At 62.6% G+C, this 56197-nt stretch carries 55 protein-coding genes, 3 tRNA genes and 1 pseudogene (1 of these 59 cut by a window edge); 28 read left to right on the top strand and 31 right to left on the bottom strand.

Translation table 11 applies throughout. The features are described 5' to 3' along the window. From BM116_RS05115 to BM116_RS05105, 3 genes are all read left to right on the top strand, one after another. On the top strand, positions 1-220 hold the 3' portion of the coding sequence (locus BM116_RS05115; protein WP_090475034.1) for a TatD family hydrolase. Its footprint begins 563 nt before the window's first position; the window shows 220 of its 783 coding nt (coding positions 564-783); the start codon falls outside the window, past its left edge; the stop codon is at positions 218-220. Between the two features lie 108 nt (positions 221-328). Then, positions 329-796, top strand: coding sequence for a hypothetical protein (locus BM116_RS05110; protein WP_083727901.1), 468 nt, complete (start codon positions 329-331; stop codon positions 794-796). A gap of 13 nt (positions 797-809) precedes the next feature. Then, positions 810-1628, top strand: a complete 819-nt coding sequence (locus tag BM116_RS05105; protein WP_083727902.1) for an SDR family oxidoreductase — start codon at positions 810-812, stop codon at positions 1626-1628. 70 nt (positions 1629-1698) lie between these two features. On the opposite strand, the gene BM116_RS05100 is transcribed toward BM116_RS05105, so the two are convergent. Next, a complete protein-coding gene (locus BM116_RS05100; protein ID WP_083727903.1) occupies positions 1699-2718 on the bottom strand; it encodes a Leu/Phe/Val dehydrogenase in 1020 nt (339 codons plus the stop codon). 165 nt (positions 2719-2883) lie between these two features. Between BM116_RS05100 and BM116_RS05095 the strand changes: the two genes are divergently transcribed. Then, positions 2884-3726: a Tim44 domain-containing protein gene (locus tag BM116_RS05095; protein WP_083727904.1), complete on the top strand. Its 843-nt coding sequence runs from the start codon at positions 2884-2886 to the stop codon at positions 3724-3726. 171 nt (positions 3727-3897) lie between these two features. On the opposite strand, the gene BM116_RS05090 is transcribed toward BM116_RS05095, so the two are convergent. Both BM116_RS05090 and BM116_RS05085 read right to left on the bottom strand, forming a co-directional pair. Then, positions 3898-4452: a response regulator transcription factor gene (locus BM116_RS05090; RefSeq protein WP_083727905.1), complete on the bottom strand. Its 555-nt coding sequence runs from the start codon at positions 4450-4452 to the stop codon at positions 3898-3900. After that, positions 4452-5720, bottom strand: a complete 1269-nt coding sequence (locus tag BM116_RS05085) for an ATP-binding protein (RefSeq protein WP_083727952.1) — start codon at positions 5718-5720, stop codon at positions 4452-4454. The genes BM116_RS05090 and BM116_RS05085 overlap by 1 nt, the downstream gene beginning before the upstream one ends. A gap of 175 nt (positions 5721-5895) precedes the next feature. On the opposite strand from BM116_RS05085, the gene BM116_RS05080 reads away from it, so the two are divergent. Beyond that, positions 5896-6597 (top strand): SIMPL domain-containing protein, encoded by a 702-nt coding sequence (locus tag BM116_RS05080; protein WP_083727906.1) that lies wholly within the window; start codon positions 5896-5898, stop codon positions 6595-6597. A gap of 24 nt (positions 6598-6621) precedes the next feature. On the opposite strand, the gene BM116_RS05075 is transcribed toward BM116_RS05080, so the two are convergent. Both BM116_RS05075 and BM116_RS05070 read right to left on the bottom strand, forming a co-directional pair. Next, positions 6622-6837: a hypothetical protein gene (locus BM116_RS05075; protein WP_083727907.1), complete on the bottom strand. Its 216-nt coding sequence runs from the start codon at positions 6835-6837 to the stop codon at positions 6622-6624. 62 nt (positions 6838-6899) lie between these two features. Beyond that, positions 6900-7583, bottom strand: a complete 684-nt coding sequence (locus BM116_RS05070; protein ID WP_083727908.1) for an energy-coupling factor ABC transporter permease — start codon at positions 7581-7583, stop codon at positions 6900-6902. Positions 7584-7728: 145 nt separating this feature from the next. On the opposite strand from BM116_RS05070, the gene BM116_RS05065 reads away from it, so the two are divergent. Further along, positions 7729-7905: a DUF3094 family protein gene (locus BM116_RS05065; RefSeq protein WP_083727909.1), complete on the top strand. Its 177-nt coding sequence runs from the start codon at positions 7729-7731 to the stop codon at positions 7903-7905. 90 nt (positions 7906-7995) lie between these two features. Further along, positions 7996-9318, top strand: coding sequence for an NAD(P)/FAD-dependent oxidoreductase (locus BM116_RS05060; RefSeq protein ID WP_083727910.1), 1323 nt, complete (start codon positions 7996-7998; stop codon positions 9316-9318). A gap of 505 nt (positions 9319-9823) precedes the next feature. On the opposite strand, the gene BM116_RS05055 is transcribed toward BM116_RS05060, so the two are convergent. The 6 genes from BM116_RS05055 to BM116_RS05030 form a co-directional block, all read right to left on the bottom strand. Further along, positions 9824-9899: transfer RNA gene (locus BM116_RS05055), tRNA-Lys, on the bottom strand. A gap of 14 nt (positions 9900-9913) precedes the next feature. Next, positions 9914-9990: transfer RNA gene (locus tag BM116_RS05050), tRNA-Pro, on the bottom strand. A gap of 13 nt (positions 9991-10003) precedes the next feature. Continuing rightward, a tRNA-Asn gene (locus BM116_RS05045) sits at positions 10004-10079 on the bottom strand. 188 nt (positions 10080-10267) lie between these two features. After that, on the bottom strand, positions 10268-11815 hold the full coding sequence (locus BM116_RS05040; protein WP_083727911.1) for a phosphoenolpyruvate carboxykinase: 1548 nt from the start codon (positions 11813-11815) through the stop codon (positions 10268-10270). A 159-nt stretch (positions 11816-11974) separates the two neighbouring features. Further along, positions 11975-12856 (bottom strand): Hsp33 family molecular chaperone HslO, encoded by an 882-nt coding sequence (gene hslO, locus BM116_RS05035; protein ID WP_083727912.1) that lies wholly within the window; start codon positions 12854-12856, stop codon positions 11975-11977. Between the two features lie 33 nt (positions 12857-12889). Next, complete coding sequence (locus BM116_RS05030) at positions 12890-13297, bottom strand: RNA-binding S4 domain-containing protein (protein WP_083727913.1); 408 nt, start codon at positions 13295-13297, stop codon at positions 12890-12892. Between the two features lie 102 nt (positions 13298-13399). Here BM116_RS05030 and rimB point away from each other — a divergent pair, with 102 nt between their 5' ends. Both rimB and rimK read left to right on the top strand, forming a co-directional pair. Continuing rightward, positions 13400-13861 carry a retropepsin-like aspartic endopeptidase RimB gene (rimB, locus tag BM116_RS05025; protein ID WP_083727914.1) on the top strand — a complete coding sequence of 154 codons (462 nt, stop codon included), beginning with the start codon at positions 13400-13402 and terminating at the stop codon, positions 13859-13861. Positions 13862-13906: 45 nt separating this feature from the next. Next, positions 13907-14812, top strand: a complete 906-nt coding sequence (rimK, locus tag BM116_RS05020; protein WP_083727915.1) for a 30S ribosomal protein S6--L-glutamate ligase — start codon at positions 13907-13909, stop codon at positions 14810-14812. 117 nt (positions 14813-14929) lie between these two features. Here the strand turns inward: rimK and yrfG are convergent, their stop codons facing one another. Next, complete coding sequence (gene yrfG, locus BM116_RS05015) at positions 14930-15604, bottom strand: GMP/IMP nucleotidase (protein ID WP_083727916.1); 675 nt, start codon at positions 15602-15604, stop codon at positions 14930-14932. A gap of 82 nt (positions 15605-15686) precedes the next feature. Between yrfG and nudE the strand changes: the two genes are divergently transcribed. Both nudE and msrA read left to right on the top strand, forming a co-directional pair. Then, positions 15687-16253 carry an ADP compounds hydrolase NudE gene (gene nudE / locus BM116_RS05010; RefSeq protein WP_083727917.1) on the top strand — a complete coding sequence of 189 codons (567 nt, stop codon included), beginning with the start codon at positions 15687-15689 and terminating at the stop codon, positions 16251-16253. Between the two features lie 13 nt (positions 16254-16266). Beyond that, positions 16267-16917, top strand: a complete 651-nt coding sequence (gene msrA / locus BM116_RS05005; protein WP_211276286.1) for a peptide-methionine (S)-S-oxide reductase MsrA — start codon at positions 16267-16269, stop codon at positions 16915-16917. Positions 16918-16954: 37 nt separating this feature from the next. On the opposite strand, the gene BM116_RS05000 is transcribed toward msrA, so the two are convergent. Beyond that, the gene (locus tag BM116_RS05000; protein ID WP_083727919.1) at positions 16955-18451 is read right to left on the bottom strand and encodes an HDOD domain-containing protein; all 1497 of its coding nucleotides are present in this window, start codon (positions 18449-18451) and stop codon (positions 16955-16957) included. Between the two features lie 96 nt (positions 18452-18547). On the opposite strand from BM116_RS05000, the gene BM116_RS04995 reads away from it, so the two are divergent. Then, the gene (locus tag BM116_RS04995) at positions 18548-19291 is read left to right on the top strand and encodes an AraC family transcriptional regulator (protein WP_083727920.1); all 744 of its coding nucleotides are present in this window, start codon (positions 18548-18550) and stop codon (positions 19289-19291) included. A gap of 91 nt (positions 19292-19382) precedes the next feature. Then, positions 19383-20240, top strand: coding sequence for a DMT family transporter (locus tag BM116_RS04990; RefSeq protein ID WP_083727953.1), 858 nt, complete (start codon positions 19383-19385; stop codon positions 20238-20240). Positions 20241-20271: 31 nt separating this feature from the next. On the opposite strand, the gene BM116_RS04985 is transcribed toward BM116_RS04990, so the two are convergent. The 4 genes from BM116_RS04985 to BM116_RS04970 are packed head-to-tail and all read right to left on the bottom strand — an operon-like array spanning position 20272 to position 22490. Continuing rightward, positions 20272-21447 (bottom strand): AI-2E family transporter, encoded by a 1176-nt coding sequence (locus tag BM116_RS04985; protein WP_211276285.1) that lies wholly within the window; start codon positions 21445-21447, stop codon positions 20272-20274. Beyond that, positions 21444-21716, bottom strand: a complete 273-nt coding sequence (locus BM116_RS04980; RefSeq protein ID WP_083727922.1) for a hypothetical protein — start codon at positions 21714-21716, stop codon at positions 21444-21446. Before BM116_RS04980 ends, BM116_RS04985 begins: the two co-directional genes overlap by 4 nt. Next, positions 21685-22191, bottom strand: a complete 507-nt coding sequence (locus BM116_RS04975; protein ID WP_083727923.1) for a hypothetical protein — start codon at positions 22189-22191, stop codon at positions 21685-21687. Before BM116_RS04975 ends, BM116_RS04980 begins: the two co-directional genes overlap by 32 nt. Continuing rightward, positions 22188-22490 carry a hypothetical protein gene (locus BM116_RS04970; RefSeq protein ID WP_083727924.1) on the bottom strand — a complete coding sequence of 101 codons (303 nt, stop codon included), beginning with the start codon at positions 22488-22490 and terminating at the stop codon, positions 22188-22190. Before BM116_RS04970 ends, BM116_RS04975 begins: the two co-directional genes overlap by 4 nt. Before the next feature lie 245 nt (positions 22491-22735). On the opposite strand from BM116_RS04970, the gene BM116_RS04965 reads away from it, so the two are divergent. Further along, positions 22736-23914: a saccharopine dehydrogenase family protein gene (locus BM116_RS04965; RefSeq protein ID WP_083727925.1), complete on the top strand. Its 1179-nt coding sequence runs from the start codon at positions 22736-22738 to the stop codon at positions 23912-23914. Between the two features lie 69 nt (positions 23915-23983). Here BM116_RS04965 and BM116_RS04960 read toward each other — a convergent pair whose 3' ends face one another. The 5 genes from BM116_RS04960 to BM116_RS04940 form a co-directional block, all read right to left on the bottom strand. Next, complete coding sequence (locus tag BM116_RS04960) at positions 23984-24826, bottom strand: 23S rRNA (adenine(2030)-N(6))-methyltransferase RlmJ (RefSeq protein WP_083727926.1); 843 nt, start codon at positions 24824-24826, stop codon at positions 23984-23986. 61 nt (positions 24827-24887) lie between these two features. Next, positions 24888-25568 (bottom strand): Fe2+-dependent dioxygenase, encoded by a 681-nt coding sequence (locus BM116_RS04955; protein ID WP_083727927.1) that lies wholly within the window; start codon positions 25566-25568, stop codon positions 24888-24890. A 171-nt stretch (positions 25569-25739) separates the two neighbouring features. Further along, a complete protein-coding gene (locus BM116_RS04950) occupies positions 25740-28034 on the bottom strand; it encodes a catecholate siderophore receptor Fiu (RefSeq protein WP_083727928.1) in 2295 nt (764 codons plus the stop codon). A gap of 290 nt (positions 28035-28324) precedes the next feature. Further along, entirely contained in the window at positions 28325-30124 is a 1800-nt protein-coding gene (locus BM116_RS04945) for a type IV pilus assembly ATPase TfpB (protein WP_090475032.1), read from the bottom strand. A 37-nt stretch (positions 30125-30161) separates the two neighbouring features. Beyond that, positions 30162-31565, bottom strand: a complete 1404-nt coding sequence (locus BM116_RS04940; RefSeq protein ID WP_083727929.1) for a CYTH domain-containing protein — start codon at positions 31563-31565, stop codon at positions 30162-30164. Positions 31566-31692: 127 nt separating this feature from the next. Here BM116_RS04940 and BM116_RS04935 point away from each other — a divergent pair, with 127 nt between their 5' ends. The 7 genes and pseudogenes from BM116_RS04935 to BM116_RS04900 all read left to right on the top strand — a co-directional run bounded on the left by BM116_RS04935 (position 31693) and on the right by BM116_RS04900 (position 40983). After that, entirely contained in the window at positions 31693-32370 is a 678-nt protein-coding gene (locus BM116_RS04935) for a TIGR00153 family protein (protein ID WP_083727930.1), read from the top strand. Positions 32371-32457: 87 nt separating this feature from the next. Beyond that, complete coding sequence (locus BM116_RS04930) at positions 32458-33717, top strand: inorganic phosphate transporter (protein WP_083727931.1); 1260 nt, start codon at positions 32458-32460, stop codon at positions 33715-33717. Between the two features lie 84 nt (positions 33718-33801). After that, positions 33802-34950: an acetylornithine deacetylase gene (gene argE, locus BM116_RS04925; RefSeq protein ID WP_083727932.1), complete on the top strand. Its 1149-nt coding sequence runs from the start codon at positions 33802-33804 to the stop codon at positions 34948-34950. Between the two features lie 60 nt (positions 34951-35010). Further along, a complete protein-coding gene (gene argA / locus BM116_RS04920; RefSeq protein ID WP_083727933.1) occupies positions 35011-36294 on the top strand; it encodes an amino-acid N-acetyltransferase in 1284 nt (427 codons plus the stop codon). A 24-nt stretch (positions 36295-36318) separates the two neighbouring features. Continuing rightward, positions 36319-37101, top strand: a pseudogene (locus BM116_RS19105) (OprD family outer membrane porin); the annotation flags it as partial. Positions 37102-37251: 150 nt separating this feature from the next. Beyond that, positions 37252-39090: a dihydroxy-acid dehydratase gene (ilvD, locus tag BM116_RS04905; protein WP_083727936.1), complete on the top strand. Its 1839-nt coding sequence runs from the start codon at positions 37252-37254 to the stop codon at positions 39088-39090. A gap of 231 nt (positions 39091-39321) precedes the next feature. Beyond that, positions 39322-40983 carry a GGDEF/EAL domain-containing response regulator gene (locus tag BM116_RS04900; RefSeq protein WP_083727937.1) on the top strand — a complete coding sequence of 554 codons (1662 nt, stop codon included), beginning with the start codon at positions 39322-39324 and terminating at the stop codon, positions 40981-40983. A gap of 20 nt (positions 40984-41003) precedes the next feature. On the opposite strand, the gene BM116_RS04895 is transcribed toward BM116_RS04900, so the two are convergent. From BM116_RS04895 to BM116_RS04880, 4 genes are read right to left on the bottom strand one after another with little or no spacing between them, the layout of a single operon-like run. Continuing rightward, complete coding sequence (locus BM116_RS04895) at positions 41004-41513, bottom strand: dihydrofolate reductase (protein WP_083727938.1); 510 nt, start codon at positions 41511-41513, stop codon at positions 41004-41006. Next, a complete protein-coding gene (locus BM116_RS04890; RefSeq protein WP_083727939.1) occupies positions 41510-42304 on the bottom strand; it encodes a thymidylate synthase in 795 nt (264 codons plus the stop codon). Before BM116_RS04890 ends, BM116_RS04895 begins: the two co-directional genes overlap by 4 nt. Beyond that, positions 42301-43095: a prolipoprotein diacylglyceryl transferase gene (gene lgt, locus BM116_RS04885; RefSeq protein ID WP_083727940.1), complete on the bottom strand. Its 795-nt coding sequence runs from the start codon at positions 43093-43095 to the stop codon at positions 42301-42303. The genes BM116_RS04890 and lgt overlap by 4 nt, the downstream gene beginning before the upstream one ends. A 9-nt stretch (positions 43096-43104) precedes the next feature. Next, on the bottom strand, positions 43105-43887 hold the full coding sequence (locus BM116_RS04880; protein WP_083727941.1) for a sulfite exporter TauE/SafE family protein: 783 nt from the start codon (positions 43885-43887) through the stop codon (positions 43105-43107). Positions 43888-44028: 141 nt separating this feature from the next. On the opposite strand from BM116_RS04880, the gene BM116_RS04875 reads away from it, so the two are divergent. Then, positions 44029-44784 (top strand): NRDE family protein, encoded by a 756-nt coding sequence (locus BM116_RS04875; protein ID WP_083727942.1) that lies wholly within the window; start codon positions 44029-44031, stop codon positions 44782-44784. A 6-nt stretch (positions 44785-44790) separates the two neighbouring features. On the opposite strand, the gene ptsP is transcribed toward BM116_RS04875, so the two are convergent. Next, a complete protein-coding gene (ptsP, locus tag BM116_RS04870) occupies positions 44791-47058 on the bottom strand; it encodes a phosphoenolpyruvate--protein phosphotransferase (RefSeq protein WP_083727943.1) in 2268 nt (755 codons plus the stop codon). A 2-nt stretch (positions 47059-47060) separates the two neighbouring features. Then, positions 47061-47549: an RNA pyrophosphohydrolase gene (gene rppH / locus BM116_RS04865; protein WP_083727944.1), complete on the bottom strand. Its 489-nt coding sequence runs from the start codon at positions 47547-47549 to the stop codon at positions 47061-47063. Positions 47550-47693: 144 nt separating this feature from the next. Between rppH and BM116_RS04860 the strand changes: the two genes are divergently transcribed. After that, the gene (locus BM116_RS04860; RefSeq protein ID WP_083727945.1) at positions 47694-48347 is read left to right on the top strand and encodes a histidinol-phosphatase; all 654 of its coding nucleotides are present in this window, start codon (positions 47694-47696) and stop codon (positions 48345-48347) included. Positions 48348-48605: 258 nt separating this feature from the next. Here the strand turns inward: BM116_RS04860 and BM116_RS04855 are convergent, their stop codons facing one another. Beyond that, a complete protein-coding gene (locus BM116_RS04855) occupies positions 48606-49799 on the bottom strand; it encodes a class I SAM-dependent rRNA methyltransferase (RefSeq protein ID WP_083727946.1) in 1194 nt (397 codons plus the stop codon). A 173-nt stretch (positions 49800-49972) separates the two neighbouring features. Here BM116_RS04855 and BM116_RS04850 point away from each other — a divergent pair, with 173 nt between their 5' ends. Together BM116_RS04850 and BM116_RS04845 are read left to right on the top strand one after the other, a co-directional pair. Further along, on the top strand, positions 49973-50851 hold the full coding sequence (locus BM116_RS04850; RefSeq protein WP_083727947.1) for an HDOD domain-containing protein: 879 nt from the start codon (positions 49973-49975) through the stop codon (positions 50849-50851). A gap of 33 nt (positions 50852-50884) precedes the next feature. Then, positions 50885-51400 carry a glycine cleavage system transcriptional repressor gene (locus tag BM116_RS04845; protein WP_083727948.1) on the top strand — a complete coding sequence of 172 codons (516 nt, stop codon included), beginning with the start codon at positions 50885-50887 and terminating at the stop codon, positions 51398-51400. Positions 51401-51471: 71 nt separating this feature from the next. Here BM116_RS04845 and trkA read toward each other — a convergent pair whose 3' ends face one another. Both trkA and BM116_RS04835 read right to left on the bottom strand, forming a co-directional pair. Continuing rightward, positions 51472-52851: a Trk system potassium transporter TrkA gene (trkA, locus tag BM116_RS04840; protein ID WP_083727949.1), complete on the bottom strand. Its 1380-nt coding sequence runs from the start codon at positions 52849-52851 to the stop codon at positions 51472-51474. Between the two features lie 27 nt (positions 52852-52878). Continuing rightward, positions 52879-54327 carry a TrkH family potassium uptake protein gene (locus BM116_RS04835; protein WP_083727950.1) on the bottom strand — a complete coding sequence of 483 codons (1449 nt, stop codon included), beginning with the start codon at positions 54325-54327 and terminating at the stop codon, positions 52879-52881. Positions 54328-54466: 139 nt separating this feature from the next. On the opposite strand from BM116_RS04835, the gene BM116_RS04830 reads away from it, so the two are divergent. The 3 genes from BM116_RS04830 to BM116_RS04820 form a co-directional block, all read left to right on the top strand. Next, a complete protein-coding gene (locus tag BM116_RS04830; protein ID WP_083727951.1) occupies positions 54467-55384 on the top strand; it encodes a LysR substrate-binding domain-containing protein in 918 nt (305 codons plus the stop codon). Between the two features lie 76 nt (positions 55385-55460). After that, on the top strand, positions 55461-55805 hold the full coding sequence (locus tag BM116_RS04825) for a DUF7352 domain-containing protein (protein WP_090475029.1): 345 nt from the start codon (positions 55461-55463) through the stop codon (positions 55803-55805). Positions 55806-55922: 117 nt separating this feature from the next. Continuing rightward, positions 55923-56197: transposase (locus BM116_RS04820; RefSeq protein WP_139222353.1), on the top strand; the 275-nt coding region annotated here is incomplete at its 3' end.

Here is a 56197-nt window from a genome sequence, read left to right as displayed (position 1 = left end):
CCGACTGCGCCAGACCATTGCACAGCTGCCCGGTGAGCAACTGGTGCTGGAGACAGACAGCCCGGATATGGCCCCCGCCTTCCACGCCCACCAGCGCAACAGCCCCGCCCTGCTGCCGCAGATCGCGGCGCAGCTGGCAGCATTGCGGGGCGAGTCAGTGGCGCAGTTCAGCGCGCGCTGCTGGCAGAACAGTTGCGAGCTGTTTCAATGGTCCGCCTGACCCGACGAGGTTTGATAGGCTGATCACTAAGCGGTATACAGGTGCCCTCACAGTCCCGACACGTCGTACACTGCTACTGCGTCCCGACGCTGCAACAAGGAGCTATTCATGCCCTACGGCATTGCGCTGTTTCTGATCTGGCTGGTATTGCTGCTGCGCTTTCCCCGCGTCATGCTGCCGGTCAGCGGTATTGTCGCCGCCCTCGGTCTGCTGCTTGCGGCGGTGATGGGCGTGCTGCAATGGCAACAGGGCCAGCGTATCGAGAAGCTGGCATTTGAGCTGCAGTACCAGCCCGAGAGCTGCCCGTTCGGTCAGCCGCTGTTTGTCAGCATCCGCAATCACGGCGAGCGCACCGCACGCAATATCAGCTGGCAGCTGTGGGCCAGCCAGAGCGGATACAATTCGAACCTGGTCGATGTGGCCAGTAACGACCAACGTTTCAACCTGGGTATTGAGCTGCAACCCGGTGCCGACACCCAGGCGTGCTACAGCCTGCCGCGGCTGCGGCGCGGCTATCGCGAGAGCGAACTGGAATACCGGGCCGACGCGGTACGCGCGGACTTCATCAAAGAATAACAAGGAGCAAAGCATGACCAAGCCCGTAGCACTGATCACCGGCTGTTCATCCGGCATCGGCCAGGCGCTGGCCCTGGCCTGCCTAGAAGCCGACTATCAGGTATTTGCTGCGGCGCGCCGCATCGAAACCCTGGACCCACTGACCGCCAAGGGCGCGATCGCCATCGCCCTGGACGTCAACGACCCGCAACAACGCCAGCAGTGCGTCGAGCAGATTCGCAGCCAGGCAGGTCGGCTGGATCTGCTGGTCAATAACGCCGGCTACGGCGCCATGGGCCCCCTCCTGGACGCCGACCGCGACACCCTGCTGAAACAGTTCGACACCAACGTCTTTGCGCCGCTGCAACTGGTGCGCGACAGCGCGGATCTGCTGCGCACTGCCAAGGGACTGATCGTCAACATCGGCAGTGTCTCGGGCGTCACTACCACGCCCTTCTCCGGCGTCTACTGCGCGTCCAAGGCAGCGCTGCACGCCATCTCCGACGCTCTGCGCCTGGAGCTGCACCCCTTCGGCATTCAGGTGCTGAACGTCATGCCCGGTGCCATCGCCTCGGATTTTGGCAACAACGCTACCGCAGCCATCACCATGGCAGAGACATCCTGGTTCAAACCCTGGGAAAAGGCGGTGCAGGCACGCGCCAAAGCGTCGCAAAATGCACGTTCAACCAGCGCAACCGACTTTGCCACCGAGCTACTCGGCTACATCCGCAACCCGGTGCGCCCGGAAAATGCGCTGATCGGCTCGGGCGCGCGCAGCATGGTGCGCCTGAAGCGCTGGCTGCCCACCTCGATTCTGGACAAGCGCCTGCGCAAGCGTTTCAAGCTCGAATAGCAGACGGCGCCCCGCTCAACGCACCAAAAGCGCTGGAACAGGTGCTGTTCCAGCGCTTTTGTATGCGTGGCTAGGCGTAGAGGATCTCTTCTGCCTGCCGGTCAGCGACCTCGGCCGGCGACCGGCCCTCGGCGCGGCTCTGTGCAAAGATGCTATCGAGCCGCTCACCGATGCCCTTTACCCGCCCGGCAATCTCCCCGGCATCGACACCACGGTGGGTCAGCGCCACGTGCAGCAAGCCGCCGGCATTGATCACATAGTCAGGGGTGTACAGGATGCCGCGGGCCGCCAGTTGCTCGGCCAGCTCCGGCTCCACCAACTGGTTATTGGCGGCACCAGCAATCACGGCGCAGCGCAGCAAGGCCGCACTGCGCTGACTGATCGCGCCACCCAGGCCACAGGGCGCAAACAGATCGCACGGCGTTTCATACACCGCCTCCGGCGCCAAGGGTTGCGCGCCCAACTCCTCTGCCGCCAGCCGCACCTTGCCCTGATCCAGGTCGGCCACCAGCAACTCGGCGCCTTCGGCCTGCAATAGCTCGGCCAGCGCATAGCCGACATTACCCAGACCCTGCAGCACAACCCTGACCCCGGCCAGCGACGACTGTCCCAGGCGCGCGTTGACGGCTGAGCGCATGCCGGCCAAGACGCCGAGGGCGGTGTGGGGGGACGGATCGCCGGCGTGGGTGGTACTGGTGACGTGTGCGGTGTGCTGGGCAATGCAGTCCATGTCGGCGCTGCTGGTGCCACTGTCGACCGCGGTGATATAGCCGCCGCGCAGTGACTCGATGCAGCGGCCAAAGGCCTCGAACAGAGCGGCCCGGTCAGCCACGTGAGGCTGCCGCAGAATAACCGCCTTGCCACCACCCTGCTCCAGCCCGGCCAGCGCCGCCTTGTAGCTCATGCCCCTGGCCAGACGCATGGCATCGGCAAGGGCGTCGTCCAGCGAGTTATAGGCCAGGTAGCGACAGCCGCCCAACGCCGGGCCGAGCTTTGTGTTGTGAATGGCGACCACCGCTTCCAGCCCGGTTGCCGGGTCGCTGTACAGGTGCAGCGCTTCCATTCGCTCTGACCGCATGGCTGCAAACATGTATGCTCTCCCACCTTTCAGAGTGTCTGAACAGGCAATTGCGAAGCGACCTGCGTGCCAGCGCCAGGGTTTTCAATCGCCTGTGAAATAACCATACACACTATTCCCCGCCATTGCCCGTGACGCTTTGGCAAACTTGCGGTCCTGCCTAATGGAGAGTTGAACATGCGTTGGTTACTGCCTTTTTTCACCGTGCTGCTGATGGTTGCAGTCAGCACTCCTGATGCCGAAGCGCGCCGCATGGGTGGCGGCAAGAGCTTTGGCAGCTCACCGACGCACCAAAGCCAGCCGGCCCAGCGCCAGCAAGCCCCGCGTGATCAGCAAGCAGCACCGCGCCAACAGCAACCGGGCGCTGCGGCCAACTCCGGCGCAAGCCGCTGGCTGGGCCCGCTGGCCGGTATCGCCGCTGGCGGTCTGTTGGCTGCCATGCTGTTTGGTGACGGCTTTGAGGGGATCCAGCTGTTCGACATCCTGCTGCTGGGTGGGATTGCCTTTGTCCTGTTCAAGCTGTTCGCCCGTCGCCCGCAGCCACAGCTGCAATCAGCCGGCGGCCCGGCCGGCATGCAGCGCGAAGCCTCCGGGATGTTCACGCCCGCCTCCGCCGCCCCGCGCGCGCAACCGGCAGCGCAATACGAAGCACCAGCCTGGTTTGACGCAGAGGTATTTTTGCGCGGCGCGCAGGAGCACTTCTACACCCTGCAGCGCCATTGGCGCGACAACGACATTGCCGGCATGAGCGAGTACATGACGCCCGAACTGGTGCGCCAACTGCAGCAGGAACGCGCCCACCAGCCGCCGACCGCCAATGGCTTTGTTGATCACCTGGAAGCACGCCTGGACGGCATCACCCAGCGCGACGGCCATACCCTGGTCACCGTCAGCTTCAGCGGCCTGGACCGCGACAGCGCCGAAGACGCCGGTCACTGGTTTGACGAAAGCTGGGCCCTGGAACGCGCCGACGGCGACAACCAGCCTTGGGTTATTGTGGGAATACGGCAGAACGCTTAAGCGCGCCGCTGGCGCGCTTAAGCTGCAAGCTGGAAGCTGGAAGCTGGCAGCCAATCAGTGTGAATTAGCGGCAGTCCCGTTCAAGCCAAGGCCGAACTAGAAGCAAAAGATCCGAGGCAACTCGGACTGCTTCCAGCTTCATGCCTCCAGCTTCCAGCCCAGTGCGCCGCCTCAGCGGCGCACTGGCCGCTTCTGCAACTTCCGCTGCAATGTCCGCCGGTGCATGCCCAGGGCGCGGGCGGTGGCGGAGATGTTGCCTTCGTGCTCGGCGAGCACCCGTTGAATGTGCTCCCACTGCAGGCGATCAACCGACATCGGGTGCTCGGGCACCAGCGTTTCCGGGTCGGCTTGCTCGGACAGCAGGGCAGTCAATACATCGTCGGCATCAGCCGGTTTGCACAGGTAGTTGCAGGCGCCACGCTTGATGGCTTCTACCGCCGTGGCAATACTGGAGTAGCCGGTCAGAATCACGATGCGCAGGTCCGGGTAGAGCTCCAGCAGGCGTGGCATCAATACCAGGCCCGAATCCCCTTCCATCTTCAGATCGAGCACGGCGTAGTCAGGACGCTGGGCGCGGGCAACCTCCATCGCCTCCTCTGCTCCACCGGCTGTATCCACCTGCAGGCCGCGCCGGCTAAGGGCGCGCGCCATCACGCGGGTAAAGGTAGGGTCATCGTCCACCAGCAGCACACGGGGCTGCTCTTCCTGATTCAACTCGTCGGTCATCAACGTTCTCCTGCCGCCACCGGCAACTGTACTTCGGTCAGGGTACCACCGCCGTCCTGATTGAACAGCCGTACACTGCCCCCCAATCGCTCTACCGCAGCCTGGCTGAGGAACAGCCCCAGGCCAAAGCCCTTCTTGCCCTTGGTTGTGACAAAGGCCGTCCCCAGCTGCTCAGCGATATGCAGCGGCACGCCCGGCCCATGATCACGAATGCGCAGCGTCAGCAGCTGGGCATCCCATTGCAGGCTGATCTGAATATTGTCCGGACAGGCATCGGCGGCATTGTTCAGCAGGTTCAACACCGCCTGGCCCAGCTCGGGCGTGGCGCGCATCACCGGCGGCGTGCCCTCCTGCAACGGCAGCAATTGCCAGGCAGCCTCGGGCCGCATCAGCTGCCAGCGCTCCAGCATGGCGCGCAGCCAGACATCGGCGGACTCGCTCTTTTCCGGCTGCAGGCGACTGCTTTCGGCGCTGCGCACCATATGCTGGAGACTGTCCTTGCACAGCCTGACCTGCTCCTGCAGCACGGCCATGTCTTCCTGCAGCTGCGGGTCGGAATAATCCTTACTGATTTCCTTGAGCAGTACGCTCATGGTCGATAGTGGCGTAGACAGCTCGTGCGCCGCGCCAGCCGCAACACTGGCAATGCCCAGCAGCTGAGCGTCGCGCGCGCTCTGCTCCCGGCGCTGGGCAAGGCGCTCGGCGTGCTGACGCAGGGCATCGGCCATGCGTACCACAAACAGGCTGATCAGCCCGGCGCTCATGGCAAAGTTAAGCCACATGCCGATCACATGCAGGTTGATCAGCCCGCCGCCCAGCGGAATTTCGAACGCGGTCAATGGCTGATACCACACCAGCAGCGCGCTATAGGAGGTAACCGCTACTACGGCCAACACCGCAGTGAAGAACCACGGCAAGGTTGCCGCGGCGATGGTCAGCGGCACCAGGTAATAGGATACGAAGGGGTTGGTCGGGCCACCCGAGTAGTAGAGCAACACGCTGTGCACGACCATGTCGAACAGCAGCTGCAGCGCGTACTCCAGACTGGTCACTGGCCAACTGAAGCGCAAGCGCAGCAAGGTCAGGATACTGACCAGCGCCGAGACGCTCAGCGCCGCCAGCAAAGGCGTCCAGGGCAGCGGAAACCAGCCGCTGAGATACGCAGCCAGCACCGACACGCTCTGCGCCAGCAACACCAGCAGGCGAATCAGCACCAGGCGCCAGAGGTTCTGCCGGGACGGGGACAAGGCCAGCGTGTTGGGACTCATGAGGGTACGATGGGGCACGCCGAAAAACTCCAGTATAGGGCGCCCGCCGCAGGGGCCGATGTGACACAGGGTCGCATAAACTGCCCGGGCGCTGCTGAAAAACTGCCGCAAGCACAGGTGCCGGGAACCCGCCGCCACCGCACCTGTCTGACTCAACACTGCAAAGGAGAACACCATGCGTACACTGTTTCTGCCCCTGACCGGCCTGCTGCTCAGTGGCAGCCTGCTGGCCAGCGCCGCCCAGGCCGACGAGCCCCGTTACAACCAGATTTCCCTGCAAACCCAGGTCGAGCAGGCGGTCAATCATGACACCATGCAAGTGACCTTCTACGCCGAGGACCAGGACCGCGACCCGGCCAAACTGGCCGCAGCCATTACCCAGCGCCTCAATGCCGGTCTGGAAACCGCACGCCAGAGCCAGAATATTCGCGTCAGCAGCGGCAGCCGCAGCAGCCACCCGGTGTATGACGAGAAGGGTGAAAACATCATTGCCTGGCGCGAGCGCGGCGAACTGAATATCGAGGGCAGCGACTTTGCCGCCATATCTGCGCTGACCGGCGAGCTGCTTGGCGACCTGAGCCTTGGCAGCATGCAGTTCAGCCTGTCCGCTGACAGCCGCCGCGAGACCGAAGACCAGTTGATCGCCAAAGCCATCGAGGCGTTCAAGGCACGCGCCGATATCGCCACACGCAGCCTGGGCGGCAGCGACTACAAGATCGTCAACCTGAACCTCAATACCCAGTACATGCAACCGGTCCGCTACCGCGCCGAGAAGCTGATGATGGCCTCCGACGCCGCTGGCGGCGCGCCGCAGGTCGAAGGCGGTCAGTCAGACGTCAGCGTCAGTGCCAATGGCGTGATCGAAGTACGCGACTAACTAGCCGTCAGGCAATGCGCCCCCTCAGGGGCGCATGAAGGCGTAGTCCTGATCGTCATCCAGGTTATTCGCCAGAAAATCCAGCTCGCTGGCGATATCCGCCTGCGAGCGCCCCTTCTTGTAGACCGCAATCACTTCACTCATCAACGCGCGCGCCAGCGCCTGTTCATCGTGTCCCGCGGCAGCAGCCTTCTCGATCGCCTCGACCATTACCTGTTGAGCAATTTTGTATGCAGACATCGCTTCTCTCCTGTTCGATGATGCATTTGAGCATAAGCGCCAGCACCGGACATTGACCTGCCTCAGGGCTTGTCATCATCCAGCGGCGCCTGCAGATACCTGTCGGTATTGAACGTCTCAACCCAGTCCGGATGGAAGACAATAAGCGCCGCGATTGCCGTGCCATTGACGAAGCCTTCGGGAAACATCACCAGCAGCAGATAACCTAGCAGCTCGACCAGACTGCCCGGCGGCACCAGTTGCCCCGACCAGTGCAGCAGGCCCATGCCGGCCATCACCGTGCCCACAGCGCTAAGGCCCGCAGCAAAAAAGGCGCTGATGAAGATATAGAGGAACAGGTTACGCGGCTGGCGCGCTTCCAGCGCGCGGCTGAGCGCCAGGGTAATGGCGACCGGCACCAGCACCCGCAACAACCCGTTGGCGCCCAACGCAGCCAGATCGTCCAGCCCCAGCAGTACCAGCGCCAACTGCGCGATGGCGCCAGCAACCAGTGCCAATGGCCAATCAAGAATCAGCGTTACGGCAGTCAGGCCGAGAAAATGCACCGTCAGCCCGCTATCGAAACCACGGCGCACCAGCCACAGCGCAAACAGGGCAAAGGCACACCCGTAAAACAGGTGCTGCCTGCGGCTGTCGGCCACCAGCTCAACCCAGCTGACCCGGGTCAGGGCCCACAGGGTCGCCGCTGCATAGATCAGCAGGCAGAGAACCGATTGAACGGGTGTTAACAGCGCGGCGGACAACATGACAACCTCCCATTGGTGACAGCGATGATAGCAGGCAGCTCCAAAGGAGTAATGCAATCAGGCCAGCGAGGGTCTAGAATGACCGCAAAGTCAGTCAAGCCTTGGCGCAGCAACGCACTGCAATGCACACAAAAAAGGCCGCCCCATGCCCAGTCGTCTACACCCCGAAGACCAGAAGCGTGTTGACCAATACCTCGCCTCACCGGTTCACCAGGTAGAGCGCCGCCCGTTCCGGGTCTGGATACTCATCGCCCTGGTAGTCGGCTCGGTAGTTGGCCTGGGTTTACTGTCACGCCTGCTGGCCCAGCTCGTCGCCGTCTGATCACTCGACCACGCCAGCTCCCGCCCGCCCGATGACAGCCGACCGGAGCGCAGACTGACGCCCCGTTTCCATTATCCGTGAGAAACCAAGATGTCAGACTCATCAAACCCCAGCGCGCCCCCGCGCATTGTCGTTGTCGGCGGTGGCGCCGGCGGCCTGGAACTGGTTACCCGCCTGGGCCGCAAGCTCGGCCGCAAGGGCAAGGCCAGAATCACTCTGGTCGACGCCAACATGACCCACATCTGGAAGCCGCTGCTGCACGAAGTCGCCGCCGGCTCGCTCAACTCGACCGAGGACGAGCTGAACTACGTCGCCCAGGGCAAGTGGAATCACTTTGCCTTTCAGCTGGGCGCCATGACCGGGCTGGACCGCGAGCGCCGTACCATTCAGCTGGCTGCCATTCAGGATGAAAAAGGCGTCGAGCTGATCGCCCCGCGTGAACTCGACTACGACTACCTGGTCATCGCCGTCGGCAGTACCACCAACGACTTCAACACCCCGGGCGCCGCCGAACACTGCCTGTTCCTCGATACCCGCGCCCAGGCAGAGCGGTTCCACCGCCATCTGCTCAACCAGTACATGAAGGCCCAGGCCAGCGAACGCGGCGCCGCCCGTGAGCCGATCAACGTCGCCATCATTGGCGCCGGCGCCACCGGCGTCGAGCTGGCCGCCGAGCTGCACCATGCCGCCCAGCTGCTGCGCGCCTACGGCTTCAACCGCATCAGCCCGGAAGACCTCAACATCAACATTATCGAAGCCAGCCCACGGCTGCTCCCGGCCCTGCCCGAGCGCATTGGTGGCCCGGTAACGGAAATCCTCCGTGACCTGGGTGTGCACCTGCATACCGGCTCGCCGGTCAAAGAGGTCAAGGCCGACCGCCTGATCCTGGGCAACGGTGAGGAAATCCCCGCCAGCCTCAAAGTCTGGGCAGCCGGCATTCGCGCCCCGGCCTTCCTCGCCGGCCTGGGCATGCCCACCAACCGCATCAACCAGCTCGAAGTCGACCGCACCCTGAAGGTCAACGGCGAAGAGCGCATTTACGCCTTCGGCGACTGCGCCGCCTGCCCTACCGATGAGCCCGGCAAGTTTGTACCGCCACGGGCGCAAGCAGCTCACCAGCAGGCTAGCCTGCTGGCGAAAAACCTGCGCAACCTGCTCGACGGCAAACCCGAAAAAGAATACAGCTACCGTGACTACGGCTCGCTGATCTCGCTGTCGAGCTTCAGCGCTGTGGGGAATCTGATGGGCAACCTGACCGGCAACGTGATGCTGGAGGGGCGTCTGGCACGCATGTTCTACATCTCGCTCTACCGCATGCACCAGATGGCCCTGTACGGCGTGCCACGCACGCTGATGCTGATGCTCAGCGACCAGTTCGGGCGAACCACTGAACCGCGCCTGAAGCTGCACTGAGCGCCTCTGAGGCCACCAACAAACCCCGCCGCGTGCGGGGTTTTGTTTAATCCTTCGTGGCACGTTGAGGTAACGCGATAAAGCTCTTTTCCTGGTTGGCCAATACTTCGGTGGCGCAGCGTGCACGCAGGGTTCGTCCCGTTTACGCGGGCGAGTAGCGCAGGGCTGGCGGGAAAAAGAGTCGCAGCATGTTTGAGGGGCGCAGCCCCGAGTTCTGCGACTCCCCGTCAGCCCAAGCAACGCAGCGAACCCGAAGGGCCGCGTAGTCGGGTGCCCGGGGGATTGCTAAGGGGGGCTGGGCAAGCAGCCCCCCTTGGCTCGCCATGAAGGCGAAAGGCTGACTAAGCAACAGCACAATGCAAGAAATGGCCGCTTTCTGAGCGTACCCACAGGCACAGCACATGCCATTAGCCCACGCCAACCACAAACGCAAAAACCCGCTCAAGGCAGGACGGATAAAGATATTCAAATAAAAAAGAAGAGGTACTACAAGGAAGGGTTTGAGTGGTGGGTCGTGTAGGATTCGAACCTACGACCAATTGGTTAAAAGCCAACTGCTCTACCAACTGAGCTAACGACCCATGCTCAAAAAAACTGGTCGGGGTAGAGGGATTCGAACTCTCGACATCCTGCTCCCAAAGCAGGCGCGCTACCAGGCTGCGCTATACCCCGTACTATTTCAAGTTGGCTCCGCGACCAGGACTCGAACCTGGGACCCAATGATTAACAGTCATTTGCTCTACCGACTGAGCTATCGCGGACCGGACTTGAAACACCTCAACAGGGGTAGTGGTTGGTACACATATCCCCTGCTGAGGCGCGCCATTTTACCGACCAGCGCAGGAGTGTCAACCCTTTTTATCTCTTTTATTTCAACGTTCTATGCCTGTCGCCCAGAAACACGAAACCCGCCAGAAGGCGGGTTTCGTCAGAGCACCAATCTGGCTACTCAGCCCAGCTGCGGACCTGCTGCAACGATGGCGTCGGAAACCTCGAATTTCTTGAAGTTTTCAACGAACAGCTTGGCCAGTTCCTGGGCAGCCTGATCGTAGTCAGCGCCATTGGCCCACGTGTTACGCGGGTTCAGCAGCTTGGTTTCAACGCCCGGAACAGCCTTGGGCACATCCAGGTTGATACCGGGCAGGTGCTCGGTCTCGGCACCGATCAGCGCGCCAGACTGGATCGCGGCGATAATCGCGCGGGTAGTCGGGATGCTGAAGCGGCTGCCAGTACCGTAGGAGCCACCGGTCCAGCCGGTGTTGACCAGATAGACCTTGCTGCCGAAGGCGTTGATGCGCTTGATCAGCAGCTCGGCGTATTCACCAGCCGGACGCGGGAAGAACGGCGCGCCGAAGCAGGTAGAGAAGGTGGACTTGATGCCGCCGCCAGAACCCATCTCGGTAGAGCCGACCAGTGCGGTGTAACCGGACAGGAAGTGGTAGGCCGCCTGCTCGTTGTTGAGGATGGACACCGGCGGCAGAACACCAGCCAGGTCGCAGGTCAGGAAGATGATCGCGTTCGGCTCACCGGCCAGGTTGGCTTCAACGCGCTTCTCGACGTGCTCCAGCGGGTAGGCTGCACGGGTGTTCTGGGTCAGGCTGACATCGGTGTAGTCGGCGTGACGAGTGGTTTCGTCGATGACGACGTTCTCGACAATGGAGCCGAACTTGATGGCATTCCAGATAACCGGCTCGTTCTTCTGCGACAGGTCGATGCACTTGGCGTAGCAGCCACCTTCGATGTTGAACACGGAGCCTTCGGCCCAGCCGTGCTCGTCGTCGCCAATCAGGTTACGCGCTTCGTCGGCGGACAGAGTGGTCTTGCCGGTGCCGGACAGACCGAAGAACAGCGTGGTGTCACCGTCATCACCAACGTTGGCGGCGCAGTGCATCGGCAGCACGTCCTTGGCCGGCAGCAGGAAGTTCTGTACCGAGAACATGGCCTTCTTCATTTCACCGGCGTACTGCATGCCCGCAAGCAGGACTTTGCGCTGAGCAAAGTTGATGATCACGCAACCATCGCTGTTGGTGCCGTCACGCTCAGGCTCGCAGACAAAGTACGGCGCGTTCATGATCTGCCATGCATCACGACCAGCCGGGTTATAAGCCTCGGGATTGATGAACAGGGTACGGCCGAACACGTTGTGCCAGGCGGTCTCGGTTTCCATGACGACGGGCAGGTAGTGCTGCGGATCGGCACCAACGTGAACGTGGGAAACAAAGCTTTCCTTGCTGCCCAGGTAATCGGCAACGCGGGCCCACAGACCATCGAACTTGTCGGCCGGGAAAGGACGGTTGACTGCGCCCCAGGCGATAGCAGAGCTGGTGGAGGGCTCATCGACGATGAAGCGGTCCATCGGCGAGCGGCCAGTGCGCTCACCGGTCTTGACTACCAGAGCGCCGGTGTCGGCCAGTTGGCCTTCGTTGCGCTGAATGGCCAGCTCGATCAAATGTGCGACGCTGAGGTCGGTGTACACGGTGTTGGTAGCTTGCGTCATCAAACAGGGTCCTCTTCGACTTTGACCGAATATAGCGCTAAGACCGACCAGTTCGGTCTAAGTCTGTGGGGTTCAATTAGGTTTCATCCATGGAATACAGCGCTGGCTAGCGCGCAGGCGCGTCATTATGCCAAAAAAAAGACAATGACGCAGCCTGCCTCAATGCAGGCTGCGCGCGTGCTCGGCGGCGGCATCAAACAGCGCGTGCACGGCAGCCTCGTCGTACTGATAACGGCTGTTGCAGAACTGACAGTCGACGGTGATCTCTCCGCCCTGCTCCTGCAGTAGCTGCAGCACATCCTCGCGCCCCAGGCTGACCAGCGCGTTACCGGAACGCTCCGCCGAGCAGCTGCATTCAAACCGGGCCGGACGTGCGTCAAACAGCCGCACATCTTCCTCGTGATACAGGCGATGCAGCAGGGTCTGGTTGTCCAGACTGATCAACTCTTCGGCGCTCAGGGTGTCGGCCAGAATGTTCAGCCGCTGCCAGGTCTCTTCGCGCTCCTGGGCATCAGGCTGGCGGCCGGCCGGCAGCGCCTGCAGCAGGAAGCCACGTGCCGCGCGGCCATCGGCCAGCAGACGGAAACGGGTGGGCAACTGTTCGGAATTGGCAAAATAGCTGTCCAGCGCGGCAGCCAGCGAGCCACCTTCCAGCGAGACGATGCCCTGGTAACGCTGACCATTGGTCGGATCGATGGTGATAGCCAGCACGCCGTCGGGCATCAGCTCGTCCAGCGTTTCGCCCTGCAGGTCATCGGCATAACGGGCGATGCCGCGCACCGCCTGGTCGCTGGAGCACTCCACCATCAAGGTAGACACAGGGCCGCTGGAGCGCGCCTGCAGAATCAGCAAACCATCGAACTTGATGGTGGTCGACAGCAGCACGGCAGCGGCGAGCATCTCGCCGAGCAACGCCTGTACCGGCTGCGGATAGGCATGCTTTGCCAGAATTTCGCGATAGCTGCTATCGAGCGACGCCAGCTCACCGCGCACATCGGCGTTGTCGAAGATAAAGCGCTGGGTAATGTCCTGAGCGGCCATGATGCACCTTCAAAAAGCGGCAATTATAACCAATCAGTCCGCCGACGGTGTATTACGCTCATCGCGAAAGCGAAAGATCTGTCGCCGCTGCTTCTTGCTCGGGCGCCCATCGCTGATCAGCCCACCGGCGCCTTGTGCCTTGCGCTGGGCTGCGGCGGCCTCACGGGCAGCGATGCTCTCCTCGCTTTCGCGATACAGCAACTGCGCTTCAGGCGCACCGCGCCGCTGGTCGGACAACTGCAATACTTCGACGCTACGCTGATCAAAGCCTTGCCGGATCTGCAACTGATCGCCAACACGTATTTCCCTGCTGGCCTTGCAACGCTCGCCGCCACAGTGCACCTTGCCCCCTTCGATGGCGCTTTTGGCCAGCGAGCGGGTCTTGAAAAAACGGGCCGCCCAGAGCCACTTGTCCAGGCGTAACTTGCCAACATCCTGCATAGGGTCTGTACTCCTCTTGCCGCGTCACTATAACAGGCTTGTCGAATTTTCAGAGTTGCCGCATGATGCGCGCCCAACGGCCTTTGGCCCGGAGAATCCAGCGTGAAAACCTTTGATCATCTGAGCGTGATCGGCCTGCGCGAGTGGGTCGCGTTGCCCGACCTAGGCATCAGCCAGATGATTGCCAAGGTCGATAGCGGCGCCAAAACCTCGGCCCTGCACGCCAGCAACATATCCACCTTTGAACGCGACGGGCAGGACTGGGTCCGCTTTGACGCCCATGTCGGCAGCCGCAGCAAGCAGAAGACCCGCACCTGCGAGGCCCGGCTGATCGACCTCAAGCGCATCAAGAGCTCCAACGGCCAGTTGCAGGAACGCTTTGTCATCCGCACACCGCTGGTGCTGGGTGATCGCAGCTGGCTGGTCGACTTTACCCTGACCTGCCGCAAGGCAATGCGCTACCGCATGCTGCTTGGCTGCACCGCGATGCAGGACGCCCAGCTGGTAATCAATCCGGGCCTGCGTTTCGTTCAGGACAAACCACAGACCGATACCCTCGGCTGACCCATCACCCCTCACACCGCCCATAGCCGCGCCAAGGGAAGTACCATGAAACTTGCGATTCTGTCGCGCAACGCCAAGCTGTATTCCACCCGTCGCCTGATCGAGGCTGCGACCGAGCGCGGCCACGAGGTGCGCGTGATCGACACCCTGCGCGCCTACATGAACATCGCCAGCCACAAGCCGTCGATCCACTACAAGGGCGAGGAGCTGGAGGGCTTTGACGCGGTCATCCCGCGTATTGGCGCGTCCATTACCTTCTACGGTACGGCTGTGCTGCGTCAGTTCGAGATGATGGGCGTATTTCCGCTCAACGAGTCGGTCGCCATCAGCCGCTCACGCGACAAGCTGCGTTCACTGCAGTTGCTGGCACGCAAGGGCGTTGGCCTGCCGGTGACCGGCTTTGCGCACTCGCCCGACGACATCCCCGACCTGATCAGCATGGTCGGTGGCGCGCCGCTGGTCATCAAGCTGCTCGAAGGCACCCAGGGTATCGGCGTGGTGCTGTGCGAGACCGAGAAGGCAGCCGAATCGGTACTGGAAGCCTTTATGGGGCTGAAGGCCAACATCATGGTGCAGGAATACATCCGCGAAGCCGGTGGTGCCGACATCCGCTGCCTGGTGGTGGGCGACAAGGTGATTGCCGCCATGAAGCGCCAGGCCAAGCCCGGCGAGTTCCGCTCCAACCTGCACCGAGGCGGCAGCGCCAGCCTGATCAAGATTACCCCCGAGGAGCGCATGACCGCCGTACGCGCCGCCAAGGTCATGGGGCTGAATGTTGCTGGCGTGGACATCCTGCGCTCCAACCACGGCCCGGTGGTGATGGAGGTCAACTCATCCCCCGGCCTCGAAGGCATCGAAGCCACCACCGGCAAGGACGTCGCCGGCCTGATCATCGACTATATAGAGAAAACCGCACGGCCCAATCAGACGCGGACGAGGGGGAAGGGCTAGCGGAAGCTGGAAGCGTCAATAGCATGAGCCTACTCCAAACGGTGTCAAGCTAATACTGGACCGGGCACACCAGCTGCAAGAGCCCCCAAACTACTTCCAGCTTCCAACTTCCAGCTTCTAGCTTCCCGGTAGCAGCCTCGCTGCCAGCGCAAGCTCTGCGTAGTCCTCCACCGCCTCAAACTCCTCCGTGTCCCGGCGTGCGCCGCGGCTGTCGGGTTCGCGTACGGCGAGCAGGTGGGCGATGCCGTAGTCGCGGGCTGAGCGCAGTACGCTCAGGCTGTCGTCGATAAACAGCGTACGCTCCGGGTCAAAGGGCATATCCGCCTGCAGGGCATGCCAGAACGCCTGGGTTTCCTTGGGATAACCGTAGTCGTGGGAGCTGATCAGGCGCTGAATCCAGGTGCGCAGCTCTACCCGCTCCAGCTTGAGCGACAGCGAGTCGCGGTGGGCATTGGTAATCAGCACCACCTCGCGCCCGGTCTGCTGCAGTGTCTGCAGAAACAGGTCGGCATCCGGCCGCAGGCTGATCAGGTGGGCGATCTCGCGCTTGAGCTCGACAATCGGCAGGCCCAGCTCACGGGTCCAGTAATCCAGACAGTACCACTCCAGCTGCCCCTGAATGGCCTGCATCATGGGGTACAGCTCGGCCTTGGCCCAGTCGACAGACTGGCCGTGGTGCCGCGCGTAGCAGGCGGGCATGTGTTCCAGCCAGAAGTGGTTGTCAAAGTGCAGATCCAGCAGGGTTCCGTCCATATCCAGCAGGACGGTATCGATCATGTTCCAGTTCAGCATTGCGCCTCGGACTTGGGCTTGGGAATGTGCTTTGGGTGCGGCTATGATACCCAAGCACCCGGCCTATCACCACGGAGTCTCCATGCCGCAAAAGCCGCAAACGCTGGAAGCCAAAATCGTTGCCAAGAGCCGCCTGTTCACCGTCGAGCAGGTGCAGTTGCGCTTCAGCAATGGTGTTGAACGCACCTACGAACGCCTGGTCAACAAGGGACAGGGCTACGGCGCCGTGATGGTGGTAGCCATGCAGGATGAACGCACCGCCCTGCTGATCGAGGAATATTGCGGCGGCACCGACGACTATCAGCTGTCGCTGCCCAAGGGGCTGGTCGAGCCAGGCGAGGATGTGCTCGAAGCAGCCAACCGCGAGCTGATGGAAGAAGCCGGCTTTGGCGCGCAGCAGCTGGAGTTTCTGACCCACCTGTCGCTGTCGCCCGGCTACATGAGCCAGAAGATCGCCGTGGTACTGGCCCGCGGCCTGTATGAAAAGCGGCTGCCGGGTGATGAGCCCGAGCCCATCCGCGTCGATCAGGTTGACCTGTATCAGCTCAGCGAGCTGACCGCCCGCGCCAACTTCACCGAGGGCCGGGCGCTGGCAGCGCTCTATCTGGTACGCGACCTGCTGGAACAACGCGGCGAGCTGCAACGCTGAGCCACTGGAGGTTCTGATGTTTTTCCAACGTATCCCCGAACACAAGCTGCGCCTGCCCACGGCAGAAGAAGCCCTGCCCGGCCGAGACACGCCGCTTGCCACCAGCCAAACCCACCACAGCGTACTGAAAACGCCGCTGCACGGCCCCTTTCCCGAAGGCACGCAGCAGATCATCTTTGGCATGGGCTGTTTCTGGGGCGCCGAGCGGCGCTTCTGGCAGGTGCCCGGCGTCTACACCACCGCCGTCGGCTACTGCGCGGGCTCAACGCCCAACCCGACCTACGAGGAAGTGTGTACCGGCATGACCGGGCACAACGAGGTGGTGCTGGTGGTATTCGACCCGGATGAAGTGCCCCTGCAGCAGTTGCTCAAGGTGTTCTGGGAGTCCCACGACCCGACTCAGGGCATGCGCCAGGGCAACGATCAGGGCACCCAGTACCGCTCCGGCATTTACGTCACCGACCTGTCACAGCGCGCCTTTGCCGAAACCAGTCGAGCGACCTTTGCCGATGCCCTGCAACAGGCAGGCAAGGCCGACATCACCACCGAAATTCTGCCAGCGCCGACGTTCTATTACGCCGAGGACTACCACCAGCAGTACCTGGCCAAAAACCCCAACGGCTATTGCGGACTGGGCGGCACCGGCGTTTGCCTGCCGGGCTGAGACGAGGGAGTACTGACCGAGACTTAGCCAGTGCTCCCTAACGCTGGCTCAGGCGCTGCAGGCACTGCCCGGTCAACTCGGCCATACGGGCAAACGCCGTCACTTGGGGCTGCGCCAGTTCGCGGCCCGACAGACGCATATCACCATACAGCACACCCACCCGGCGGCTACCGGCCACCACTGGGGCGATAACCAGTGGGCCGCTGCCGACCAGCGCCACGACCTCCGTTGTCAGCAGCGTATTCAGCGCGCCCTGCTCCGCGCCCCCCAGCAGCAGGCAGTCACGCTGCTCAAGGGCGTGGGAGAACACATGTGGCTGACCGCTGCAGGGCAGCACAAAGGTGTCACGCCAGCGCTGCGCCCCCTTGCCGATGGCAGCCCTCACCCGAACCTGGGTTTTCTGCTCGGCCAGCACCATCAGGGCCACACGCTCGATACCGGCGCCCCTATGCAGCCCCTGCATGAGGGTATTGAGGATAGTGTCGACATCCATGGCCGCCCGTACCATCAGCTTCAGGTGATCAACCGACAGCTTGAACAGCTTCAGATTAGGTTGCAGCAAGGTTTCCGGCTCAAGCTCCGGGGCGCGCTCTGACGGCGCTTGCTCAACCTCAGGGACCACCTCCATCTGCAGCAGTGCGGACAGGTCCAGAGGCAGGTCATCGGCGCGCGGAATCCACTGCTGCAGGTCGGCATTGGAGCAATGGCCGGCCACACGTACCGCTTCCTGACCACTGCTGACCAGTTGCTGCCAGGCATGCTCTGCATCGGTGCCGATCAACTCGGCGACCGGCTCAATCAACGCCTGCACCGAGGCGTCGGTCCAGCCGGCAGCGGCCACCCGGCCGGCCAGGTTGCTGCCTAGAGCAACGGCTCTGGCTGCCGGCCCGTCGCTGGTGCGGCTGGCCTGCACCAGTTGGCCGATCTCGCCCATGTTCCAGGTTTTCAAAAGGCCCACCGTCAATTGCTCGAAGGTGACCCCCAACTCGCGACGCATGACCTTGTCCGGCTCGGCGCCAGGTTCCGCCAACGCGGCCGCCAGGCGATCGGCCTGCTTGCCCGCGTGACTCCAGAACGCCAGCTCACCGATATGGCTCAGCAACGTGGCGATAAACACCTCCTCCTGCTGCCGCTGGTCCAAATACTGGGCCAGGTTGCGGGCCTGCACCGCACCATGAAACGAGCGCGCCAGCAGCGCCTGCAACTGCTCACGCGGCGACTGCGTCAGCAAACCATCAAGCAGGCTGACCGACAGCCCGATCATGCGCACCTGATCAAAGCCCACCACCACAACCGCACGCGACAGGGTCTTGATGACCTCGCGACCCGGGTTGCAGTAAACACTGTTGCTGACGCGCAGCACCTTGGTTGCCAATGCGGCATCGCGCATCAGCACGTCGGTCAGTTGCCCGACCGAGGCGGTTTCCGACTGCGCCAGGCGCAGCAAGTCATGCACCACCACCGCCATGGCAGGCAGCTCGGATCGATTGAGCTGCTCCATCCAGGCCCGCAGCCCGAAGGTCTTGTTGTCCAACGTCTTATCTCCACTTATCTAATGGCACTATAGCATCAGCCAGAGACAAGCTTGCAGCCCGCTGAAAAATCTCCGCCCGGCAGATACAATGGCCGCATGGCCACGACACGACTCGACATTCACCACTACCCTGACGCCAGCGCGGCGCACAGCCACGAGCTGCAGGCGCAGCTGGTATTTGGCCTGCAGGGCAGTCTGGAGCTTGAGTACGGCGCGAGCGGTGGACGCGTGCAACACGGTAGCGTGGCAATCATCGCGCCGGGCGAGCGCCATGCCTTCTTCAGCCCTGATCAGGGCAACTGCCTGGTGCTGGATATCGATAGCAACTCGCCACTGGCCGGCCTTGAGCATGAGCGCAGCCGCCAGCGACGACTACTGGAGGCTAACCAACTGCTCACCCTCAGCAGCGAACAGGGCGCGCTGGTGCGCAGCCTGGCCGGGCTGATCCGCAGCCAGCCCCACCTGACCGACACCAGCGCCGCGCTACTGGTCAGCGCCCTGCTGGGTCAGCCTGCCACGCCTACTCGCCTACCGCTGGCACAACTGAATCGCTACATCGATGCGCACCTGGCGCACCCGCTGGGCGTGCAGGACCTGGCGACCGTCGCCGGCCTGTCGGCCTCTCGCCTCAACCACTGGTGCCTGCAGGAACTGGGCTGCACCCCGCTGGAATACGTACGCCAGCGCCGTCTGCAGTACGCTCGCCAACGCCTGCAGCACAGCGCCTTGCCGCTGTCGCGCATTGCCGCCGAATGCGGCTATAGCAGCCAGAGCGCCTTCAGCCAGGCCTTTCGCCGGCACTGGCAGATATCACCCAGTGCGCTGCGGCGTCAGCAATAACGCGACAATATTCAACACGCGCGCAACAGCAAGCGCTCGACGGCAGCGCTAAGATGGCGCCTCACCCTGCCCTGAGAGCGTCATGACTGACCTGACCCACAACCGCGCCCTGCTGTTCATGCATGTTGCCGCCCTGCTGTTCGGCCTGACCGGCATCTTTGGCAAGCTGGCCAGCACCTCAACCGATGCCATCGTTCTGGGCCGCGCCGTGTTCGCGGTAGCCGCGCTGGTGCTTTTCGCTCTGTGGGCGCGCAACCCGCTGGCTGCCGGGCTGACCGGCAAGCGGCTGGCGAGCCTGTTGCTGTGCGGGGTGTTTCTGGCGATTCACTGGCTGACGTTTTTTCACGCGATCAAGCTGTCGGGTGTCGGCATCGCGACCCTCGGCTTTGCCAGCTTTCCGGCCTTTGTTGTGGTGCTGGAAGCGGTGTTCTGGCGTGAAAAGCCCAGCGCCTCAGACCTGCTGAAGGTGGCCCTGGTGTGCGCCGGCCTGCTGCTGATTCCACCGCAGTTTGATCTGGCGGCCAGCAACACAACAGGGCTGTTGTGGGCGATCCTCTCTGGCTTCTGCTTTGCTGCGGTGTCGGTTGGCAACCGCCTGACCAGCGGCCAGCTGCATCCGGTACAAATCGCATGCTGGCAGAACCTGGTGGTGATGGCGTGCGTGCTGCCCTTCGGCGCCGGCGCCATGCTGGAGATGCCGGCACTGGACTGGCTGTGGATAGGCTTGCTGGGCGTGCTCTGTACCGGTCTGGCGCACGTGCTTTTTGTTTCCAGCCTGAGCGTGCTGAGGGCGCGGGTGGCCTCGCTGTTCTTCGCGCTGGAGCCGGTCTACGGCATTCTCATCGCCTGGTGGCTGTTTGCCGAACAGCCAACCCTGCGCATGCTGTTGGGCGGCGCGCTGATCATCAGTGCGGTGCTGATGGTACAGCGCGCGCCCAAGCCGGCCTGAGCGGCAGCGCAGCGCGCGGGGTTGATAGCGGCTAGATCGGGCTCTCGATCAGTTTGACCCAGTGCGGGAACAACCGCAGCCGCGCGGCTGCCAGCTTCAGGCACACCAGTAGCGGCACGGCGATCAGTACGCCGACCACGCCCCACATCCAGCCCCAGAGAATCAGCCACAGCATCAGCACCAGCGGGTGCAGACGCATGTTGTGGCCCAGCACGGTGGGCGTGACAAACTGGGCCTCGACCAGGTTGATGCAGAAATAGATCAGCGCCGGCAGCAGCGCCGCCAGCACCGGGCCGTACTGCACCACGCCTGCCAGGCAGAGCACGCCCATGCCGATGACCGGCCCCACGTAAGGGGCAAAGTTGAGCAAGGCGACCATCACGCCCCACAGCAGCGCATCTTCCACGCCCATGAAAAACAGCACGCAGCCGGTGACCACACCCAGCAGGATATTGATCACGCTGACGGTCAGAATGTAACGCGACAGCTCATGCTGCACCTGCTCCAGCAGGTCAGTCGCCGCCTGCTTGTCACGAATCTGCGGGAATACCTGGATAAAGGTGCTGTACAGCGTCGGCCCGAAGATCAGCATAAACAGCACCAGCACCAGAAAGGTGAAGAACTGCGCCAGCACGGCTGGGGTTGCGCCCAGCATCTGCACCATCAGCTCAACCCCGCCTTGCATCACCCGGTCCGACACCGCACTGTCGCCGACCGGCGATGGCGCTGGAGACGGCGCGGCACGCGGCTCTTCGTCATCACGAAACCAGCCAAAAAACCGAAAGCCCTCTTCCTTCTCCGGCTCGGTCACCGTGACCGGCGACTCGCTGACAGATAGCTTGCGGCTGAATTCGTCCAGCTCATCGGTCAACTGCGCCGACAGCTCCGGAATGCGCTGAAACCATTTCTCCGCCGGCTCGGAGAGCTGCATACCCATCAAGGTAAACGGCCCGCCAATAGCCGCCAGCAGCAACAGCGCCGACAGCGTTCGCGGAATGTGGAAGCGCTTGAACAGCCCAACCAGTGGGCTCAGCAGCAAGGCAAAGAGCGCCGCTACCGCAACCGGCAACAACAGGGTCTTGGCCAGGTACAGGGTGTACAAACAAGCCAACGCCAGCAACCAGTAGAGCGCCATCTGTACCGGCGGCATCTTGGCTCTGGGCCCGGTAATTTCTTCAATCTCGCTTGGCGGCGTCTGCTCGTTCACAGCGCCAACCCCAGGTTACGCAGCAGCGGCAGCACACTCTGTACCACCGGCAACAGGCGTACCCCGGTCACACCCAAGCCCCAGGTGCGCCCCAGCCCCAAGCGCTGCGTCGCCGCGCCAGCCAAAGCACCACCACCAACCAGCAACGCCGGATTAACCTGGCGCAACTGATGGCGCACCAGCGCACCACTCAGCTCGACAATGTCCAGGCGCAGCGTCAGCTGCTTGTCCAGCTGTTCAATCTCGTCGATCAGTTGCTTTCGCTTCATCATCTGCTCCCTGCATGAGTCGCTTCAGGTGTGCGCGCGTACGGCGGAACCCATGGGACCGTTGATAAATGCCGATCTGCCTGACCAGCAGTCCGGCGCACAGCAATTGCAGCGCCAGCGCGGCGAGCAGGGCAAGGCTGACCGACTGCGCGGCCTGCCAGACCCACCAGCCCACCAGCGCGCTCAGCAACAACCAGGCGAACAACAGCAGCGGGATCAGTGCCACCCCCAGCAGCAGAACACGCTTGGCATCGCCCAGCGTCAGCTTCCATTCCAGGCGGAACAGACGGAACAACTCACCGCTGGCCGAGGCAATCTGCTCCAGCCAGGCGGCGGTTTGCTGCAACAGCGCTTCACTGGCAGCCTCCTGTTCTGGCTGCTGCTGTGATTGCTGATCGGGTTGCTCGGCTTGCTGTTCGCCGGCAGCGGCGCCCTGGGGCTCCGCTTCCGGCTGATCGCGCGTCGGCTCAATCATTTGCGCGAAAGCAGTTGCGACAGTACAAAGCCGGCGGCAAAGGCCAGGCTGATGGTCGCCAGCGGTTTCTCACGAATATAGGTGTTGGCCTGAGCGCCCAGCTCTTCGGCCTTCTCGCGCCCCTTGAGCAGATGTTCAAGGGCGTCGTGTCGTACTTCCAGTCCGGCGGCCTGGGCAGCGGAGGCAAAGTGGTCGCGCGCCTCCAGCAATTTTTCGTAGGCCTCGCCAACCGCTACCTTGCTGGCAGCCAGCTCACTCTGTTTGGTCGGGGCGCTTTGCGGTGTCTTCTCTGCAGCCATGTCGATCTCCTTGCATTCGTTGTTTGTCAGGCCGTTGACCGGCCATCAGTCCACTATAGGTGCCGCCCGTCATGGCTGCGGATTATCGACCGCCATTCGCCCCGGAGAAACCGGTGCGAGCGCTCAACCCTGCTCCGCAATCTGTGCCAGACTAGCTTGAAACTCAAGCACCCACACTGGCTGGGACTGGCGCGCATGACACAAAGTTCAGCCGCCGTTCCCCGCCCACCAGGAGGACACCCCGCATGAGCAGTACGCCAGAGTTTGACATCATCGTCTACGGCGCCACCGGCTACACCGGCCGTCTGGTTGCAGAATACCTGAGCCAGGAGTACGCCGACGACAGCGGCCTGCGCTGGGCCATGGCCGGCCGCAGCCAGAGCAAACTGGAAGCCGTTCGCGATGAGATCAATGCCCCTGCCGACACCCCGCTGGTGGTCGCTGACACCGGCGACGCCGACAGCCTGCGCGCGATGACCGAGCGTACCCGGGTGGTGCTGACCACCGTTGGCCCTTACCAGTTGTACGGCTCCGACCTGGTACGCATCTGCGCGGAAACCGGCACCGACTACGTCGACCTGTGTGGTGAGCCAGCCTGGATGCGCCAGATGATTGATGCCCATGGCGAAACCGCCAAGCAAAGCGGCGCGCGGATCGTCTTTTCCTGCGGTTTTGATTCCATCCCCTTCGATCTGGGCGTGTACTTCCTGCAAAAAGCCGCCAAAGAGAAATTCGGCGCTGCCCTGCCTCGGGTCAAGGGCCGCGTACGCAAGATGAAGGGCACCTTCTCGGGCGGTACCGCTGCCAGCCTGAAGGCGACACTGGCAGCCGCCAAGGCCAATCCGGAGGTCTACCAGTTGCTGGGCAACCCCTTTGCGCTGACGCCCGGTTTCACCGGCCCGGCCCAACCGCCGGCGGCCAAGCCGGAGTTTGACGAGTCCCTCGGCAGCTGGGCCGCGCCCTTTGTCATGGCGGCCATCAACACCCGCAACGTGCACCGCTCCAATGCCCTGCTTGGGCATGCTTACGGCAGTGATTTTGTCTACGACGAGATGATCTTGACCGGCCCCGGCGAACAGGGCGAAGCCATCGCCAAGGCAGTAACAGGCGACAAGTCACTGGCCGGCGACGACGCGCCCAAGCCCGGTGAAGGCCCCACCAAGGAAGAGCGTGAAAACGGCTTCTACGACGTGCTGTTTATTGGTGAAGGCGCCGACGGCAAGACGCTGATGGCGAGCGTGGCAGGCAAACGCGACCCAGGCTACGGCTCCACCTCGCGCATGATTGCCGAAAGCGCCATTTGCCTGGTACGCGACGCCACCGATACCCAGGGCGGCATCTGGACGACCGCACCGGCCATGGGCGACAAGCTGATCAAGCGCCTGCAGGGGCACGCCGGGCTGACCTTCAAGCTGGAGGGTTGATCGCGCAGCAATCCTGGCGGGCACGGCATGCCGTGCCCCACGCCAAGCCGGCTCCGGTGCGCTCTGACCTCAGGGCGCGCCAGCCAGCCAATCCATTCGCCAACTCCCGCCACCTGACTGCGCCAACTCCTGGCTCAGCCATAGCAACACCTGCTCCAGCTCTTCCCAGATCGGCCAAGGCGGATTGATCAGCATCATGCCTGAACCGTTCAGCCCCAGCTGGTTGTCGGCCGGACGCACGTTCAGCTCCACGCGCAACGCCTTGGGCGCCCCGCTGTCGGCGATGCCCTGGTAGAAGTCCTTGAGCAGCCGTTGATCCTTGATCGGATACCAGATTGCGATCACCGTCTGACGCATGCGGCTAATCGCCTGCTGCACCGCAGCCACGCAGCGCTGCAGGTCATCGGTCTTTTCAAAGGGCGGGTCCAGCAGCCACAGCGCGCGCTTTTCAGCCACCGGCAAAAAGGCTTTGGGCAGCTCATAACCATCGCGCTGATGCACCGCGATGTCGGGCTGCGGCGCAAAGTATTGGCGCAGGGTGTCGGCGTCTTCGGGGTGCAGTTCGCTGAGAATCATGCGGTCCTGCTCGCGCAACAGCTCGGCCATGATCTGCGGCGAGCCCGGGTACCAGCGCAGTTGCCCATCCGGGTTGTGGCGCGCCACGGCATCGCGGTAGTCGGCCAGCCACAGCGGCAGGTCGTCACGCGTCCAGAGGCGGCCAATGCCCTCAACGTACTCGCCGGTCTTGCCAGCCGCCTCGCCCTGCAAATCGTAGAAGGCGGTGCCGGCGTGGCTGTCCAGACAGCACAGCGGCGTGTCCTTGCGCTGCATCAGCACTAACAACTGGCGCAGCAAGGCGTGCTTGAAGACATCGGCGTGGTTTCCGGCGTGGTAACTGTGGCGGTAGTTCATGGACAGCTCTGCTGATTGGCTCGACGTAAGCCGGGCATTCTAACAGCAGCGAGCAAGCGCCTTACACCTCAGCCCACTGCCGCAGCAGGTTATGGTAGTGACCGGTCAGGGTGAGCACCTCGGGGCAGTCACCCAGCTTGCCGCGCAATTGCTGAATAGTGGTATCCAACTCATACAGCTGCGAGCGCTGGGCATCAGAGCGCACCATGCTCTGGCTCCAGAATACGCTGCACACCCGCTCACCCCGGGTGACCGGCGTTACCTGATGCAAGCTGCTGGACGGATACAGAATCAGGTCGCCCGCCGGCAGCTTGACCTCGTGGATACCGTAGGTGTCCTGCACCTCCAGCTCGCCGCCGTCGTACTCCTCTGGCTCAGACAGGAACAGCGTGGAGGACACGTCGGTGCGCAAACTCAACTGATTGAACGGCAACTGACGCACCGCGCCATCGACATGAAAGCCGTAGTGCTCGCCGCCACTGTATGTGCTGAACAAGGGCGGCACGGAGCGCAGCGGCAGCGCCGCCGCCATAAACAACGGGGTGGCGTAGAGCCGCTTGAGGATGAGTTCGCCCAGCTCTCGGGCGACCGGCGAGTCGACCGGCAACTGGCGATTGCGCTTGACCACCGCGCCCTGCTGCCCGACCGTCGCGCGGCCATCCACCCAGTCGGCGGCGGCCAGGCGCTTGCGCACGTCTGCCACCTCGGCCTTGCTGAGCACCTCGGGGATATGCACCAACATAACTTGCTCACCTGCTATGGGCTCAGGCTGACGCCCGCGCGGCGGGTCGGCAACGCGCGGATTCAGTCTGAGCAATGACTGAAAACGGCAACACCCGCAGAGTGCGGGTGTTGCCGGTAAACCTCAACTGCAATGCCTGCAGCTGTATGCAGGCCAAAGCCTGCGCCCGGCTCAGAAGCTCATGTCGGCACTTAGCAGGTAGGTACGCGCCGCACCCGGCGTGTAGCGGTAACCACTCTTGTTGATGGCCGCCACGTACTCCTCGTCCGTCAGGTTGTAGGCATTAAGGCGCAGCGACAAATTGTCCGACACAGGGTAAGACACCATCGCGTCAAACACCGTGTAGGAATCGGTGTGATCGGGCGTGCCCACCGCGCCGTCGCGGCCGCGGGTCAAGCCAGCGGTGTAGCGTGCGCCACCGCCGATGGTCAGCCCGGACGGCAGGCGATAGGTGGTCCAGCTGGTAAAGGCGCTGTCCGGCGTGTAAGTCAGATCGCTGGAGCCGCTGGCGGTGATCGCATCGCCCTCGGTCACTTCGGTATCCAGGTAGGTATAACCGGCGGAGACCGACCAGTCCGGTGTGATGTTGCCGATCATCGACAGCTCGATGCCCTGCACGCGCTTTTCGCCATCCTGCGTCGGGTTACCCAGGTCATCCTCGCTCACCTCGTTGAGCACATCGGTGCGGAACACCGCTGCGTTCAGGGTCAGGGCATCGGGCACCGCGTCCCACTTGACGCCAACCTCATAGGTACGCGCTTCCTGCGGGTCCATGCTCGGGTTGTTGGCGCTGGTGGCGGAGTCACTCAGCTGGAAATTGAGACCGCCCGGCGGCTGCTGGGACAGCGCGTAGTTGATGTACAGACTGGTCTGCGGCACCGGCTTGTACACCGCGCCCAGCTTCCAGTTGATCAGGGTGTCGCTGTCATCGGTGTCGATGGTGTTGACGATACTACCGGTCGGCAGCGCGCCACAGGGCACGGCGCGACGCCCGGTGCCGCCGCAGATGGCGTCGTTGCTGTATTCGGTGGTGTAGTGGTCGGCGCGCACGCCGCCGGAGATCAGGAACTGCTCACCGAATTTCAGGGTATCGAACACATACAGCGAGTAGGTGTCGGTCGAGCCTTCGCTGTTGGCGCCATTGCGCCCGTAGGTCAGGTCGCCGGTGTCGTTCCAGTTCGGGTTGAACAGGCTGGCATCCGGACGACTGCCGGAGGAGCTGACGCCATAGCTGGTCTGCTCTTCCCGGGTCAGCTCGACACCGGTCAGCAGGTTGTGCTCGATGCTGCCGATATGAAAGTCCACCCGCAGGTTCAGCTGGTCGGTGAAGATGGTGTTCTCGATGTCCTTGAAGGTCGGCAGGCTGCGCGCCAGCATGTAGGTCGACAGGTCGTTGACATCGGTATAGGTGATGTTGGTGCCGGTGCTCATAAAGGCGGTCAGCAGGTAGTCCTGCTTGGTCTCGCCCCAGCGCAGCACGTTGGTCAGTTTCACCTGGTCGGAGAAGTCATGCTCCAGGCGGAAGGTGGCCATCTTGGCCGTCACATCGTCGTGATCCTGCTTCGTGCCGTAGAAGTTTTCGCTGTCGACCGGGTTGCCCACCAGGTTTTCCAGCCCTGGCTGCGGAGTCCAGTGGTCAATGCCGACCGTCGGCACGTAACCGTCCGGAATATTGTCCTGCTTTACGTACAGCAGGTTGAGGTAGGCCCGCGTAGCGCTATCCAGCCCGAAGCCAAAGGAGGCGGCGATGCCGTTTCGACTGTTGTTGACGTGGTCACGCCCAGCCACGTCGCTGTCCTGCCAAAGCAGGTTCAGACGCACCGCACTGCCGGGCAGCGTATCCAGTGTGCGGTTCAGGTCAGCCGTGACGCGCTTCTGACCATCGGTGCCCATGGTCATGCTGGCCAGGTTGGTGTCGCGCAGGTTGGCCTGCTTGGTGCTCAGGTTGATCGAGCCCGAAGGCGAGCTGCGGCCGCTGTCGGTGCCGGCCGGCCCCTTCTGCACCTCAACCTGCTCGATATTGAACAGATCGCGTGAAATAGAACCAATGTCCCGCACACCATCGACAAAAATGCTGCCGGAGGTATCAAAGCCGCGCATATAGATGGAGTCGCCGGTGGTGGTGTTGCCATTCTCACCGGCGTAGAAGGTACCCACCCCGGCGCTGTTGCGCAGGGCTTCGGTCAGGGTGGTGGCGCCCTGCTCGGTAAAGACCTGATTGGTGATGACCTGAATGGTCTGCGGGGTATCCAGCAGCGGCTGGGTAAACTTGGCGGAGCTGACCGAGTCGGCCCGGTAGGAGGACGCTTCGCCCTCGATCTGGATGGTGTCCAGCTCAACCACATCAGCGGCTTCCTGCGCGATGGCAGTACCGGACAACAGCAACAGTGACGAGACCGCGGTGGCGACCGGTTGCTGCAAACGATGCTTTCTGGCGCGAATGAACGGCGACGTTGTTTTTTGCATGGCTTAGCTACCCTTTCCTCTAGCATGTTCAGGAGTCAACATGCTCCTGATTTATAGTCAGATGCGGATAGTAATGAGATAGATTCTCACTATCAAGGTACTTGTGAGCAAATGTTTCGCTGCCGATGCGACATGCATCACGCAACGCCCGATCAAGAGCGGTTGCGCCCTGCGGGCCCGAGACGAGATGGAAGGGATAGGGGGCAGCAGCCGCCCCCCCCCTGAATACTCAGGCGAGGGTGATGCGCTGCGATCTATTGCGCCGCGCTAGCGGCGGGAGATGAGGTGACTCAGGTTTGCTGGCTTTGCGGCGTCACCCGCAACACCTCTTCGATGGTGGTCAGCCCGGCGCCGACTTTCTGCGCCCCGGACAGACGCAGACTGTGCATGCCTTCCTTGTAGGCCTGCCGACGCAGCTGGCCCAGGTCGGTGTCACCGTGAATCAAGCCCTTGATGCCATCGCTCAGGGGCATCAGCTCGTAGACCCCGGCCCGGCCACGGTAACCGGTTTCACGGCACTCCAGACAGCCCTCGGCATGGCGCGATTGGGTCGGCAGCGGCGCATTCCAGGGCTTGGTCAGCGCCGCCCAGGCCTCTTCATCAACCGGCGCCGGCGCCCGGCAATGCGGACACAGGGTACGCACCAGGCGCTGGGCCATCACACCCAGCACCGTTGCCTTGATCAGGTAGGGCGGCACGCCCAGCTCAATCAGACGACTGATGGCGCTGGGTGCATCATTGGTGTGCAGGGTGGAAAGCACCAGGTGGCCAGTCAGGGCGGCCTGAATCGCCATCTCGGCGGTTTCCAGGTCACGGATCTCGCCCACCATGATGATGTCCGGATCTTGGCGCATAAGCGCACGTACACCACTGGCAAAGTTGAGCTCGATATTGTGCTGCACCTGCATCTGGTTGAAGCTGTCCTCGACCATCTCGATCGGGTCTTCAATGGTGCAGACGTTCACCTCGGGCGTGGCCAGCTGCTTCAGCGTGGTGTACAGGGTGGTGGTCTTGCCCGAGCCCGTTGGCCCGGTCACCAGCACAATGCCGTTGGGCTGACTGACCATCTCCTGCCAACGGCGCTGATCCTCGCCGGAAAAGCCGAGCTGATCAAAGGTGCGCAGCAGCACGTCCGGGTCAAAGATCCGCATCACCATCTTCTCACCAAAGGCCGTAGGCAGCGTCGACAGGCGCAGCTCCACCTCATTGCCCTTGGGCGTGCGGGTCTTGATACGGCCATCCTGCGGCTTGCGCTTTTCCGCTACGTTCATGCGCCCCAGGCTTTTCAGCCGGCTGACCACAGCCACAGTCACCTGCAACGGGAACTGATACACGGTGTGCAGCACGCCATCAATGCGCAGGCGCACGCTGCCGGTTTCGCGGCGCGGCTCGATATGAATATCACTGGCGCGCTGCTCAAAGGCGTACTGGAACAGCCAGTCAACGATATTGACCACGTGGGCGTCGTTGGCATCCGGCTCCTGACTCATGCTGCCCAGATTCAGCAACTGCTCGAAGTTGCCGACGCCGCTGCTCTTCTGGTCAGTGGCGTTGGCACCGGTCACCGAGCGGGCCAGGCGGTAGAACTCTACCGAGTAGCGCTGCAGATCTTCCGGGTTGGCAACCACGCGGCGGATATCGCGCTTGAGCACATGCTGCAGGTTGGCTTCCCAGCCCTGAACAAAGGGCTGGGCACTGGCGATGGTGACCTCGCGATCATTGACCTCGACCGCCAGAATGCGGTGGCGCTGGGCAAAGGCGAAGGACATCAGCGGCGTGACCGCCGAGACGTTGATCTTCAGCGGATCAATGCGAAAAAACGGCTGACCACTTTCACTCGCCAGCCAGCGGGTGAGGGTATCCAAATCCAGTTTTTTGCCCGGCCGCGCCTGATCTTCAACGTTCTGCGCGGCAATGAACTGCAGCGGATGCAGCTTTGCAGTATCGCCCACGGCGGCGCGGCGCAGGCTGACCAGGTGGTCGGCGCTGTCCTGGCTCAGCCGCCCCTGGGTCACCAGCATCTGTAAAAAATCGCCCAAATCCAGTGGACGATCACTGCCCGGGATCGCCAGATCGGCCAGTGTTTTCATGTGTCTCTCCCTTTACTCAGATGATGCCCGGTACCACTCAGCCGTTAAGCGCACGCCAGCCGTTGAGGCGACGTAGCCGCACGCCCTGCTTGCGCAGCGCATCAAGCAGCAGCTCGCGCTGCTCTTCGGCCACCTGCGGGTATTGCTCCAGCAACGCCTGCAGTTTGTTCAACTCGCCAAACAGGCGGTCGGGCTCGGGCACCTGCAAAAAGGCCCGGAAATGCCCCAGCAACAGCTGCAGGCGCCCCAGGCGTGGCAGCTGATCCAGCCATTCACTGACAGCATGCTCCGGATCATTGTTGTGCGGCACCCGCAGCTCCTGAATCTCCTTGCCGCAGGCGGCGAGCAGCCAGCGCTCGAGCGGCAAGGCAGCAATCTTGCCACCGCGCGGCGGACGGTTCTGCGTCCAGCGCTGCTCCAGCAACCACAGCGCCAGGTCGACAAACAGCGTTCCCCAGGCGGTAGCCTCCAGCTGACGATCGAATACCGCTTCGGCTTCACGGCGCGCAGCTTCGCCGTCGGCGTCGTCCGCCCAGCCAGCCAGCACCAGCGGCTGAAAGGCCGCCAGCAGCGCATCCAGCGGCGCCACAAAGCTACTGGCCGCCGAGCGCGGCAGCGCCAGGTCGAACACACCAAAACAGGCACGCAACTGCGCCATGGCGGTTGTCAGCTCGCGGAACAGCTTCCATTGGCGGGTGTGCCGATACTGCTCGGCCAGACGTTGCACCCGGCCCAGCAGCTGGCCAACCAGTTCGGCAATGACTTGATCGACGGGAGTGTCGGCCTGCCAGCTTGGCTGCTCCAGTCGCAGGCTGAAACTGCCGGCATCGAACAGGCGGTAGCCGCGCTCGGCCTTGGAAATATCGCAGGGCATGAGCGGCAGCTCGCGGGTCAGCTCCAGCGCCAGCTCCAGCAGCGCCACCGCTGGCCCCTGACGAATTTCGAGCTCCAGCTCGCTGATCGGCTCAGCGGCGGCATCGGTGCGCACCTCGCCGCTGTCCAGCGCCGCTTCCACCTCAACCAGTTCGCCGTTGCGCTCCCAGCGCAGCACGGCACGGGTGCGCTCAAAGTCGGTGGTAAACAGCGGCTGCAGCTGCTGCTTGTCCAGCTCCGCCAGACTGGCCGGCCAACAGCTGTCGTCCAGCAGCGCCAGATCCAGCGCATCGGTCTTCAGGTACCAGTCCCACTCATTACGCTCGGACAGCCCGGCTACGCTCTGGCCGCGGCTTTTCAGCGTCTGGATGTAGGTGTCGCCGTCGCGGCGCAGGCGCAACGCCACCCGCGCGGCGCTCAGATCCCGCGCGGCGGTATCGAAATACTGGTTGTACAGGGTGCTGCGCTGCCACTCGCCGGCCCGGCGCTCATTCAGCAGCGGGTGTTGCTGCAGGGCAGCCAGAGTATCGGCGCTGGCGCGCAGTTTGATTTCGGTTTCCTTGACCATGTGCGATTCTCTAACAGCGCGGTGGCAGTCAACGCCAGCGCGCAAAAATGTTCATTTCTTTTCAATCTGATGACGGCTGCAAACTCAGCACCTATACTTTGCGGCCTCAATTCCAGCGGGAGGCGTCATGCCCAACAATCCGTTCCTCACCCTGTTCGGTCGTTCGCCGATTGGCCCCATGCAGCAGCACATCGCCAAGGCCCACGAGTGCGCAGCGCAGTTGCTGCCCTTTATCGAAGCACTGCAAGCCGAGGACTGGGCCGAAGCTGCACGTCTGCAGCAGCAGATTGCCCAACTTGAGCGCGATGCCGACAAACTCAAGAAAGACGTGCGCGTGCACCTGCCCAAGAGCCTGTTCCTGCCTGTGCCGCGTTCGGACCTGCTGGAGCTGCTCAGTGTACAGGACAAAGTAGCCAACCGCGCCAAGGATATCGCCGGCCTGATGCTGGGTCGGCGCATGGTCATTCCGGAGCCGCTATTCCCTGCTTTCAAGGCGTTCGTCTCCCGTTCCATTGATGCTGCAGCCCAGGCGCTGACGGCGATGAACGAGCTGGACGAGCTGCTGGAGACCGGCTTTGCCGGCCGCGAAGTGACTCTGGTCGAACGTCTGATCGAAGAGCTGGATCGCATCGAACACGACACCGACAACATGCAGATCAGCCTGCGCTCGGAGCTGTATCTGCTGGAGAAGGGTCTGCCGGCGGTAGACGTGATGTTCCTGTACCAGATCATCGAATGGATTGGCGATGTTGCCGACCGCGCACAACGCGTGGGCAACCGCCTGGAACTGCTGATGGCTCGCTAGGACAGCGAACCCCTGGCCATCAGTACGCATGCCGGCGCACACCCATAAACGCCGGCGGCCCATGCACCCGTATAGAGAATGTGACATATGACCCTTATCGCGGAATACGGCACCATACTGCTGATTCTTGCCTGCCTTTTTGGCTTTTTCATGGCCTGGGGCGTCGGCGCCAATGACGTTGCCAACGCCATGGGCACCTCGGTGGGCTCGCGCGCACTGACCATCAAGCAGGCGATCGTCGTCGCCATGGTGTTCGAGTTTCTGGGCGCCTATCTGGCCGGCGGCTCGGTAACCCAGACCATTCGCAGCGGCATCGTCGATGCCGAAGCCATCAGCCCGGATCAGATGGTCCTTGGCATGCTGGCCGCGCTGCTGGCAGCCGGCACCTGGCTGCTGGTGGCCTCGATCAAGGGTTGGCCGGTTTCCACCACCCACTCGATCATCGGCGCGGTCATCGGCTTCGGCGCGGTTGGCGTGTCGATGGACGCCGTACACTGGGATGGTGTCGTGCCGATTGCCGCCAGCTGGGTCATCTCGCCGCTGCTGTCCGGTATCGTCGCCTTCATGATCTTCATCAGCGTACACAAGCTGATCCTCGACACCGATGACCCGTTCGCCAACGCCAAGCGCTACGTGCCCTTCTACATGTTTGCCGTCGGTTTTGTGGTCACCATTCTGACCCTGACCAAGGGCCTCAAGCACATCGGCCTGGAACTCAACGGCTGGGAAAGTCTGGGCCTGGCCCTGCTGGCCGGTATCGCCGTTTCCACCCTGGGCGTGGGCCTTTTGAGCCGCATCAAGGCCGACCCTGAAGCCGACCGCAGCTTCCACTTTGCCAGCGTGGAAAAGGTCTTCGCGGTACTGATGATCTTCACCGCCTGCGCCATGGCTTTTGCCCACGGCTCCAACGACGTCGCCAACGCGGTCGGCCCGCTGGCCGCCATTGTCGGCGTACTGCACTCGGGCGGAGACATCGTCGCCAAGTCCGTGGTCCCGGGCTGGGTACTGCTGCTGGGCGCAGTCGGTATCGTGGTCGGCCTTGCAACCTACGGCTACCGGGTCATCGCCACCATCGGCAAGCACATCACCGAGCTGACCCCCAGCCGCGGCTTTGCCGCCGAACTGGCCACCGCTACCACCGTGGTCGGCGCCTCCAGCATCGGCCTGCCGATCTCCACCACCCACACCCTGGTGGGCGCGGTACTGGGCGTGGGTCTGGCCCGCGGTATCGGCGCACTGAACCTGCGCGTGGTCGGCACCATCTTCACCTCCTGGGTGGTCACCCTGCCGGCCGGCGCCTTCCTGGCCATCATCTACTTCTTCGCGCTTACCAGCATTTTCGGCTGACGGCGCAGCGCCCGACGCGTAAGCTCAGAGGACCTTCACTGCCTGTCCGCTCACAGCGGGCAGGCACCGGTCCACGGAGTTGCCATGTCACTGCCGACGCTGAAGGCGCAATTCGACGCGCTGCTCAAGCTACCCTCCATCAGCTGTACCCAGCCAGCACTGGACCAGTCCAATCTGGCCGTCGTCGAACAGCTCGCCAGCTGGTTCGAAACGCTGGGCTTCAGTTGCCGCATCCAGCCCATAGCCGGCCAACAAGGCAAGGCCAACCTGATCGCGACGCTGGGCAGCGGCCCCGGCGGCCTGGTGTTGGCCGGCCACACCGATACCGTGCCCTGCAACCCGGAACGCTGGCAGCATGACCCCTTTGCCCTGACCGAGACCGACAACCGCTGGTACGGCCTGGGCAGTTGCGACATGAAGGGCTTCTTCCCGCTGATTATCGAGGCGGTAAAAGCCTACGCCGAGCAGCCCTTCAAACAGCCGTTGATCATCCTCGCAACGGCTGACGAAGAATGCTCCATGAGCGGCGCTCGGGCACTGGTCGAGGCGGACCTGCTGGGCGCCCGCCATGCGGTCATCGGCGAGCCGACCGGCATGCGTCCGATCCGCATGCACAAGGGCATTCTGATGGAGCGCATCGATATCGTCGGGCAGGCCGGTCACTCCTCCGACCCGAGTCTGGGGCACAGTGCCATGGAGGCCATGCACGCGGTGATCGGCGATCTGCTGCAGCTGCGCAGCGACTGGCAAAAGCGCTGGAACAATCCCTTGTTCGGCGTGCCAACGCCCACACTGAACCTGGGCTGCATCCACGGCGGCGACAACCCCAACCGCATTTGTGCCAAATGTGCGCTGGAGTTTGATATTCGCCCCCTGCCGGGCATGGCCGGCGACGCCCTGCGCGAGGCCATCCGCGAACGCCTTGCCCCCATTGCAGCCGAACACCAGGTGCAGATCGACTATCGCCCGCTGTTCCCGGGCGTACCCGCCTTCGAAACCCCGGAAAACGCGCCTATCGTGCAGGCCTGTGAAGCGCTGACCGGCTACAGTGCCGAGGCCGTGGCCTTTGCCACCGAAGGTCCATACCTCAACCAGCTGGGCGCCCAGACGCTGATTCTCGGCCCCGGCGATATCGCCCAGGCGCATCAGCCGGACGAGTATCTCGCCATGGACCGTTTGCAGCCCACGATAGACGTGCTGCAGGGACTGATCCGCCGCTTCTGCCTGCAATGACGGCTTGCCGCCGGCGCCGCAAAACCCGTTAAATAACTCTTTTTGTCTGGAACACCGCGCATGCTCGAGTACGTCAACTGGTTCCGCCACTCCACGCCCTACATCAACCAGCATCGTGACTGCACCTTTGTGCTGATGCTGCCGGGCGAAGCCATGGTGCATGCCAACTTCAACAACATCATCCACGACATCATGCTGCTCAGCAGCCTGGGCGTGCGTCTGGTGCTGGTGCACGGTTCGCGGCCGCAGATTGAAGAGCGGCTGGCGGCCCGCGGCGTGCAGTCGCGCTATCACAACGATCTGCGGGTGACCGACCTGGACACCCTGGGCTGCGTAATCGACGCCGTCGGCAGCCTGCGCATCGCCATCGAGGCGCAGCTGTGTACCCAACAATCCGGCAGCCGGCTGCGCGTGGTCGGCGGCAACCTGGTTACCGCCAAACCGATTGGCGTGGTCGATGGCGTGGATTTTCACCACACCGGCGAGGTGCGGCGCATTGACCGCAAGGCCATCGCCCGCCACCTGGACGAGCAGAACGTGGTGCTGCTGTCGAGCATCGGCTACTCGCCAACCGGCGAAGCCTTTAACCTCGCCTGCGAAGACGTTGCCACCAGCGTGGCGGTGGCGCTGAACGCGGACAAACTGATTCTGTTTGGCGAAGACGCTGGCATTCGCAACGAGCAAGGCGAGCTGCTGCGCGAGCTCAAGCCCACACGAGCCGCGCCGCTGTTGCAGCAGTTGGGCACCAGCCTGCCGGGCAACCTGCTGCAGGCCGCCTGCAAGGCCAGCAACGCGGGTGTACGGCGCAGCCACATTGTCAGCTTTGCCGACGACGGCGCCCTGCTGACCGAGCTGTTCACACGCGACGGCGGCGGTACCCTGGTCAGCCAGGAGGCCTTTGAGCAGGTGCGCGGCGCCACCATTGATGACGTCAGCGGCCTGCTCGAATTGCTGCGCCCGCTCGAAGAAGCCGGCATTCTGGTGCGCCGCTCACGTGAGGTACTGGAGACCGAGATCGGCCAGTTCACACTGATTGAGCGCGATGGCCGCATCATCGGCTGCGCCGCGCTCTATCCACTCGAAGGCTCCAGCGCTGCCGAGTTGGCCTGTGTCGCCATCGACCCGACCTACCGCCAGGGCGGCCGCGGGGATCAGTTGCTGCAACACATCGAAAGCCAGGCACGCAGCCTGAAAATCGACACCCTGTTCGTGCTCACCACCCGCACCGCGCACTGGTTCCGCGAGCGTGGTTTTGTGCCGAGCAGCGTCGAACGCCTGCCGGCCAAGCGCGCCGCGCTCTACAACTTCCAGCGCAACTCCAAGGTGTTTGAAAAAGCCCTGTGACCGGAAAAGCGACAGGTTACCTCCAGCGACATCGACGGCCTCAAGCTGACTGTCGGTGAAATTCGCGAAGCCAGCGGCCGCATCTCCGGCAACTACAACGACCTGCGCATTGCCGGCGGTACCGAACGGGTTGACCGCTTCCGCTACGCCGGTGACGACTACGCGCTGACCGAGAACCTGACCACCTCCTACTACTTTGCCGAGTTGAAGGACTATTACCGCCAGCACTACCTGGGCGCGGTGCACAATCTCGCGCAGGGTGATGGCAAGCTGACAACTGACCTGCGCTACTTCGACAGCAACGCACACGGAACCAACGATGACCAGCGTGCCGGCTGTGCTGCCAGCGGCTTCAACAACAACGGCGAGGTCGACAACCGCGCGGCCAGCTCTCTGTTCACCTTCAGCCAGAGCAGTCATAGCCTGGGCCTGGGCTACCAGCACCTGAGCGGCAAGAGCAACTTCCCGATCATCAACAACGGTGACGGCGCAAGTGCGTAACTGATCACCGACTCGCAGATCGGCAAATTCCAGCGCGCCGGTGAACGTACCTGGCTGGCCCGTTACGGCTACGATTTTGGCGCAGCCGGCGTGCCTGGTCTGAAGGCGACCGCCAACTATCTGCGCGGCACCGACGTGGACAGCGAGTGGGAGCGCGACCTGCGCGTGGACTACAAGGTGCAAAGCGGCTACCTGAAGGATCTGGGTATCTCCCTGCGTCACGCCAGCCTGCGCAGCGAGGTTGCCGGTCAGCGCGACATCGATGAGGTGCGCGCGATTCTCAGCTACAGCTTCGTGCTGCGCTGAGCCGAAAAGAGGCTGGCGAGCGCCAGTCTCTTTTCCCTCAAACACGCATCCACCACCACTAAGGGTGGTTCGGCGTATCGCCGCATACTGCATGCCCTGCCACGAATTGGTATGCTTGCCTGTCAGCTCTACACCACGAGATCCTTCGTCATGCCTGATTACCGCTCGAAAACCTCCACCTTCGGCCGCAACATGGCCGGCGCACGCGCCCTGTGGCGCGCCACCGGCATGAAGGACGAAGACTTCAAAAAGCCGATCATCGCCATCGCCAACTCCTTCACCCAATTCGTGCCCGGGCACGTACACCTGAAGGACCTGGGCCAGCTGGTTGCACGGGAAATTGAAAAGGCCGGCGGTGTCGCCAAGGAATTCAACACCATCGCAGTAGACGACGGCATCGCCATGGGCCACGACGGCATGCTGTATTCGCTGCCCAGCCGCGAAATCATCGCCGACTCGGTCGAGTACATGGTCAACGCCCACTGCGCTGACGCCATTGTCTGTATCTCCAACTGCGACAAGATCACCCCCGGCATGCTGATGGCCGCTTTGCGCCTGAACATCCCGGTGGTCTTCGTTTCCGGCGGCCCGATGGAAGCCGGCAAGACCAAACTCGCCAGCCACGGCCTGGACCTGGTTGATGCGATGGTGGTTGCCGCCGATGACAGCTGCTCCGACGAGAAGGTCGCAGAGTACGAGCGCAGCGCCTGCCCGACCTGCGGCAGCTGCTCCGGCATGTTCACCGCCAACTCGATGAACTGCCTGACCGAAGCACTCGGCTTGTCACTGCCGGGCAACGGCTCGACCCTGGCTACCCACAGCGACCGCGAGCAACTGTTCCTACGCGCCGGCCGCACCGTTGTCGAGCTGTGCAAGCGCTACTACGCCGAAGGCGACGACAGCGTGCTGCCGCGCAACATCGCCAACTTCAAGGCGTTTGAAAACGCCATGACGCTGGACATTGCCATGGGTGGCTCGACCAACACCATCCTGCACCTGCTGGCCGCCGCCCAGGAAGCCGAGGTCGACTTTGACCTGCGCGACATCGACCGCCTGTCCCGCAAGGTGCCGCAGCTGTGCAAGGTTGCGCCGAACATCCAGAAGTACCACATGGAAGACGTGCACCGCGCCGGCGGCATCTTCTCCATCCTCGGTTCACTGGCGCGCGGCGGCCTGCTGCACACCGACGTCAGCACCGTACACAGCCGCAGCATGGCCGATGCCATTGCCCAGTGGGACATCACCCAGACCAGCGACGAAGCCGTCCACACCTTCTTCCGCGCAGGCCCGGCCGGTATCCCGACGCAAACCGCGTTCAGCCAGAGCACCCGCTGGGACACCCTGGATGACGACCGCGCCGAAGGTTGTATCCGCAGCGTCGAGCACGCCTACTCGCAAGAGGGCGGCCTGGCCGTGCTGTACGGCAATATCGCACTGGATGGCTGCGTGGTAAAAACCGCCGGTGTCGACGAGTCCATCCATGTCTTCGAAGGCAACGCCAAGATCTTCGAAAGCCAGGATACCGCCGTCAAAGGCATCCTCAACGATGAGGTCAAGGCTGGCGATATCGTGATCATCCGCTACGAAGGCCCGAAAGGCGGCCCCGGCATGCAGGAAATGCTCTACCCGACCAGTTACCTGAAGTCCAAGGGGCTGGGCAAGGAATGCGCCCTGCTGACGGACGGTCGCTTCTCCGGCGGCACCTCGGGTCTGTCCATCGGCCACGCCTCGCCGGAAGCGGCTGCGGGCGGCGCCATTGGTCTGGTCCAGGACGGCGACAAGGTGCTGATCGACATCCCCAACCGCAGCATCAACCTGCTGGTCTCCGATGAGGAACTGGCTGCTCGCCGCGCCGCACAGGACGCCAAGGGCTGGAAACCCGCGGCGGCGCGCCCGCGCAAGGTCAGCACCGCGCTCAAGGCCTACGCCCTGCTCGCTACCAGCGCCGACAAAGGTGGCGTGCGCGACAAGGCGATGCTGGAAGGCTAATCCCGCCTGCGCAGGGGCGCCCGCCCCTGCGCCAACTTTCCGCCCTTTCAGCGCGTAGCACACTTTTTAAGCCGGCGCATTGACACTGAAGGCATTTAGCCATACCGCTGGTCGGAGATTTCGGCCACTAACTCAACAGCAGAGGTGCTACAAAACCGTGACGGCGTTAACATACCGCCGTCAACAATTTGTGCATGGACGATAACAAGCTCCCCCAACAGAGCACACCTAATGGATCCCGCACGCACCATACTGCTGGTTGAAAGCAATCCCGCCAAGCGCGAGCAACTGCTCGGGCTTTGTCGTTCCTCTTCGCCACAGGCGCAGGTCGAGATCTGCACCAGCCCACGCGAGGCCGTCTCGCGTCTGAGCCAACAGCCCTACAGCGCCTGCTTGCTGCCCAACGACCTTGGCCTGCTGAACGAAGCACGGCGCACCGCCGAAAACACCCTGTTCCTGCTGATCAGCGACGATGGCAACGCCGAGCGCGACGCCGGCGCAATCGCCGAAGGCGCAGACGATGTCCTGGCGCGCGAGACACTGAGCAGCGAGGGCCTGCAGCGTGCCCTGATCAATGCCGAGCGCCGCCGCGACAGCGGCCGCAAGCTGCAGGAAATGGCGCGCCAGGACCCGCTCACCGGCCTCGGCAACCGTGCCCTGCTGGAAGCGGAACTGGACCGCATGATCATGCGCGGCCAGCGCAGCCCGACCGGCTTTGCCCTGCTGTATATCGACCTGGATTACTTCAAGCAGATTAACGATAGCTTTGGTCACGGCCTGGGCGACCTGCTGCTGGCCGTAATCGCCAACCGGCTGCGCCGGACCATGCGCCAGGATGACCTGATCGCGCGAATTGGCGGCGACGAATTTGTTGCGCTGCTCAACGACCTGCACGACCCGAACGACGCTGCGCTGATCGCCAGCAAGATCATTCACGCCCTGAGCGAGCCGGTCACGCTCAGCGGCCACCACCTGCTGGTCTCGGCCAGCGTGGGCATTGCCACCTACCCCAGCCACGGCGCCACCGCCGCCGAATTGCTGCAGCACGCCGACCAGGCGCTGTACCGAGCCAAGGCCAACGGTCGCAACGGCTACGCCTTCTTCAACCCGCAAAAAGACGCCGCCACCCGGCACAATCTGGACATCGAGCAGGGCCTGCGCCACGGCCTGCTGGAGGGCCAGTTCCGCCTGCACTATCAGCCGATTGTCGATACCCGCAACGGCGACACCGTGTCCTGGGAAGCGCTGCTGCGCTGGCAGCATCCACAGCTCGGCCTGCTGACACCCGACGCCTTTCTCAAGCTGGCCGAACACAGCGGTCTGATCCTGCCGATGGGCCATTGGGTGATTGGGCAGGCACTGGAGGCCGTCAGGCAATGGCTGGACGCCGGCATTCAGTGCCGCCTGTCGATCAACCTCAGCGATCGCGAGCTCAAGCAGCCGCGCTTTGCCGAGCAACTGAAGCAACTGCTGGAACGCAGCCGGGTGCCACCGCAGATGATCCAGCTGGAGCTGCGCGAAGACACCCTGCTCAAGCACGCCAACCAGGCCAGCAAGCTGTGTCAGGCGCTGCATGCACTGGGGGTGGAAATCTGGCTGGATCACTTCGGTTCGGAATACGGCGCGCTGGGCTACCTGAGCCGCCTGCCAATCACAGGGGTGAAGCTGGACAGCCGCGAGCTGACCGGCAGCAAGGGAGAGGAACACGGCGCCTACCTACAGAGCCTGATCACCCTGTCGCGCCAGATGGACAAGCAGGTGGCGGCCAACTACGTCGAAGACGCCCGCGTTGCCGACCAGCTGTCACGCTGGGGCGGCAACCTGCTACAGGGCTTCTGGATCGGCCACCCGCGCACCCTGGATGAGCTGATCAGCCAGAACGCCCTGCACTGACAGCCTGCGTGGCGACGCGGTCAGCGCCGCTCAAGCACCTGATAGACATGCGCTGGATAGCCGTCGCCGGCAGCCACCGCACGCTCGCTGACCACGGCCCAGGCTTGCTCGTCAAAGGCCGGAAACCAGGCATCGCCCTCAGGCTCCGACTCAATGCGGGTCAGATAGATGCGATCGGCACGCTCCAGAGTCTGGCGATAGAGGTTATCGCCACCAATAACCATCACCTCATCGACCCCATCGGCCTGTGCCTGCTGGCGGGCAGCGTTCAGTGCGTCATCGATGGACGCAAACACCTGCGCGCCATCAAGCGTTAAATCCGCCTGACGCGAGACCACAATGTTGGTGCGCCCGGGCAACGGGCGACCCAGCGAGTCAAAGGTTTTGCGGCCCATGACAATCGGCTTGCCCAAGGTCGCTGCCTTGAAGTAGCGCAGATCCTCCGGCAGATGCCAGGGCATGGCGTTGTCACGGCCGATCACCCGGTTGCGCGCCATGGCCGCGATCAGCGCCAGTTTGACCTCACTCATACCGCCACCGGCGCCTTGATGTGCGGGTGCGCCTGATAGCCCTGCAACTCAAAGTCTTCAAAGCGGAAGGCAAAGAGGTCACGCACCTCGGGGTTGAGCTGCATGGTCGGCAGCGGCAGCGGCTCGCGCGTCAGCTGCAGGTCGGTCTGCTCGATGTGGTTAGCGTACAGGTGGCAATCACCACCGGTCCAGATGAACTCGCCCGGTTGCAGGTCGCAGACCTGGGCCACCATCAGCGTCAGCAGCGCATAGCTGGCAATGTTGAACGGCACACCGAGGAAGATATCGGCCGAGCGCTGATAGAGCTGGCAGCTCAGCTTGCCGTCTGCCACATAGAACTGGAACAGTGCATGACAGGGCGGCAGCGCCATCTGGTCGACCAGCGCCGGGTTCCAGGCCGACACGATCAGGCGGCGTGAATCCGGGTTACTCTTGATCATGGCAATCAGCTTGCTGATCTGGTCAATCGACTCGCCATTGGGCGCCGGCCAGCTGCGCCACTGGTAGCCATACACCGGGCCCAAGTCACCCTTTTCATCCGCCCACTCATCCCAGATGGAAACGCCATTTTCCTTCAGATAACGAATGTTCGTATCGCCCTGCAGGAACCACAGCAGCTCATGGATGATCGACTTGAGGTGACACTTTTTGGTGGTGACCAGCGGGAAGCCTTCGGCCAAGTCAAACCGCATCTGGTGGCCGAACACACTGTAGGTGCCGGTACCAGTGCGATCGCTCTTGAAGGTGCCGTTCTCGCGCACGTGGCGCATCAGGTCGAGGTATTGTTTCATGCGGTGCGCCCCTCACGCCGGTAGGCCAGCCCCATTAGCAGGGCGCCAAATACAATCATGGGAATACAGAGTAGCTGACCCATGGTCAGCCAATCGAAGGCCAGGTAACCAAGCTGCTCGTCCGGCACGCGGACAAACTCCACGGTAAAGCGGAAACAGCCGTAGCAGATGGCAAACAGGCCGCTGACGGCCATGGTCGGCCGCGGCTTGCGCGAATAGAACCAGAGGATGGTGAACAGCGCCACCCCTTCCAGGGCAAACTGATACAGCTGCGAGGGGTGGCGTGCCAACTGCGCGGGGTCGGTCGGGAATACCATGGCCCAGGGCAGATCGGTCGCCTTGCCCCACAGCTCGGCATTGATGAAGTTACCGATGCGCCCGGCGCCCAGGCCAATCGGCACCAGTGGCGCGACAAAGTCGACCAGCTCGAAGAACCGCTTGTTGTGCTTGCGCGAGAACCACAGCAGCGCCAGCAGCACGCCCAGCAGGCCTCCATGGAAGGACATGCCGCCCTTCCAGATTTCCAGGATCAGCAGCGGATTGCTGATATAGGCCTGCAGATCGTAGAACAGCACATAGCCCAGCCGCCCCCCGGCGATCACCCCAAGCGCCACCCAGAACACCAGGTCGGACAGGGTCTCCTTACTCCAGGTCGGATCGAAGTCGGCCAGCCGACGCTTGGCCAGCCACCAGGCGCCACCAATGCCGATCAGGTACATCAGGCCGTACCAGTGGATCTTCAGCGGGCCGATGGCCAGCGCAACCGGATCAATCTGCGGGTAGGTCAGCATGCTCTATTCCTAGACGAGAAAATTGAGTCCAACACATAACAACAGCAACGCGAACAGCCGCTTTAGCAAATCCTGCGATAGCCGATGCGCCAGGCGCGCACCAAAGCCGGCGAACAACATGCTGGTGGCGGCAATGCCGATCAGCGCCGGCAAATACACATACCCCAGACTCCATGACGGCAGTGCGGTTGCATGCCAGCCGGTAACAATAAATGACAACGCGCCAGCCACTGCAATCGGTAGCCCGCAGGCTGACGAGGTAGCAACCGCCTGCTGCATAGGCACGCTGCGCCAGACCAGAAAGGGCACCGTCAGCGAGCCCCCGCCAATACCGAAGATGGCAGATGCCCAGCCGATCACCCCGCCAGCCACGCCAAGAACGGGCTTGCCCGGCTCCCCCAGGCTCGCCTTGGGCTGCAGCTTAAAGCCCATCTGAATAGCGACACAGATGGCGAATACGCCAATGATCTTCTGTAGCAGCGGTCCGCTGATCTGCGCGGCTGTCAGCGCGCCCAGCACCGTACCCAGCACGATGCCGACAGTCAGCCAAGCAAACAAATGCCAACGCACGGCACCTTTCTTATGGTGAGCACGGATCGCGTTGATTGAGGTAAACACGATGGTCGCCAGCGATGTACCCACCGCCATGTGGGTCAGCACATCGGAGTTCATGCCCTGCAGCGAGAAGCTGTAGACCAGCACGGGCACGATAATCATGCCGCCGCCCACGCCGAACAGCCCCGCCAGCGTGCCGGCAAAGCCGCCCAGTACCAGATAGATCAGAAACTCCACAACACCCCCAGGCTAGCCGCCGGACCTGACGCGCAAAGCGGCTAGTCTACTGAAATCACCCCGTCAGCGCACCGCAAACGTGCAGGCCGCAGACCTCAGCAGGTACACTCAAGGCACAACAAACAAGGAGCCTAGAGCCATATGTGTTTGATTGCCTTTGCCTGGCAGACGTCCAAGCACCACCGTCTGACCCTGATCGGTAACCGTGATGAATTCCACCGCCGCCCCACCCGCCCACTGGACTGGTGGGATGACCTGAACCAGCCCGAACTTCTCGCCGGCCGAGACCTGGAAGCCGGCGGCACCTGGCTTGGAGTGACCCGTGACGGGCGCTTTGCCGCCGTCACCAACATTCGCGCACCGGGCGCGGCCAAGGCGCCGCTGTCGCGGGGCCAATTGCCACTGGACTACCTGCAGGGCCGACAAGCACCCGAGGCCTTTATGCAGCAGTTGGCCGCCCAGCGCGAACAGTACAGCGGTTTCAACCTGCTGGTCGGCGATGCCAATGCACTCTGGTTTCTCAACAGCCTCGACGGGCAGCCACGCGAGCTTGGCCCCGGCGTCTACGGTCTGTCCAACGCCGACCTCGACAGCCCCTGGCCAAAAACCGGCTACCTGCGCGACGCGCTCTGCGAAGCGGCCGACGCCGACAGCGAACACCTGCTGGGCCTGCTGGCCAACAGTCGCAGCTATCCGGATGAGCAACTACCCGCCACCGGTATCAGTCAGCAGTGGGAGCGCATGCTGGCTCCGGCCTTTATCACCGGCAACCGCGAATACGGCACCCGCGCCAGCAACCTGCTGCGTATCGGACAAGACGGGGGGATTGAGCTAATTGAAAAACGCTTTGGTCCACTCGGTCAGCCCGAGGGCGAGCGCCTGTGCGAGTGGGCTTAGGAGATATTAACGCGGCTGACTAAGCACCTTGCCCAGCCCCATGCGGCGCAGGGCAAGGTGCAGGGTGCTGAGCACCAGATGCGGGTTGTCCAGCTCAATCACCTCGTCCAGCAGCGCCTTGGCGTCGGTCAGCTTGATCTGACGCAGCAGCCACTTCACCTTCGGCAGGTTGGTGGCGTTCATCGACAGCGCGTCGCAACCCATCGCCATCAGCAGCACCGCCGCTGCCGGGTCACCCGCCATCTCGCCGCACACGCTCATGGGCTTGCCCGCTTCCCGGCAGGCCGTGGCCACCTTGATCAAGGCCTGCAACACCGCCGGGTGCAGCGAGTGATAGAGGTCTGCTACACGCGGGTTGTTGCGGTCAACCGCCAGCAGGTACTGGGTCAGGTCGTTGGTGCCCACCGAGAGAAAATCCACCATCTGGATCAGCTCGCGCGCCTGATAGACCGCGGCAGGCACCTCGATCATCACCCCGACCGGCGGCATGGGAACATCAACGCCCTCGTCCAGCACTTCGCTGTAGGCTCGGTGAATAAGGTGCAGCGCCTCTTCCACCTCAAACAGGCTACTGACCATGGGCAGCATGATGCGCAGGTTGTTCAGGCCCTGACTGGCCTTGAGCATGGCGCGGGTCTGCACCAGAAAGATTTCCGGGTGATCCAGCGTTACGCGGATACCGCGCCAGCCGAGGAAGGGGTTTTCTTCATCGATGGGGAAGTAGGTCAGCGCCTTGTCACCACCGATATCCAGCGAACGCATGGTCACCGGCAGCGGATGGAAGGCTTCGAGCTGCTCCCGATAGGTAGCCTGCTGCTCCTTCTCGCTCGGGAAACGATCCTGAATCATGAAGGGCACTTCGGTGCGATACAGCCCGACGCCCTCGGCGCCACGGTCCAGCGAGCGCGCCACATCGGCCTGCAGGCCGGTGTTGACCATCAACGGCATACGGAAGCCGTCAAGGGTCACACAGGGCACATCGCGCAGCTTCTCCAGCCCCTGAACCAGCTCACGCTCCTCGCGCACCAGCTCCAGGAAATGGCGACGCAGCTCGGGTGACGGGTTGGAATAGCCCTCTCCCCGGTTACCGTCGACAATCAGCTCCATGCCGTCGAGACGGGTGTAGGGCAGGTCCAGCGCGCCCATCACCGTCGGGATACCCATCGCCCGGGCCAGAATGGCGACGTGCGAGCTACCTGAGCCCAGCACCGAGACCAGACCGACCAGCTTCTCCTTGGGCACCTGCCCCAGCATCACCGGCGACAGCTCTTCGCTGACCAAAATGGTCTGGTCGGGGAACACCAGCTCCTGGCGACCCACTTCCTGCAGATAGGCCAGAATACGACGCCCCAAATCCTTGACGTCGGCCGCCCGCTCACGCAAGTAAGGGTCGTCCATCAGCTCAAAGCGCGTCACATGAGCCAGCACTACTTCGCGCAGTGCGCCCTGGGCCCACTGGCCGGAGCGAATGATCTTGGTTACTTCGTTACCCAGCGCCGCGTCGTCAAGCATCATCAGATACACGTCGAACAGCGCCAGTTCTTCCGGCCTGAGCTGCGACGACAGCTTGCTGGACAGCTGCTGCATATCGGCACGCACGGCGTCCAGCGCCCGGCGGAACAGGGCGACCTCGGCCTCGACATCCTGCACCTGCTTGTCCGGCACGGACTTGAGGTCCGCCGGCGGCAGAATCACCACCGCGTGCCCCATGGCAATGCCGGGGGCGCCGGCCACACCGTCGAAGCGGGTGTCCTGTACCACCTCACCACCCCAGCCGAGCCCGCCAATGGCACCGGTTGCCTCGGCATGGGCAATCACACCGGCGAGCTGCGCGCTCATGGTGACCAGGAAGGCTTCCTCGCCCTCATCAAACTGGCGCCGCTCCTTCTGCTGCACAACCAGCACGCCCATCACCCGGCGGTGGTGGATGATGGGTACACCAAGGAAGGAGGCAAAGCGCTCTTCGCCGGTCTCGGCAAAGTAACGGAAACGGGGGTGTGAAGCGGCGTCTTCGAGGTTGAGCGGCTCCTCGCGAGCGCCGACATAGCCGATCAGACCCTCGCTGGTGCCCAAGGTCACGGCGCGCACCGCGTCCTTGTTCAGACCTTCGGTGGCCATCAGCACGTAGCGGCCGATCTCCGGGTTGAGCAGGTAGACCGAGCACACCTCGGTGCCCATGGCCTCGCGCACACGCTGCACAATAATGTCCAGAGCCGCTGCCAGATCTCTGGCAGAGTTGACCTCCTGGACAATACGGCGGAGCGTGTTGAGCATCATCAACTACCCGGTAAACTGGAAAGCAGACGGGGCGCCAATTCTTTCATGGCGCGGCGGTAAACATCACGTTTGAACGGGACAACCTGTCCCAGAGGATACCAGTAGCTGACCCAACGCCAACCGTCGAATTCCGGTTTTGCGCTGCGCGTCATGCACACGCGCTGATCTTCACTTTTCAGCCGCAACAGAAACCACTTCTGCTTTTGCCCAACGCAGACCGGCTGCGAATGGCTGCGGATAAGGCGCTGCGGCAATCGGTAGCGCAGCCAGCCTCGGGTGCAAGCCAGAATTTCGACATCGGCAGGCAGCAGACCAACCTCTTCATGCAGCTCGCGGTAAAGCGCCTGCTCTGGACTCTCGTTGCGCTGAATCCCGCCCTGCGGGAACTGCCAGGAGTCCTGACCGATGCGCCTGGCCCAAAGCACCTGCCCCAACTCATTGGTCAGGATAATGCCTACATTGGGTCTGAAACCATCGGGGTCAATCACAGCCGCTATCCTTCTACAGTAACCTCCGCATTGTTCCACAAAGGACGCCGGGGCGGCAATTCTGGAAGCGCCTCCTCGGCGTGGGCAAATGCGCGCAGACTGCTTTATTCTATGCAGCCTGTTACACAGCCCGGGAGAGCTGCCTTGCCACTTGCCATCTTTGACCTCGACAACACCCTGCTTGGCGGGGACAGCGACCACGCCTGGGGCGAATTCATCGTCGCCCACCGGATTGTCGACCCTGAGCAGTATCAAGCGCGCAATGATCAGTTTTTCAACGACTACCTGGCCGGCAAGCTGGATATTCAGGTCTACCTGAACTTCTGTCTGGCACTACTGGGCGAGCACCCGCAAGGCCAGCTGGATGCCTGGCACGCGCAATTCATGCAGGAGAAGATCCTGCCCATCGTCCTGCCCAAGGCACAGGCGCTGATCGAACGCCACCGCCAAGCCGGTGACACCCTGATAATCATCACCGCCACCAACCGCTTTATCACCGGCCCGATTGCCCGCCACCTGGGCATCGACCTGCTGCTGGCCACCGAGTGCGAGCGCGCCAACGGTCAGTACACCGGCCGCACCACCGACATCCCCTGCTTCCGCGACGGCAAGGTCAACCGACTGGAGCGCTGGCTACTGGAAAACAACCGCACGCTGGAAGGCAGCTACTTCTACAGCGACTCGCACAACGACCTGCCGCTGCTGGGCATGGTCGACCACCCCGTCGCCGTCGACCCCGACGACACCCTGCGCGCCCATGCACAGGCGCAGGGTTGGCCGGTTATCAGCCTGCGCTGAAGCGCAGCCGTTCTAAGCTGCAAGCTGCAAGCTGCAAGCTGCAAGCTGCAAGCTGCAAGCTGCAAGCTGCAAGCTGCAAGCTGCAAGCTGCAAGCTGCAAGCTGCAAGCGTAATCAGGGTGAGTTCGGCAGCAAAACCGTCAAGTGTTTTCTAAAACCCGTGCAACCACTCACCACTTCAAGAAAATCCGCGCGATTGGCAGCCACGCGGGTTTTGCTTGCAACTTGCGGCTTGCAGCTCGCCGGCACGAAGCCGGCGTCAGGCCGGCGTTACCCTACAAAACAACGCCTTGATATACCCGGTCTCCGGAATCGCCGGGTGCAGCGGGTGGTCGGCGCCTTGGAAGCCGCGCTCGGTGATGATCAGGTTGCGATCCAGGTGGCGGCTGGCGCCGAGCAGGGCGTCGCGCAGGCGGTCTTCCTCCAGGTGCATGGAGCAGGAGGCAGAGACCAGAATGCCGTCCTTGTTGAGCAGGCGCATGGCCTGCTCATTGAGCCGGCGGTAGGCGGCTTCGCCGTTGCGGATATCCTTGCGCTTTTTGATAAACGCCGGCGGATCGGCGATCACCAGGTCAAAGCGCTCGTTGGCGCCTTTGAGTTCGCGCAGCGCCGCCATCACGTCGCCTTCGACCACGGCCATCTTCTCGGCCACACCGTTGAGCTCGGCATTGGCCTCGACGCAATCCAGTGCCGGTGCCGAGCTGTCGACACACATCACCTCGCTGGCCCCAAAGGCGGCGGCCTGCACGCCCCAGCCGCCAATGTAACTGTACAGGTCGAGCACCCGCTTGCCGGCCACATAGGGCGCCAGGCGCGCGCGGTTGGCGCGGTGATCGTAGAACCAGCCAGTCTTCTGGCCCTCGCGTACCGGCGCCTCAAAGCGCACGCCGTTTTCCTCCAGCGCCACCGTCTCCGGCATCACGCCGTAGGCATCCTCGACGTAGGAGTCCAGCCCTTCAAGCTTGCGCGCGCCGCTGTCGTTCTTGAACAGCACCGCCTGCGGCTTGAACACCTGCACCAGCGCTTCAACGATGGCATCGCGTACACGCTCCATGCCGGGGTTGGCGATCTGTACCACGAAGTAGTCGCCAAAGCGGTCCACTACCAGGCCCGGCAACAGGTCGGACTCGCCGTACACCAGGCGATAGAAGGGCTTGTCGAACAGGCGCTCGCGCAGGCTCAGCGCCACCTTGAAGCGGTGCACCAGCAGCGACTTGTCGAGCAGGTGGCCGGTATCGCGACCAAACAGGCGCGCACAGATCAGGTTGTTGGGGCTGATGCACACCAGGCCCAGAGGCTTACCGCTGCTGGTTTCGAGCTGCGCCTGCTGGCCAGCCTCAAAGGCGGTCAGCGGCGTCTGCGCGGTATCCACTTCATTACTGAAGACCCACAGGTGCCCTGCGCGGATGCGCCGTTCGGCATTGGCTTTGAGACGCAGACTGGGCAGTGACATGAGAAACTCCTGGGGAACAAGCGGGATGTAGAAATACAGCGGTCGATTATACAGACTGCCGGCCCTTCGCGCCGCGCCCGCGAAGGGCCTTTGCGCCAGAGCCTCGCAGGGGTTTCCCAAGCGCCCCCCAGTGGCGCTAAACTCGGTGATTCAGTCACCAGCGGATCGTCTCCATGAATGCCGAGCTTACCGACCAGCAGATCAGCAGCGCACTGCAGGGCATCAGCGTGCCGCCGCAGCCGCAGATCATGGTCGACCTGCAGATGGAGCAACTGATGCCGGACCCGGACCTGAAGGTCATCGCCCGGCTGATCAGCCAGGACCCGGGCCTGTCCGGCAGCCTGCTCAAGGTGGTCAACTCGGCCTTTTTTGGTCTGACCAACCGCATCAGCTCAATTCAGCAGGCGGTCAACCTGCTGGGCGTGTCGCGGGTGGTCAATATCGTCAACGCCCAGTCCATTCGTGGCGAGCTGACCGATGAAAACATCGTCAACCTGAACCGCTTCTGGGACAGCGCCCAGGATATCGCCGTGACGTGCATGACACTGGCCAAGCGCATTGGTTGTGTGGAGCCGGACGAAGCCTACGCGCTGGGGCTGTTCCACAACTGCGGCATCCCGCTGATGCTTAGCCGCTTCCCCTACTACATCGAAGTCATGGAAGAGTCCTACGCACAGAACGACGTGCGCATCGTCGATGTGGAAAACCAGCGCATGAACACCAACCACGCGGTGATCGGCTATTACACCGCCAAATCATGGCGCCTGCCGCCCCACCTGTGCGAGGCTATCGCCAGCCACCACAACGCCGAGCAGACCTTTCTCTCGCCGCTGGGCAAGGATGTGGAACAAAAGAACCTGCTGGCGATTCTGAAGATGGCAGAGCATATCTGCCAATCCTACCGGGTCCTCGGCAACCATCGGGTTGATCACGAATGGAACGCCGTGGGCGCAGCCATTCTCGAATACGTTGGCCTATCGGATTACGACTTTGAGAACCTGGAGGCCACCTGTCAGGAAATGACGGCCACCGGCGAAGGTCGTTACTACTAATAACGGCCAACCACCGGCCCATAGGAGACACCCATGACCACCCCGCTCGTAATTACCGTGATTTCAGCCGACAAGCCCGGTCTGGTAGAGAGCCTTGCCCAGACCATCAGCCGTCATGGCGGCAACTGGCTGGAAAGCCGCATGGCGCGCATGGCTGGGCAGTTCGCCGGCATTCTGCGGGTTGATGTTGGCAACGACCAGCTCGAAGCCCTGCGCATAGACCTGGAGGGCTTGACCAGCCTGGGCATCAACGTGCAGGTCGCCATCAGTGGCCAGGCTGAAGAGCCGGTGCAAAGCGCGCTGATTCTGAACCTGGTGGGCAACGACCGTGCCGGCATCGTGCACGAAGTATCCCGAGTACTGGCCAGCCACGGTGTCAATGTCGAGTCACTGGAAACCGAGTGCGTGCCCGCGCCGATGAGTGCCGACATGCTGTTCAAGGCCGAAGCTCACCTGGGCGTCTACCCGCAGACCGACCTGGATGCCCTGCGCGATGCACTGGAGAATCTGACCGACGACCTCATGGTCGAGCTGCGCAGCGCAGACTGATAAGGCACTGCGCAGCAACTGCTAGACAGCGCACTCAGGTAGCCAGAAAAGCACCTGAACGCGCCAGCCCATCACAGCAAAAACGTCAACCCTACCTGGAACAGGCGCTCTACCGCCTGCATGTCGCGCTTATCCGGCACCAGCACAATGACATGATCACCCTCCTCGATCTGGGTGCTGTCATGGGCAATGATCACATCCTCGCCGCGCACCACAGCGCCCACCATCGCGCCGGGCGGCAGCGGCAACTCGTCAATGCGCTTACCAACGACCTGTGAACTTTGCGGATCACCGTGGGCAACCGCTTCCATCGCCTCGGCGGTACCTCGGCGCAGGGAGTGCACGGCCACCACATCGCCGCGCCGCACGTGGGTCAGCAACGCGCCAATGGTTGCCTGCTGCGGCGAGATGGCGATATCGATACTGCCGCCCTGCACCAGCTCGGCGTAGGCCGGGTTGCTGATCAGGGTAATCACGGTACGGGCTCCCATGCGCTTGGCCAGCATGGAGGACATGATGTTGGCTTCGTCGTCGTTGGTCAGCGCCAGGAAGACGTCGGCCGACTCGATGCTTTCTTCCAGCAACAGCTCGCGGTCCGAGGCGCTGCCATAGAGCACGGTTGTCTTGCGCAGGCGCTCAGACAGGTATTGGCAACGGCCCATGTCCTGCTCGATCACCTTGACCCTATAATCGTCCTCCAACACCCGAGCCAGCCGCGCGCCGATATTGCCGCCGCCGGCAATCACGATCCGTTTGTAGGGTTTTTCGCGGCGACGCAGCTCGTTGAGCACCAGGCGGATATCCGGCCTGGCCGCGACAAAGAACACCTCATCGCCATCCTGAATCACGGTATCGCCGTCCGGCACCACCGAGTGATTCTGGCGAAAGATGGCCGCAACGCGAATCTCCACCGCCGGCAAGTGCTCACGCAACGCAGAAATGCGCTGGCCGACCAGCGCCCCGCCAGTGGTGGCGCGTACCGCGACCAGCTGCGCCAAGCCATCAGCAAAGTTGATGACCTGCAAGGCGCCCGGATAGCGAATCAGCTTTTTCAGATGCTGGGTGACCAGCGCCTCGGGGTTGATCAGGACATCCACCGGCACCGCCGCCTTGGCAAACAGCGCCTGATTCTGCTCCATGTAGCCCGGCTCGCGCACACGCGCCACCTTGTTCGGTACGTGAAACAGGGACTGCCCGACCTGGCAGGCAATCATGTTCACCTCGTCGCTGTTGGTCACCGCCACCAGCATATCGGCATCGTCGGCCCCCGCCTTGGACAGGGTCACCGGATGGGCGCCGTGGGCACAGAGGATGTTCACGTCGTGCAGCTCCTGCACCATCTGCAGGCGGTCCGCATTGGTATCCACCACGGTTATGTGGTTTTTCTCGCTGACCAGGTGCTCGACCAGACTGCGGCCCACCTGGCCGGCGCCAAGAATGATAATGCGCATCAGACTGTCTCCCCCGATCCCATGTATTCACCCACGCCAGAACATGGGGGTAAAGAGTACCATCAGCGTCAGCAACTCCAAGCGCCCCATCAACATGGCGAAGGACAGCAGCCACTTGGCCGCCACCGGCAGGCTGGCAAAGTTGCCCGCCGGCCCGACAATCTCGCCCAGCCCCGGCCCGACGTTGGTCAGCGCCGTAGCAGCCGCGGTAAGGCTGGTCATCAGCTCCAGCCCCATCAGCGCCAGCAGCAGAGTGATGACTGCCAGCGTGACAAAGAACAGAAAGGAAAAGGCCACCGCCGAGAGAACGATGTCATCTTGCACCGGCCGGCCATTGTACTGGGTCACAAATACGCCGCTGGGGTGAATCAGCTTGCGAATCTGGCTGCGCAGAAACAGGTAACTGAGCTGAAAGCGAAACACCTTCATGCCGCCACTGGTGGAGCCCGAGCAACCACCAATAAACATGACGACAAAGAACAGCGCGATACTGAAGGTCCCCCACTGGGTGTAGTCGGCCGAGGCAAAACCGGTAGTCGTGATCACCGATACCAGGTTGAAGCTCGCCTGGGTAAAGGCCTCGAAGGGGGCAAACACCTGCAGGTCAATCAGATCAGCCGTCAGCAGTAGCGACACCACCACGATAATCGCAAAGAACCCAAGCACCTGCTGGTTTCTGAACAGATCCATTGATGGCCTGCGGAAGAAGCCGATCAGCAGGGTAAAGGGCAAGGCGCTCAGAATCATGAACAGGATCGACACCCAGAGCACCCCCAGCGAGAACCGCCCCATGGATCGGTCATCGGTGGCAAAGCCGCCCGTGGACACCGTAGCCATGGCGTGATTGACCGCATCGAACAGCGTCATGCCCGCCAGCCAATAGGACAGTACGCAGCAGACCGAGAGGGTCAGGTAGGTCAGCACCAGCAGGCGCGCCAGTGATTGCACACGCGGGATCGACTTTTCCGACCAGTCGGAGGACTCGGTGTGGAACAGCCGCATGCCACCAACCCGCAAAAACGGCAGGATGGACACCGCCATACCGATCACCCCCAACCCGCCCAACCACTGCAGCAACGAGCGCCACAGCAGCAGGCTCGGCGCCACGTGCTCAATGCCACTGAGAATGGTCGAGCCGGTGGTGGTGATACCGGACACCGCCTCAAAGACAGCATCCTCAGCGCTCAGCTGAAAATGACTGAAGAACAGCGGCAACGCGCCGAACAGCGACATCAGCACCCAGCTCAGGCTGGTCAGCAGGTAAAGCTGGCGAGCAACCAGATGAAAGCCGCGATCATGACATCCCAGCACCAGCACTAGACCGCAACCCAGGGTGATACCGAAGGAGATCAGGAAAACTTCCATCTCCGGGTCCTGCCGCAACCAGGCAAAGCAGGCCACCGCGAGCATCAGCCCCGCCATCAGAAGAGTCAGAATGCCACAGACAAAGAGTACCGGTCGCAGAAAGCGCACCATACAACAATCCCCAACGGCGCAAGAGTGCCGCACATGATAGCCAAAGCACGGCGTAAGCGCGCGCTTTCCCTGCTGTGCGAGTAGGTAACGACAGGCTACCATGACCCGGCGGGCCTCCCCGCACGACCGGGAGACACTAGTGGACCATATCAACCTTCGCCATCTGCATTATTTCTGGATGATCGCGCGCAACGGCTCCATCGTGCGCGCCGCAGATGTTCTAAAGCTGTCGCCACAAACGCTGAGCGGTCAGTTGGCGACGCTGGAGGCAAACCTGGGCAACGCGCTGTTTCTGCGCCGCAACCGCTCGCTGCAACTGACCAACTTCGGGCAAACCGTCTTCAGCTACGCAGAAGAAATTTTCCAGAGCGTCCAGGCGCTGGACGATCTGTTGCAGCAGCCGCCAGAAACCAGGCCACTCAACCTCTCCGTTGGTATCGCAGCCTCTATTCACAAACTCATTGCCTATCACCTGACGGCGCCCGCACTGGCTTTGCCGCGCCCGGTCCACTTGCGCTGTCAGACGGGCGAAACCAGTGAGTTGCTGAAACGGCTGGGGCGCCGCGAGCTGGACATCCTCTTGACCGACCGTCAGCCCGACTTCAAGGATGCCGGCCAATTCCGGGCAACCCAGCTCGCCAGCTCGTCCATCTCGCTGTTTGCAGCCCCCGCCCTGAGCAGCAGGCTGATGCCGGGCTTTCCCGCCAGTCTGGACCGTGAGCCCTTTCTCACCACCTCACTCAACGCACCCTACATCAACGAGTTGATGAACTGGTTCGCCGCCCAGCGCATTCGTATCAACGTGGTTGCAGAAGTCGATGACAGCGCACTGATCAAGGTGTTTGGTCGCGAAGGGGTCGGCTACTTTGCTGCACCAACCGTGATTCGCGAGGAGGTATGCAGGCAGTACGAGGTAACCTGCATAGGCGCGATCGAACAAGTACGTGAAACCCTGTATGCGGTCACTCGCGCCCGCGCCAGCAGCAATCCGGGTGTGGCCGCGCTACTGCACACACGGCCGGACCTGGATGACAGCATCGAAAAAACCGAGCAATAAATAAGAAATAACTCTATTTATTGCGACCTCTCACCGCGCGATCCTAGCCACGTCATTCCCGGCTCGGAGAACAGGCATGAAAACTATTCACCAGTACACCCTGAACAGCGACCAGAAGATCACTACCCTCGCGCTGCGCGAGGGCTATCGGGTCGTGCGCTGCGAGTACCTGTTGGCGCAAAAGCAAGTCTACCTCTGGGTAGAAGAGCCGCTCAGCATCGACCTGCCGGTTATCAAACGCCAGTTCATGGTGGTCGGTTCCGGCGCACCGGTGCCGGTAAGCTTTCGCCACATCGACACTGCTCTGGACCCTTTTGGCCCCCAAGCCTTTCACGTTTACGAAGTGGTTCAGCCACAGCAAAGCCAGACTCAAACCCAGACTCGACGTGCAACGGAGTTACGTCAGGCCCTACCGGCCTGACATTCGAAGGCACGACACAGAGCCCCGGTACCGGGGCTCTCAGACTGCTGACAAAGCCCCTAGCCGAAAGGCGGGGGCTTTTGTTTAATGGGTTGTCGTTTATCGCAGGCCAACCCGATGCTCAACCCCCCTTCACCCAAACAACACGCGCTGGAGATGGTCACCCTCGAAGAACTGGTGCCAGCTGACCATCTGCTGCGCAAGATCGCCCAGCACATTGATTTCGAGTTCATTCGTCCTGCCACCCAGCACCTGTATTGTGCTGACAACGGTCGCCCGGCGATTGACCCGGTCACTCTGTTCAAGATGCTGTTTATTGGCTACCTGTTCGGCGTGCGCAGCGAACGACAGTTAATGCGCGAGATTCAGGTTAACGTTGCCTATCGCTGGTT

Origin of the sequence: Halopseudomonas pachastrellae, from assembly GCF_900114765.1 — a bacterium.
In the GTDB taxonomy this organism is placed as follows: domain Bacteria; phylum Pseudomonadota; class Gammaproteobacteria; order Pseudomonadales; family Pseudomonadaceae; genus Halopseudomonas; species Halopseudomonas pachastrellae.
The sequence above is the reverse complement of the archived record's forward strand: the minus strand, read 5'-3'. Positions and strand labels throughout refer to the sequence as shown.

What these genes read in the sequence shown, in the direction of transcription:
- BM116_RS04995 (WP_083727920.1), top strand. Translation starts at nt 18,548, where the DNA reads ATGGCCACGACACGACTCGACATTCACCACTACCCTGACGCCAGCGCG.
- BM116_RS04850 (WP_083727947.1), top strand. Translation starts at nt 49,973, where the DNA reads ATGAATGCCGAGCTTACCGACCAGCAGATCAGCAGCGCACTGCAGGGC.
- yrfG (WP_083727916.1), bottom strand. Translation starts at nt 15,604, where the DNA reads ATGCTGAACTGGAACATGATCGATACCGTCCTGCTGGATATGGACGGA.
- rimK (WP_083727915.1), top strand. Translation starts at nt 13,907, where the DNA reads ATGAAACTTGCGATTCTGTCGCGCAACGCCAAGCTGTATTCCACCCGT.
- BM116_RS04930 (WP_083727931.1), top strand. Translation starts at nt 32,458, where the DNA reads ATGACCCTTATCGCGGAATACGGCACCATACTGCTGATTCTTGCCTGC.
- BM116_RS04890 (WP_083727939.1), bottom strand. Translation starts at nt 42,304, where the DNA reads ATGAAACAATACCTCGACCTGATGCGCCACGTGCGCGAGAACGGCACC.
- BM116_RS04895 (WP_083727938.1), bottom strand. Translation starts at nt 41,513, where the DNA reads ATGAGTGAGGTCAAACTGGCGCTGATCGCGGCCATGGCGCGCAACCGG.
- trkA (WP_083727949.1), bottom strand. Translation starts at nt 52,851, where the DNA reads ATGCGCATTATCATTCTTGGCGCCGGCCAGGTGGGCCGCAGTCTGGTC.
- BM116_RS05065 (WP_083727909.1), top strand. Translation starts at nt 7,729, where the DNA reads ATGCCCAGTCGTCTACACCCCGAAGACCAGAAGCGTGTTGACCAATAC.
- BM116_RS04875 (WP_083727942.1), top strand. Translation starts at nt 44,029, where the DNA reads ATGTGTTTGATTGCCTTTGCCTGGCAGACGTCCAAGCACCACCGTCTG.
- BM116_RS05090 (WP_083727905.1), bottom strand. Translation starts at nt 4,452, where the DNA reads ATGACCGACGAGTTGAATCAGGAAGAGCAGCCCCGTGTGCTGCTGGTG.
- BM116_RS04980 (WP_083727922.1), bottom strand. Translation starts at nt 21,716, where the DNA reads ATGAAGCGAAAGCAACTGATCGACGAGATTGAACAGCTGGACAAGCAG.
- BM116_RS04945 (WP_090475032.1), bottom strand. Translation starts at nt 30,124, where the DNA reads ATGAAAACACTGGCCGATCTGGCGATCCCGGGCAGTGATCGTCCACTG.
- argE (WP_083727932.1), top strand. Translation starts at nt 33,802, where the DNA reads ATGTCACTGCCGACGCTGAAGGCGCAATTCGACGCGCTGCTCAAGCTA.
- ilvD (WP_083727936.1), top strand. Translation starts at nt 37,252, where the DNA reads ATGCCTGATTACCGCTCGAAAACCTCCACCTTCGGCCGCAACATGGCC.
- BM116_RS04960 (WP_083727926.1), bottom strand. Translation starts at nt 24,826, where the DNA reads ATGAACTACCGCCACAGTTACCACGCCGGAAACCACGCCGATGTCTTC.
- BM116_RS05060 (WP_083727910.1), top strand. Translation starts at nt 7,996, where the DNA reads ATGTCAGACTCATCAAACCCCAGCGCGCCCCCGCGCATTGTCGTTGTC.
- BM116_RS04845 (WP_083727948.1), top strand. Translation starts at nt 50,885, where the DNA reads ATGACCACCCCGCTCGTAATTACCGTGATTTCAGCCGACAAGCCCGGT.
- BM116_RS04950 (WP_083727928.1), bottom strand. Translation starts at nt 28,034, where the DNA reads ATGCAAAAAACAACGTCGCCGTTCATTCGCGCCAGAAAGCATCGTTTG.
- BM116_RS05070 (WP_083727908.1), bottom strand. Translation starts at nt 7,583, where the DNA reads ATGTTGTCCGCCGCGCTGTTAACACCCGTTCAATCGGTTCTCTGCCTG.
- BM116_RS04835 (WP_083727950.1), bottom strand. Translation starts at nt 54,327, where the DNA reads ATGGTGCGCTTTCTGCGACCGGTACTCTTTGTCTGTGGCATTCTGACT.
- hslO (WP_083727912.1), bottom strand. Translation starts at nt 12,856, where the DNA reads ATGGCCGCTCAGGACATTACCCAGCGCTTTATCTTCGACAACGCCGAT.
- ptsP (WP_083727943.1), bottom strand. Translation starts at nt 47,058, where the DNA reads ATGCTCAACACGCTCCGCCGTATTGTCCAGGAGGTCAACTCTGCCAGA.
- BM116_RS05105 (WP_083727902.1), top strand. Translation starts at nt 810, where the DNA reads ATGACCAAGCCCGTAGCACTGATCACCGGCTGTTCATCCGGCATCGGC.
- nudE (WP_083727917.1), top strand. Translation starts at nt 15,687, where the DNA reads ATGCCGCAAAAGCCGCAAACGCTGGAAGCCAAAATCGTTGCCAAGAGC.
- BM116_RS04970 (WP_083727924.1), bottom strand. Translation starts at nt 22,490, where the DNA reads ATGGCTGCAGAGAAGACACCGCAAAGCGCCCCGACCAAACAGAGTGAG.
- BM116_RS04965 (WP_083727925.1), top strand. Translation starts at nt 22,736, where the DNA reads ATGAGCAGTACGCCAGAGTTTGACATCATCGTCTACGGCGCCACCGGC.
- BM116_RS04855 (WP_083727946.1), bottom strand. Translation starts at nt 49,799, where the DNA reads ATGTCACTGCCCAGTCTGCGTCTCAAAGCCAATGCCGAACGGCGCATC.
- BM116_RS04975 (WP_083727923.1), bottom strand. Translation starts at nt 22,191, where the DNA reads ATGATTGAGCCGACGCGCGATCAGCCGGAAGCGGAGCCCCAGGGCGCC.
- BM116_RS05030 (WP_083727913.1), bottom strand. Translation starts at nt 13,297, where the DNA reads ATGCAGGATGTTGGCAAGTTACGCCTGGACAAGTGGCTCTGGGCGGCC.
- BM116_RS05110 (WP_083727901.1), top strand. Translation starts at nt 329, where the DNA reads ATGCCCTACGGCATTGCGCTGTTTCTGATCTGGCTGGTATTGCTGCTG.
- BM116_RS05040 (WP_083727911.1), bottom strand. Translation starts at nt 11,815, where the DNA reads ATGACGCAAGCTACCAACACCGTGTACACCGACCTCAGCGTCGCACAT.
- BM116_RS05085 (WP_083727952.1), bottom strand. Translation starts at nt 5,720, where the DNA reads ATGAGTCCCAACACGCTGGCCTTGTCCCCGTCCCGGCAGAACCTCTGG.
- BM116_RS05095 (WP_083727904.1), top strand. Translation starts at nt 2,884, where the DNA reads ATGCGTTGGTTACTGCCTTTTTTCACCGTGCTGCTGATGGTTGCAGTC.
- BM116_RS04900 (WP_083727937.1), top strand. Translation starts at nt 39,322, where the DNA reads ATGGATCCCGCACGCACCATACTGCTGGTTGAAAGCAATCCCGCCAAG.
- BM116_RS04825 (WP_090475029.1), top strand. Translation starts at nt 55,461, where the DNA reads ATGAAAACTATTCACCAGTACACCCTGAACAGCGACCAGAAGATCACT.
- BM116_RS05075 (WP_083727907.1), bottom strand. Translation starts at nt 6,837, where the DNA reads ATGTCTGCATACAAAATTGCTCAACAGGTAATGGTCGAGGCGATCGAG.
- argA (WP_083727933.1), top strand. Translation starts at nt 35,011, where the DNA reads ATGCTCGAGTACGTCAACTGGTTCCGCCACTCCACGCCCTACATCAAC.
- BM116_RS05100 (WP_083727903.1), bottom strand. Translation starts at nt 2,718, where the DNA reads ATGTTTGCAGCCATGCGGTCAGAGCGAATGGAAGCGCTGCACCTGTAC.
- BM116_RS04935 (WP_083727930.1), top strand. Translation starts at nt 31,693, where the DNA reads ATGCCCAACAATCCGTTCCTCACCCTGTTCGGTCGTTCGCCGATTGGC.
- BM116_RS04940 (WP_083727929.1), bottom strand. Translation starts at nt 31,565, where the DNA reads ATGGTCAAGGAAACCGAAATCAAACTGCGCGCCAGCGCCGATACTCTG.
- BM116_RS05080 (WP_083727906.1), top strand. Translation starts at nt 5,896, where the DNA reads ATGCGTACACTGTTTCTGCCCCTGACCGGCCTGCTGCTCAGTGGCAGC.
- BM116_RS04955 (WP_083727927.1), bottom strand. Translation starts at nt 25,568, where the DNA reads ATGTTGGTGCATATCCCCGAGGTGCTCAGCAAGGCCGAGGTGGCAGAC.
- lgt (WP_083727940.1), bottom strand. Translation starts at nt 43,095, where the DNA reads ATGCTGACCTACCCGCAGATTGATCCGGTTGCGCTGGCCATCGGCCCG.